This window comes from Actinophytocola sediminis (genome assembly GCF_054779715.1).
This window is the reverse complement of sequence record NZ_BAAGXS010000038.1, coordinates 115344-173014: the sequence shown is the minus strand read 5'-3', so window position 1 is coordinate 173014 and position 57671 is coordinate 115344. Positions and strand designations below refer to the sequence as shown.

Annotated in this window: 41 protein-coding genes (2 of these 41 cut by a window edge); 15 read left to right on the top strand and 26 right to left on the bottom strand. The window is 70.6% G+C overall.

The genetic code is table 11. The features are described 5' to 3' along the window. The 3 genes from ACYVIP_RS24195 to ACYVIP_RS24185 form a co-directional block, all read right to left on the bottom strand. Window positions 1–3272: the beginning of an SDR family NAD(P)-dependent oxidoreductase gene (locus tag ACYVIP_RS24195; protein WP_460400120.1), read on the bottom strand. It extends 9229 nt beyond the left edge of the window; only the first 3272 of its 12501 coding nucleotides appear in the window; the start codon lies at window positions 3270–3272; its stop codon lies off the left edge, out of view. Between the two features lie 100 nt (window positions 3273–3372). After that, a complete protein-coding gene (locus ACYVIP_RS24190) occupies window positions 3373–6132 on the bottom strand; it encodes a helix-turn-helix transcriptional regulator (protein ID WP_460400118.1) in 2760 nt (919 codons plus the stop codon). Window positions 6133–6555: 423 nt separating this feature from the next. Continuing rightward, window positions 6556–7512: a LuxR C-terminal-related transcriptional regulator gene (locus tag ACYVIP_RS24185; RefSeq protein ID WP_460400116.1), complete on the bottom strand. Its 957-nt coding sequence runs from the start codon at window positions 7510–7512 to the stop codon at window positions 6556–6558. 403 nt (window positions 7513–7915) lie between these two features. On the opposite strand from ACYVIP_RS24185, the gene ACYVIP_RS24180 reads away from it, so the two are divergent. The 4 genes from ACYVIP_RS24180 (at window position 7916) to ACYVIP_RS24165 (ending at window position 12956) form a co-directional block, all read left to right on the top strand. Continuing rightward, window positions 7916–9652 carry a 3-hydroxyacyl-CoA dehydrogenase family protein gene (locus ACYVIP_RS24180; RefSeq protein WP_460400114.1) on the top strand — a complete coding sequence of 579 codons (1737 nt, stop codon included), beginning with the start codon at window positions 7916–7918 and terminating at the stop codon, window positions 9650–9652. 150 nt (window positions 9653–9802) lie between these two features. Next, a complete protein-coding gene (locus tag ACYVIP_RS24175; protein WP_460400112.1) occupies window positions 9803–10498 on the top strand; it encodes a thioesterase II family protein in 696 nt (231 codons plus the stop codon). A 12-nt stretch (window positions 10499–10510) separates the two neighbouring features. Beyond that, window positions 10511–11500 carry a 3-oxoacyl-ACP synthase III family protein gene (locus ACYVIP_RS24170; protein ID WP_460400110.1) on the top strand — a complete coding sequence of 330 codons (990 nt, stop codon included), beginning with the start codon at window positions 10511–10513 and terminating at the stop codon, window positions 11498–11500. Between the two features lie 49 nt (window positions 11501–11549). After that, window positions 11550–12956 (top strand): DUF4185 domain-containing protein, encoded by a 1407-nt coding sequence (locus ACYVIP_RS24165; RefSeq protein ID WP_460400108.1) that lies wholly within the window; start codon window positions 11550–11552, stop codon window positions 12954–12956. Here the strand turns inward: ACYVIP_RS24165 and ACYVIP_RS24160 are convergent. Genes ACYVIP_RS24160 through ACYVIP_RS24150 form a run of 3 tightly spaced genes read right to left on the bottom strand, consistent with a single transcriptional unit; the run spans window position 12940 to window position 15569 of the window. Beyond that, window positions 12940–13710 (bottom strand): ABC transporter permease, encoded by a 771-nt coding sequence (locus ACYVIP_RS24160; RefSeq protein WP_460400106.1) that lies wholly within the window; start codon window positions 13708–13710, stop codon window positions 12940–12942. The genes ACYVIP_RS24165 and ACYVIP_RS24160 overlap by 17 nt on opposite strands. Continuing rightward, the gene (locus ACYVIP_RS24155) at window positions 13703–14704 is read right to left on the bottom strand and encodes an aliphatic sulfonate ABC transporter substrate-binding protein (protein ID WP_460400104.1); all 1002 of its coding nucleotides are present in this window, start codon (window positions 14702–14704) and stop codon (window positions 13703–13705) included. The genes ACYVIP_RS24160 and ACYVIP_RS24155 overlap by 8 nt, the downstream gene beginning before the upstream one ends. A 19-nt stretch (window positions 14705–14723) precedes the next feature. Beyond that, window positions 14724–15569, bottom strand: coding sequence for an ABC transporter ATP-binding protein (locus tag ACYVIP_RS24150; protein ID WP_460400102.1), 846 nt, complete (start codon window positions 15567–15569; stop codon window positions 14724–14726). Window positions 15570–15858: 289 nt separating this feature from the next. On the opposite strand from ACYVIP_RS24150, the gene ACYVIP_RS24145 reads away from it, so the two are divergent. Both ACYVIP_RS24145 and ACYVIP_RS24140 read left to right on the top strand, forming a co-directional pair. Beyond that, entirely contained in the window at window positions 15859–16590 is a 732-nt protein-coding gene (locus tag ACYVIP_RS24145; RefSeq protein WP_460400100.1) for a hypothetical protein, read from the top strand. Window positions 16591–16734: 144 nt separating this feature from the next. Continuing rightward, window positions 16735–17427: a GH12 family glycosyl hydrolase domain-containing protein gene (locus tag ACYVIP_RS24140; protein ID WP_460400098.1), complete on the top strand. Its 693-nt coding sequence runs from the start codon at window positions 16735–16737 to the stop codon at window positions 17425–17427. Window positions 17428–17482: 55 nt separating this feature from the next. On the opposite strand, the gene ACYVIP_RS24135 is transcribed toward ACYVIP_RS24140, so the two are convergent. After that, window positions 17483–18658 (bottom strand): endonuclease, encoded by a 1176-nt coding sequence (locus ACYVIP_RS24135; RefSeq protein ID WP_460400096.1) that lies wholly within the window; start codon window positions 18656–18658, stop codon window positions 17483–17485. Between the two features lie 229 nt (window positions 18659–18887). Continuing rightward, a complete protein-coding gene (locus tag ACYVIP_RS24130) occupies window positions 18888–19778 on the bottom strand; it encodes a M48 family metalloprotease (protein WP_460400094.1) in 891 nt (296 codons plus the stop codon). Between the two features lie 130 nt (window positions 19779–19908). Here ACYVIP_RS24130 and ACYVIP_RS24125 point away from each other — a divergent pair, with 130 nt between their 5' ends. Next, window positions 19909–20640, top strand: coding sequence for a DUF899 domain-containing protein (locus ACYVIP_RS24125; protein ID WP_460400092.1), 732 nt, complete (start codon window positions 19909–19911; stop codon window positions 20638–20640). Here ACYVIP_RS24125 and ACYVIP_RS24120 read toward each other — a convergent pair. From ACYVIP_RS24120 to ACYVIP_RS24105, 4 genes are all read right to left on the bottom strand, one after another. Then, window positions 20637–21545, bottom strand: coding sequence for an ankyrin repeat domain-containing protein (locus tag ACYVIP_RS24120; protein ID WP_460400090.1), 909 nt, complete (start codon window positions 21543–21545; stop codon window positions 20637–20639). The genes ACYVIP_RS24125 and ACYVIP_RS24120 overlap by 4 nt on opposite strands. Before the next feature lie 28 nt (window positions 21546–21573). Next, a complete protein-coding gene (locus ACYVIP_RS24115; protein WP_460400087.1) occupies window positions 21574–23541 on the bottom strand; it encodes an ABC1 kinase family protein in 1968 nt (655 codons plus the stop codon). Window positions 23542–23659: 118 nt separating this feature from the next. Then, on the bottom strand, window positions 23660–24085 hold the full coding sequence (locus ACYVIP_RS24110; RefSeq protein WP_460400085.1) for a hypothetical protein: 426 nt from the start codon (window positions 24083–24085) through the stop codon (window positions 23660–23662). Between the two features lie 252 nt (window positions 24086–24337). Continuing rightward, window positions 24338–25531, bottom strand: a complete 1194-nt coding sequence (locus tag ACYVIP_RS24105) for an AAA family ATPase (protein ID WP_460400083.1) — start codon at window positions 25529–25531, stop codon at window positions 24338–24340. 155 nt (window positions 25532–25686) lie between these two features. Between ACYVIP_RS24105 and ACYVIP_RS24100 the strand changes: the two genes are divergently transcribed. From ACYVIP_RS24100 to ACYVIP_RS24085, 4 genes are all read left to right on the top strand, one after another. Next, the gene (locus ACYVIP_RS24100) at window positions 25687–26907 is read left to right on the top strand and encodes a cytochrome P450 (protein WP_460400081.1); all 1221 of its coding nucleotides are present in this window, start codon (window positions 25687–25689) and stop codon (window positions 26905–26907) included. Between the two features lie 39 nt (window positions 26908–26946). After that, window positions 26947–27897: an LLM class flavin-dependent oxidoreductase gene (locus ACYVIP_RS24095; protein ID WP_460400079.1), complete on the top strand. Its 951-nt coding sequence runs from the start codon at window positions 26947–26949 to the stop codon at window positions 27895–27897. A gap of 16 nt (window positions 27898–27913) precedes the next feature. Next, a complete protein-coding gene (locus ACYVIP_RS24090; protein ID WP_460400077.1) occupies window positions 27914–28594 on the top strand; it encodes a winged helix-turn-helix transcriptional regulator in 681 nt (226 codons plus the stop codon). Between the two features lie 109 nt (window positions 28595–28703). Next, a complete protein-coding gene (locus ACYVIP_RS24085) occupies window positions 28704–31457 on the top strand; it encodes an AfsR/SARP family transcriptional regulator (RefSeq protein WP_460400075.1) in 2754 nt (917 codons plus the stop codon). Window positions 31458–31496: 39 nt separating this feature from the next. Here the strand turns inward: ACYVIP_RS24085 and ACYVIP_RS24080 are convergent, their stop codons facing one another. Both ACYVIP_RS24080 and ACYVIP_RS24075 read right to left on the bottom strand, forming a co-directional pair. Continuing rightward, window positions 31497–32324: a peptidoglycan DD-metalloendopeptidase family protein gene (locus ACYVIP_RS24080; RefSeq protein ID WP_460400073.1), complete on the bottom strand. Its 828-nt coding sequence runs from the start codon at window positions 32322–32324 to the stop codon at window positions 31497–31499. A gap of 67 nt (window positions 32325–32391) precedes the next feature. After that, complete coding sequence (locus tag ACYVIP_RS24075; protein WP_460400071.1) at window positions 32392–33231, bottom strand: peptidoglycan-binding protein; 840 nt, start codon at window positions 33229–33231, stop codon at window positions 32392–32394. 107 nt (window positions 33232–33338) lie between these two features. On the opposite strand from ACYVIP_RS24075, the gene ACYVIP_RS24070 reads away from it, so the two are divergent. Next, complete coding sequence (locus tag ACYVIP_RS24070) at window positions 33339–33674, top strand: SCO4225 family membrane protein (protein ID WP_460400126.1); 336 nt, start codon at window positions 33339–33341, stop codon at window positions 33672–33674. 12 nt (window positions 33675–33686) lie between these two features. Here ACYVIP_RS24070 and ACYVIP_RS24065 read toward each other — a convergent pair whose 3' ends face one another. The 10 genes from ACYVIP_RS24065 to ACYVIP_RS24020 all read right to left on the bottom strand — a co-directional run bounded on the left by ACYVIP_RS24065 (window position 33687) and on the right by ACYVIP_RS24020 (window position 50179). After that, a complete protein-coding gene (locus ACYVIP_RS24065; RefSeq protein ID WP_460400069.1) occupies window positions 33687–34304 on the bottom strand; it encodes a flavodoxin family protein in 618 nt (205 codons plus the stop codon). 103 nt (window positions 34305–34407) lie between these two features. Beyond that, on the bottom strand, window positions 34408–36558 hold the full coding sequence (locus ACYVIP_RS24060; RefSeq protein WP_460400067.1) for a DUF6351 family protein: 2151 nt from the start codon (window positions 36556–36558) through the stop codon (window positions 34408–34410). Then, complete coding sequence (locus tag ACYVIP_RS24055; RefSeq protein ID WP_460400065.1) at window positions 36558–40289, bottom strand: glycosyl hydrolase; 3732 nt, start codon at window positions 40287–40289, stop codon at window positions 36558–36560. Before ACYVIP_RS24055 ends, ACYVIP_RS24060 begins: the two co-directional genes overlap by 1 nt. Before the next feature lie 12 nt (window positions 40290–40301). Further along, window positions 40302–42290: a LamG-like jellyroll fold domain-containing protein gene (locus ACYVIP_RS24050; protein ID WP_460400063.1), complete on the bottom strand. Its 1989-nt coding sequence runs from the start codon at window positions 42288–42290 to the stop codon at window positions 40302–40304. Between the two features lie 51 nt (window positions 42291–42341). Next, window positions 42342–43799: a sulfatase family protein gene (locus tag ACYVIP_RS24045; RefSeq protein ID WP_460400062.1), complete on the bottom strand. Its 1458-nt coding sequence runs from the start codon at window positions 43797–43799 to the stop codon at window positions 42342–42344. Continuing rightward, complete coding sequence (locus ACYVIP_RS24040) at window positions 43799–44722, bottom strand: dihydrodipicolinate synthase family protein (protein WP_460400060.1); 924 nt, start codon at window positions 44720–44722, stop codon at window positions 43799–43801. Before ACYVIP_RS24040 ends, ACYVIP_RS24045 begins: the two co-directional genes overlap by 1 nt. A gap of 14 nt (window positions 44723–44736) precedes the next feature. Next, window positions 44737–46260 (bottom strand): ABC transporter substrate-binding protein, encoded by a 1524-nt coding sequence (locus ACYVIP_RS24035; protein ID WP_460400058.1) that lies wholly within the window; start codon window positions 46258–46260, stop codon window positions 44737–44739. 53 nt (window positions 46261–46313) lie between these two features. Beyond that, on the bottom strand, window positions 46314–47261 hold the full coding sequence (locus ACYVIP_RS24030) for an ABC transporter permease (protein WP_460400056.1): 948 nt from the start codon (window positions 47259–47261) through the stop codon (window positions 46314–46316). Further along, entirely contained in the window at window positions 47262–48128 is an 867-nt protein-coding gene (locus ACYVIP_RS24025; RefSeq protein WP_460400054.1) for an ABC transporter permease, read from the bottom strand. Continuing rightward, complete coding sequence (locus ACYVIP_RS24020) at window positions 48125–50179, bottom strand: dipeptide ABC transporter ATP-binding protein (protein WP_460400052.1); 2055 nt, start codon at window positions 50177–50179, stop codon at window positions 48125–48127. Before ACYVIP_RS24020 ends, ACYVIP_RS24025 begins: the two co-directional genes overlap by 4 nt. A gap of 139 nt (window positions 50180–50318) precedes the next feature. Here ACYVIP_RS24020 and ACYVIP_RS24015 point away from each other — a divergent pair, with 139 nt between their 5' ends. Beyond that, window positions 50319–51044 (top strand): FadR/GntR family transcriptional regulator, encoded by a 726-nt coding sequence (locus ACYVIP_RS24015; RefSeq protein ID WP_460400050.1) that lies wholly within the window; start codon window positions 50319–50321, stop codon window positions 51042–51044. A 2-nt stretch (window positions 51045–51046) separates the two neighbouring features. Continuing rightward, entirely contained in the window at window positions 51047–53230 is a 2184-nt protein-coding gene (locus ACYVIP_RS24010; protein WP_460400048.1) for a sialate O-acetylesterase, read from the top strand. On the opposite strand, the gene ACYVIP_RS24005 is transcribed toward ACYVIP_RS24010, so the two are convergent. Both ACYVIP_RS24005 and ACYVIP_RS24000 read right to left on the bottom strand, forming a co-directional pair. Continuing rightward, the gene (locus tag ACYVIP_RS24005; RefSeq protein ID WP_460400046.1) at window positions 53195–53824 is read right to left on the bottom strand and encodes a sigma-70 family RNA polymerase sigma factor; all 630 of its coding nucleotides are present in this window, start codon (window positions 53822–53824) and stop codon (window positions 53195–53197) included. The genes ACYVIP_RS24010 and ACYVIP_RS24005 overlap by 36 nt on opposite strands. A 376-nt stretch (window positions 53825–54200) precedes the next feature. Beyond that, on the bottom strand, window positions 54201–54689 hold the full coding sequence (locus tag ACYVIP_RS24000; RefSeq protein WP_460400044.1) for a GNAT family N-acetyltransferase: 489 nt from the start codon (window positions 54687–54689) through the stop codon (window positions 54201–54203). A 222-nt stretch (window positions 54690–54911) separates the two neighbouring features. Between ACYVIP_RS24000 and ACYVIP_RS23995 the strand changes: the two genes are divergently transcribed. Then, window positions 54912–57671, top strand: the 5' portion of a protein-coding gene (locus ACYVIP_RS23995; protein WP_460400042.1) for an AfsR/SARP family transcriptional regulator. 228 nt of this gene lie beyond the right edge of the window; only the first 2760 of its 2988 coding nucleotides appear in the window; it begins with the start codon at window positions 54912–54914; its stop codon lies beyond the right edge, outside the window.

Here is a 57671-nt window from a genome sequence, read left to right as displayed (position 1 = left end):
CCGGCGTGTTCCAGTGCCTCCCACGCGGTCTCCAGCAGCACCCGCTGCTGCGGGTCCATCGCGGTGGCCTCGCGCGGGCTGATGCCGAAGAACTCCGCGTCGAAGTGCTCGGCATCGGCCAGGAAACCGCCTTCCCGCACATAACTGTGGCCGGGCTTGTCCGGGTCGGGGTCGTAGACGCTGTCCAGGTCCCAGCCTCGGCCCTCGGGGAACGTTGAGATCGCGTCCCGGCCGTCGGCCACGAGCCGCCACAGTTCGGCGGGTGACCGCACGGCGCCGGGCAGCCGGCAGCTCATGGCCACGATCGCGATCGGGTCGTCGTTCCCGGCGGTCTCCGGGGTCACCGGCGCGGACTCGTCGTGTGCGCGTCGTACGGTGTCCACGTGCGCGGCCAGTGCGGCCGGGGTGGCATGGTCGAACACCACGCTCGGCGCGAGCGCGAGACCACAGGCCCGGTTCACCGCGGTGACCAGCTCGACCAGCGTGACCGAGTCGAACCCGAGATCGTTGAACACGCGGCGCGGATCGAGCCCGTCGGGGTCGTCATGGCCGAGCACGACCGCGACCTGTGCCAGCACCGTGGCGACGACATCGTCAGAGGCCGTGGCCGGCACCGGGCCGACCGGTTCGTCGATCGGCCGCGCGTTGTCCGGCAGCCAGAACCGCTTGCGCTGGAACGCATAGGTCGGCAGGTCGGCCGGCCGATGGCGTGGTGTGCCGAGGAACGCCTCCCACCGGATCGGCACGCCGGCGACGTGCAGGTGCGCGATCCCGGCGACCAGGGTCTGTGGCTCCGGCCGGTCCCGGCGCGACACCGACACCACCAGGCGCTCCGCACCGACGACCGACCGCGCCATGCCGGCGGCCACTCCCCCTGGCCCAGCGTCGACGAACCTGGTCACCGCGTGGCCCGCCAGGAAGGCGATGCCGTCGCCGAACCGGACCATCGAGCGGACCTGTCGCGCCCAGTACGCCGGCGAGCCGGCCTGTTCGGCGGTCAACAGCTCACCGGTCACATTGGACACGACCGGGATCGTCGGTGGGCCACCGGAAACGCCGGCCAGCACCCGCTCGAACTCGGCGAGCATCGGCTCCATCCGCGCGGAGTGGAAGGCATGCGACACGGTCAGCCGTCTGGTCCGGCGGCCCCACCCGGCGACCGTGGCGGCGAGCTCGGTGACCGCGGTGTCCTCTCCGGACACCACCACCGCGTCCGGCCCGTTCACCGCGGCGAGCTCCACGCCCGGCCGCAGCAGCGGGGTGATCTCCTCGGCCGAGGCCGTCATCGAGACCATGGCACCGCCGGCGGGCAGCGCGCCCATCAGCCGGCCCCTGGCGGCGACTACCTCGGCGGCGGCCGGCAACGACCACACGCCGCTGACGTGCGCGGCCACCAACTCGCCGATCGAGTGGCCGGCGAGGAAGTCCGGGCGCACCCCGGCGGACTCCAGCATCCGGTACATCGCGGTGCTCACCGCGAACAGGCCGGCCTGGGTGTAGCCGGTCTCGTCGAGCAGGTGTCGGTCGGAGCCCCACAACACCTCGCGCAGCGGGCGGTCGAGATGGCGGTCCAGTTCGTCGGCCGCGGCGTCGAACGCGTCGCGGAACACGTCGAAGGTCGCGCACAACTGCTGGCCCATGCCGGCCCACTGCGCACCCTGGCCGGGGAACAACACGGCGAGGCCGCCCACCGGGCCGACCTCGCCGTGCACCACGCGGGCGCTGGCCGTGCCGTCGGCGAGCGCGCGCAGACCGAGGTGGATCTCCGCTGGCGAGGAGCCGATGACGACCGCGCGGTGGTCGAAGGCGGTGCGCGCGGTGGCCAGCGCGGCGCCGACGTCGGCCAGGTCCGCCCGTTGCTCCACATAGGACAGTAGGCGGGTCGCCTGCGCGCGCAGTGCCCGCACGGAGGTCGCGGACACGACCAGCGGGGTCACCGCGGGCGCGGTCGACGGTTCGGCGCGCGAGCCCTGCCAGTCCGCCAACACGACGTGACAGTTGGTGCCGCCCATGCCGAAGGACGACACGCCGGCCAGCAGCGGCCGCTCCGGCGCCGGCCAGTCGTCCAGTTCGGTCTGTACCGCCAGGTTCAGCTCGGTCAACGGAATCTGCGGGTTGGGATGGCGGAAGTGCAGGCTCGGCGGCAACTTCCGGTGGTGCAGCGCGAGTACGACCTTGAGCAGCCCGGCGATCCCGGCCGCGCCTTCCAGGTGGCCGATGTTGGTCTTGATCGAGCCCACCCGCAGCGGGCGGTCGCGTTCCCCGGCCGTGCCAAGCACCGCGCCGATGCCGGCCGCCTCGATCGGGTCGCCGACCTTCGTGCCCGTACCGTGCAACTCGACGTACTGCACGTGCTCCGGCCCGACTCCGGCGCGCTCGTAGGCCGACCGCAACACCTCCCGCTGCGCCGCCTCGTGCGGCACGGTCAGGCTTGGTCCGCCGCCGTCGTTGTTCACCGCGCTGCCACGGATGACGCCGTACACCGAGTCGCCGTCGGCCAGCGCGTCGGCCAGCCGCTTGAGCACGACGACACCGCCGCCCTCGCCCCGGACGTAACCGTTGGCCCGCTCGTCGAAGGTGTGGCAGCGACCGTCCGGGGACAGCGCGCCGAACCGGTGGGCACCGACCGAGCTGCTCCAGGCCAGGTTCAGGTTGACCCCGCCGGCGAGCGCGATCGCCGACTCCCCCGACCGCAGACTCTCGGCGGCCAGGTGCACGGCGACCAATGAGGACGACTGCCCGGTGTCCACCACGACACTCGGACCGCGCGTGCCGAGGAAATAGGAGACCCGGTTCGCGATGAGCGCGCGGTGTTGACCGGTCAGCGTGAAATGGTCGACCGCCGAGGGCTCCTGACCGGTCAGTGTTCGATAATCGTCCTGCGCCACACCGAAGAAGACACCGCCGCGACCGCCGTGCAGATCCGCGGCCAGGATTCCGGCGTGTTCCACCGCCTCCCAGGCGAGCTCCAGCATGAGGCGCTGCTGCGGGTCCATCGCGGCCGCCTCGTTCGGCGACACCCGGAAGAAGGCGGCGTCGAACCCGGCGACGTCGTCCAGGAATCCGCCGTGGCGAGGCGTTCCCGACCGCTCGTCGACCACCGGCCAGCGATCGGCGGGCGGCGGCGTGATCGCGTCCGTGCCGTCGGCGAGCAGCCGCCACAGGGCGGCCGGGTCAGGCGCTCCCGGAAAACGACACGACAACCCGACGACGGCAATCTCAGCCGCAATCTCAGCCGCAATCTCAGCCGCAATCTCAGAGCCTTCGATCATCCAGGAGTCCCTATTCATGCGCGCGCACAACATGGAATGGTACGAGACTAGGATGACGCCATTTAACCAAACAACCCCTACGGACCCTTACAAACCACTGTCAGTCGAGCAGCAGCTCGATCGGAAGATCCGCACGACGCTTTACGTCGAGCTTTCGGTAAACACTCGTCAAATGCTGTTCGACGGTGCTGACGGTGATGTACAGCAGCCCGGCGATCTCGCGGTTCGCGTGGCCGGTGGCGGCCAGCACCGCCACCCGCTGTTCGGACTCGCTCAGCCCGGTGCGCGACTTTCCGGCCGGCCGACGGTCGACGCCGTCAGTGGCCCGGCCGGGGTTCTTCGTCACCTGCATGGATGTTCGCGGGTCCAGCCGCACCGTGCGCGACAGCTTCGTCGCGCTGTGCTTGAGCACCCGGGCCTTGTCCCGGTCGCCGAGTTCGGTGTGCGCGTTGCTGAGCTCGATCATCGCCCGGCTCAACAGGTAGACGTCCCCGGAACCGCGCAGCAGCTTCACCGCGTCCCGCTGAATGGCCACCCTGTCCGCGCCGGAACGCACGGAACTCAGCTGCACCAACGAGATTCCCCGAGTCCTCGGACAGCTCGCGGCACCGGAGCCGAGCAGTTCGAGCTGTTCGGTGATCAGCTCCTCGGCCTCGGCCAGGTCGTCGTTCACCAGGTGCACCGCCGCGACGCCCGACCGCCACGGCACGAACGCCGGCGCGTCCATTCCCCAGCCGCGCAACAACCTGCCGCAGAACCGGAAGTCGATCATCGCCGCCTCCAGCTGCCCGGCCGCGAGGTAGTACTGCCCTCTGGCGAACAGATACTGCGCGCCGTAACTACTCTCGAACAACGCCGTCGGGGTCGGCGACTGCACATACCTGGCGGCGGTGCCCAGATCGTCCAGTGCGGTCGCCGCGGCGATCATCGCCGCCAGCGCGGCGCCCGCCGTCGCTCCCCAGCCGTGTTCCGGAACCGCCTCCAGCGCGTCGCGCGCGTAGTTCATGGCGGCGTGCAGATGACCGTGGCGCAGCGCGATCTCCGCGCGCACGGAGCCGAACATCGACGCCCACAACCGCACGTCCCGGTCGACCACCTCGTCGAGCAGCTGCGAGCACGCCGGGGCGGCGACGCCGGCGTTGCCGCTGAACACCAGGACCTCCAGCGCCGCGCGGGCGGTCTCCACGGTGTCGTCACCGAGGCGCAGGTTGGCGAGCACGCGTAGCGCGCCGGTGGTGGTGTTGCCGTTCCCCCCGTCGGCGAGCACCTGCCGGCGCAGCCCGGCTACCTGGGTGCGCAGACCGGCTTCCGCGCCCGCCGGTGGCGCGTTGAGCAGCGCGTCGAGCGACGGCTGTTCGAACGTGCGGACCACGTCCGGGGTGGTGGTCATGAGCAGCCGGCAGTACGAGCCGAACTCGTGCATCGCGTGCGACACGTTGCCGCACCCCGCCCAGTCGATGACGTTGGCGGCCTCGGCCGTCATCCCGTGCCAGATCAGGTGGGACAGCAGGGTCGCGCTGTCGCGGTCGTCCAGCTGGTCGTTCTTGAACGCGTCGAGCAGCTGACCGATGTGCCGTTTCGCCGAGGCGGGGTCGAACCGCAGCTCGGTGCGCGCGAGCGTCATCCTGATCGCCGCCTGCGCCCGCTCGTCTGGCTCCGCCGCCAGCCCGAGCTCCAGATACCTGGTGGCCGCCGCGAAATCCCGCGCCGAGGTCAACGCCCTGCCCGCCCGGACGAACACGTCGACCGTCGAGGGGCAGGTGGTCGCGCCCGCGGCGGCCAGATGTGCCGCGACCCGCACCGGCGACACCGCGGAGTCCCTGACCCGCAGCTGTCGGGCCGCGCGGTGGTGCAGGTCGACGCGACGCCGCCGGCTCATCCTGGCGATCACCGCGGTGGCCCCTGCCGGGTGCCGGAAGCTCCGGCCGCCGCGATCGGTGATGCCGATGGTGTCCAGTGTGGCCAGTGCGGCCTGCACGACGGCGACGTCGGTGTCCAGCATGCGGGCGAGCAGCGTCGGGTCGGCCGTGCCCAGTGAGTCCGAAGTGGCCAGTACGGCGGCTGCCTCGGCCACGTCGGCGGTGTCCTCGTCGACCCGGCGTAGGCAGGTCGCGACCGCCTGGCGGAAACCCGGCCCACACCCGGGCTCGCCGGCATCGGTCGCCGCCGCGTCCCGGTCCTCGATCAGCGCGCGCACGAGGCGGGGGTTGCCGCCGGTGGCATCGACGTAGTCGGTGGCCGACCAGGCGACCGCGTCCGGCTGGAGCAGCCGCGCCACCCCGTGCGGGGAAAGCCCGCGCAGCGACAGCCGGTGCCATGACCTGGACACCAGGGGCTCCAACTGGAGCAACGGGTGGGTCACCGAGGTGGGCGTGGACAGGGTGAGCACGATCGTCAACCGGAGTTCGGCGACGTTGGCCAGCCGCAGCAGGCAGTTCAGCGAGGCGACATCGGCCAGGTCCGCGTCGTCGACGGCCAGCAGCATCGGCTCCGCCTCGGCCAGCCGGCTGAGCCGGCCGACAAGGTCGTCGGCCAACGCGGCCACGGCCGGACCGTCCGTTGTGTACTCCGAGCCGACCACCGCCGGCCGACTCCCGGCAAGCGCGGTGTCGGTGAGGTCGGACTCGACCCGCGCGGAGGCCAACAGTTGACACAGCACATACAGCGGCGTCGTTCGGTCCACCTTGGACCCACTGGCCACCAGACGCTGGACACCGGCGCGCGCGATCACCTCGCGCAGCAGCACCGTCTTCCCGACGCCGACACATCCCTCTATCCGCACCACCCTGCCGCCGGCCGGCGCATCCGCCGCGACAAGGCGGCTGAGTAACGCGATCTCCTCGTCACGTTCGATCAGCATCAGAAAGCGCCACCCGTCACACTACTGCTCGTGGTAATCCCGTTTGCCAACGACTTTCAACCGCGCGCTCTCGTATGGAAATTGGTGCAACCATTAGTCCGTTCGGGAGATACGAAGCACCCGAATGCGAAAATGCCACTACCGACTACCTGCTCTCACCCCTGGATCACGATGCGGCACACGCTATCCCGCCTGCCCACGGCCATGTACCCCTATACAGAAACAGCAACCCCTTGTTTATCCGGCAACACCACCGAAACATGAAACGTTCTACCAGCGGTCGATTCGCCTGGAATGGCCGCCGACCGAGCGCCCGGTGAATAGCGCGTGAATCGCCGCGCTAATCACACTGTGCGCCCTGTGGTAATTACGAACGGTTGCCCCAGGAGAGTCGTCACCCCTGACTTCGCTCTCGCGGGCACATTAAGGCAAAGACTGCCTTCGTAAAGCAAGCAAGTTGCAGCAACCTGCAACCGGGTCGACATCCCGGCCGCGCAACAGTCCGCGCTGGGTGGCCAACACGGCCACCTGGAACCGGCTCTTGGCGGCGAGCGCGGTCATCGCCGCGGCGATGTCGCCGCGCACCGTACGCACGCTCACGCCCAGCCGCCGGGCAACGGCCTCGTCGGACAGCCCCTGGGCCAACAGCCGCAACACCTTGCGGTGGCGAACGGTCGTGAGTTGACTTTCCGGCTGATTCTCCTTGGGACGCCACAGTCGTTCGACGAGATCGAGGTGTTCGGCGACCGCCCCGGGTGACCACAGAATCCGACCGGAACCATCACGCTCCGCCAGCACGACGACCGCACCGTCCACAATGACCCGACCGAACGCGCACCCACCGCGACCAGAATATGAGACGCAGACCGGCTTCCCGCACTGAACAGCGCCGAGGGCGACACCGCCACCGAGCACCGCGCGCGCGATGTGATCGGGAAACCACGACGACTGATCGCCGCCGTGGGTGACCGCGATCACCTCGTCCTTTGCCTGGCAGACAACGCGTTCGACCGTGCCGACCACGTCGTCGGCATCCGCGAGCACGCCACCGTCGACCAGTCGCGGGGCTGACTGCTCGTACTCCGCCACCACCTCGCCGATGTAGTCGATGACCGCGGCGGGCACCTCGTCGGCACTCCACCGCCTGGTCGCCAACGCGACCAGGGCGATGCCGGGCGACACCGCACGCACCGCGCCCGGCCGCACCGACGCCGACGCGAGCCCGCACGCGATCAGCTCACCCGCCGCCGCTTCCGCCGCCGCGGTCCCGATACGCCAGTGTGCCGCCAACTCGGCCGGCGTCCAGCGCGGCCGGGTCAACAGGAACCGGTACCGACGCTCCAGCACATCAGAGATACCGAGAGCGTCACTACCGGCCATGCCCAACTCCCTGCTCACCGCACGGTCGCACCCAACTACCGGCCGGCACCGCTGGGTACACTCGCCTCCCACGCGTGCCGACACCGCGAAACCACTCATGCCAGAGCTGTTCAACGCAGGGTGTGACAAGTGATCCTAATCTGTCCCACTTGACTCGGTCAAGGCTACCGCCACGGTCGACCGTCCGCGACCAGAACGGCCGCGCTGGCACTGAGTTCTCGTCCACAGTGAATTCCACGCCACCCGGAATGCCTGTCCCCGCACCGATCGCGTACCCGGGCCCCGTCGGGGTTCGGCGCCGGCCAGCCAGGGGTTGTCAGAACGCGACGGCCCGAGCACAGTCGTGCCAACCAGAGCCGGCCAACAGGATGACGCGGCAGCTGTCCGCCATGGAAGGACTCGGATGACTCGACCCTTCGACACAGTCTGGGTCATCGGACTGGGCGCCGTCGGCTCAGCCATCGCATTACTGCTGGCCGAACATGGTTACCGGGTAGTAGGAATCGAGGCGAACGAGGAGTCGCTGGCCGCCGCCCGCACCCGACTCCGACGCCGTGCCGGCGAGGCCGCGGCGCGCGAGCTGGCCCCATCGTCCTATCAGGACGAGTTGCTCGCCAGGGTCGAGTGCACCACCGAACCGGGCACCGCCCGCCCGGCCGATCTGGTCATCGAGGCGGTGCCGGAACGGGGCGCGCTCAAGGCCGAGGTGTTGGCCAGGGCGACCCAACTGAACCAGAACGACACCGTTTTCGTTACTACTTCGATAGGTCTTGCGGTCCATCCGCTCGCGGCCAGGATCGGCCGGTTGGCCCACACCGTCGGCGTCCATCTGTGCGACACCGGCCGGGCACCGGCCAGCATCCTGGTGGAGGTCGCCCCGACACCCATGACCGATCGCACGGTGCTCGACGCGGTGCACGAGTTCGTGCGCAGCCTCGGCCGGCATCCCGTCGCGGTGACCGACCACCCTGGACTGTTCGGTAACTCCGTGCTCCTGCGCCATCTCAATCGCGCGGTGACGACGTTCACCAAGGGCTACGCCTCCCGTGACGACATCGACGCCGCCATGCGGCTCGGCTGCGGCTTCCTGATCGGCCCGCTGGCGCACACCGACCTCATCGGCCTGGACAACGTCCACGATGGACTGACCGCGATCGCCGAGCGCACCGGCGATCCCGCCATGGCGCCGGCACCGCTGCTAGGCCGAATGGTGGATGTCGGGTTGCTCGGCCGGCGCAGCGGGCGCGGTTTCTACCGCTACGGACCGGACGAGCGGCCGCCGTCACCCGACCCGTCACCCGACCCGGCAGCCGGCCGGGCCCGCCCCGTCTGCCGGGTCGGCGTGGTCGGTTCCGGCCGGATGGCCACCGGGATCGCCGAGTTGCTCACCCGCTTCGGTCACGGCACGGTCGTGGTGGCCCGCACGGACGTCGCGGCCAAACAGGTTCGGTCCTCTGTGGAGGAGTCGCTGGCCGGCCACCCGAACGTATCGGCCGACGAGCTGGACAGTGTCCTGGCCCGGTTACATCTCAGTACCGAGTTCGCCGCGCTCGGTGAGTGCGATCTGGTGATCGAGTCGGTGACCGACGACCTCGCGGTCAAACAGGCGGTGTTCGCGCGGATCGACCGGGCGACCCGCCCCGGCACTGTCCTTGCCACCACAACGACCCGGCCGTCGGTGCTGGCGTGCGCGACCGCGACCAGCCGGCCGTGGGACGTCGTCGGCCTGCGCTTCCTGCACCCGGTCGCCTCGGTCCCGCTGGTCGAGGTGGTGCACACCTTCTACACCCGCAAGGAGATCGTCGCGACCGCCGAGCAACTCGTCGCCACGCTGGGGAAGTACCCGGTCGTCGTCAGTGACCGCGCGGGCTTCCTGGTCAACGCGCTGTTGTTCCCGTTCCTCAACGACGTCGTCCGGTCGGCGCACGCGCACCGGTTGAACCACACCGACACCGATCGACTGCTGACCGACGGCTACGGCCTGCCGACCGGCCCGTTCCAGCTGCTCGACCGGATCGGCGTCGACCGCGTACTCGCCCTCCAGCAGGCCATCCACGACGAGTCGGGCGGGGACCCGTCCCTCGCACCGGCGACGGAACTGCGCGATCTGGCGGCGGCCACACCGCGCGGTCTCGGCTGACAATTCCCCGACCCCTGGCTCGCGCATGATTCCCGCGGCCGATCTAGGGGTTGTCCATCCCCACCCGGCATTGGATTGTTAGGCATGGCCACAGGCGATTCTGAGTGGGTCAGACGTTTCCATCCGACCGGCGAACCAACACCACGACTGGTGTGCTTTCCGCATGCCGGTGGTTCCGCCACCTATTTCTTCCCGGTCTCGCGCTCGCTGGCCCCGGACATCGAGGTCCTCGCCATCCAGTACCCCGGCCGGCAGGACCGGCGCACCGAGCCGCTGATCGACTCGATCGACGAGCTGGCCGACCAGGTCACCGAACAGCTGCGGCCGTGGCTGGACCGGCCGACCGCGTTCTTCGGTCACAGTATGGGGGCGACGCTCGGCTTCGAGGTCGCCCGCAGGCTGGAGCGCGAGGGTGGCGGGATCACCGCGCTGTTCGCCTCCGGCCGCAGCGCGCCGTCCCGCACGAAGACCGACAGCGCCCACACCTTCACCGACCGGCAACTGATCGCCGAACTCGACGACCTGGCCGGCACCCAGGCCGGTCTGCTCGGCGACGACGAGCTCGTGCGGATGATCCTGCCGGCCATCAGGTCCGACTACCGGGCGGCCGAGACCTACCGGTACGCGCCCGGCCCGGACATCAGCTGCCCGCTGCACGCGCTCACCGGTGACGAGGACCGCAAGGTCAGCGTCGCCGACGCGGCCGCCTGGCAGGCACACACCACGTCGACGTTCGAGCTGCACGTGTTTCCCGGCGGCCACTTCTTCCTCGACACCCACGCCGCCCGGATCCTGGATCTCGTCCGGTCCGAGCTGGTGGCGGACGTGCCGGCACACCGAACCTAGGAGCTTGCCGCCATGCACGCCGCGGGAATCATCGGCACCGGATCGTATGTGCCAAAGGACGTGGTCGAGAACGCCGAGCTGGCCGAGCGGGCCGGGGTCACCGCCGAGTGGATCGAACGCAAGACCGCGATCCGCCGGCGCCACTTCGCCGCACCGCACGAGGCAACCTCGGACCTCGCGGCCCGTGCGGGGGCGGCGGCCATCGAGCACGCCGGACTGTCCGCGGTGGACATCGGCTACCTCATCGTGGCCACGTCGACCCCCGACTTCCCCCAGCCACCGACGGCGCACATCGTCCAAAGCGCACTCGGCGCCGACAACGCGGTCTGCTTCGACGTGAACGTGGTGTGCAGCGGGTTCGTCTACGCGCTCGCCCTCGCCGACGCGCTGGTCAACCAGGACCCGACGCTGCGCGTGCTGGTGATCGGCGCCGACGTGTACTCGCGGATCCTGGACTTCGCCGACCGGCGCACCGCCGTGCTGTTCGGCGACGGCGCGGGCGCGGCGGTCGTCGGTGCCGTACCACGACCCTACGGGCTGACGATGTTCGAACTGGCCGGCCGGGGCGACGCGCACGCGTTGATCCGGGTCGAGGCGGGCGGCAGTCGTACCCCCGCGTCCCACGAGACCGTCGCCGCGGGCCAGCACTACTTCCGGATGGACGGCCGCGCCGTGCGCGAGTTCGTCAACGAGCAGGTGCCCCCGACGCTCGCCACGCTGTTGCGGCGCGGTGGGATGACCACCAGGGACGTCGCGCACTTCCTGCCACATCAGGCGAACGGAGTGCTCATCGACGAGCTGGTCGACCGCTGTGGCCTGTCGACCGCACAGGTACACCGCACGGTCGACCGCTACGGCAACACCGGCGGCGCGGCCATCCCGGTCTCCCTCGACGAGGCGAACCGCTCGGCCGCCATCGCCGACGGCGAGCTGGTCATGCTGGCCGGTTTCGGCGGCGGCATGTCGATCGGCGCCTGCCTGATGCGTTGGTGGCGCCCCTGACCCGGGGTAGTGTCGTGGTGACACAGTGGTCACCACGCGAGGGAGTGGCATGCGGCGCGACGACGACAGCGGTACTGAGCCGACGACACGGGCCGCGGGCGGGGTGCGCCGCTCGACCTTCCTCAAAGGCGCCGCCGGGTTGGCGCTCGGCGCGGGCGGCCTGTTCGGCGGCAGTGCCGCCGCGACGCCCCGCTCCCCGCGTGCCGGCTATGTCAAGGACCTCACCGGTGAGGAGACCGCCCGGTTCGGCTTTCTGGGCACCGATCTCGGCTTCACCGCGCGTACCAACCACGGCTACTGCATCACGATCTTCGGGGACACCTTCGACCAGCCGGTGCCGCAGAACAGCACCGGCTGGCGCTCCCCCGTCGGCCTGCGACAGTCCAATACGGACATCCAGAACGGCATCCGGTGGGACAACTGCATCGGCGGCGGACGCGCGAAGGAGATGATCCCCTACGTCCACGTCGACCACACCGTCGCGCGCCACCAGCCGGGCCAGGTGGTCACCGAGATCCCCAACGACCTGATCCACCTGCCGGACGGCCGCTACCTGATGAGCACCTTCGGCGTACGGGACTGGGCGATCCCGGACCAGGGTGGGATCCCGAGCCCCGGCGGCAGTTGGCGCACCTGGTACTCCCGCCTGTGGACCTCGACCGAGACCCATGCCGAGCACTGGCAACGCACGTGGAACCTGGAGACCAACCAGGAGAACATGGACTTCTGGAACGAGGGCCTCTGGTCACACTTCCAGAACAACGCCATGATCATGTGGCCGAACGAGCCATGGGTCTACATCTACGGCACCAACGAGGGCCGGTGGAACGGTGGCGGCATCCACCTCATGCGGGTGCCGTGGGACCGGATGTGGGAACGCAGCCAGTACACGTTCTGGGGCGCGGACGGCGCCGGCCGCTGGGACTGGCGCCCCGGCGGACCGTCGACGCCGATCATCGGCGCCCCCAGCCCGTTCGAGGCGATCGGCGAGCTCGCGGCGGAGGTCGTCGACGGCCGGGTGGTGTTGTCGTTCCTCAACGGCGGACGCGGTGCGGTCACCCAGACCGCGCCCTACCCGACCGGGCTGTGGTCGACCCCGCGCACGCAGGTGACGTTCACCCAGGCGGAGTTTCTCTACGCGCCGGTCGTCCATCCATACTCGACACTCGGCAGCGCGCAGCTGTTGGTGTCACAGTGGATCAACCCCGGCCCCAGCTCGTCGTTCTACGGGGTGCGGCAGTGGGCCGGCTCACTGGAGGGCAGTGCCTCGGTCAGCGGCCGGCTCGCCGAGCAACTGGTGGTGACCACCGACGAGCCAGCCCGCCCCGGCCATGTTGGACCGGTTTCGCCGCAGTGGCAACGGCTCCCGGTGGCCGACCAGGTGGCGATCCTCGCCGACAACTGTGACGACCGCGTGTGCAGAGCCGACATCGCGGCCGTCAGGCCCACCCGGTGAGCAGGCGCCGCTCGACCACGCCGATCAGCGCGTCGGTGAGCTTGCCGAGCAGTGCCAACAGGACGATGGCCAGCAGGATCCGGTCCACCCGGCCGTTCTGCTGAGAGTCGTTGAGCAGGAACCCCAGTCCCATCGACGAGGCGATCAGCTCGGCGGCGACCAGGAACAGCCACGCCTGGGCCATGGCCAGCCGCAGGCCGGCGACCACCGAGGGCAGGGCGACCGGCAGCTGCACCGTGCCCAACAGGCGCATCCCGCCGCGGCCGAAGGCCCTGCCCGCCTCGACCAACTGCGGGTCGACGTGCCGCAGCGCGGCCGACACCGTGGTGTACACCGGAAAGAACGCGCCGATGGCGATCAGCGTGATCTTCGAGTCCTCGCCGATCTTCAGCCACAGGATGAGCAGCGGCACCCAGGCGAGCGAGGGCACCGCGCGGATCGCGCCGAGCGTCGGCGCCAGCAGCAGTTCGCTGACCCGGGACAGGCCGACGGCCGCGCCGACCGCGAGCCCGACCGCCGCGCCGATGACGAAGCCGACCAACACGCGCTGGGTGGAGATGGCCACGTGGTGGCCCAACTCGCCACGGGTGACCAGATCGGCCGCCGCCCGCCACACCGCGTCCGGCGCCGGCAGCTGGTAGGCCGGAATCGCGCCGGCCGAGGTGGCCAGGTACCAGGCCGCCAGCAGTGCGGCGGGCACCAGCGACCCGAGCCAAACCGCACGCGCCCTGCTGGTCGCCTGCCGCTCAGCCATCGGTGGCCCTGCTGGCGTAGGCGGGCTCGATCAGCTCGTCGAGCGCACGGTCCACATCGGACTGCGAGGCGACGTCGCCGGACTCCACGAAGATCGGGCCGACGATCTCGAGCACCTTTCGTTGCGCCGCACCGGGAACCGGGTCCAGGTCGAGCACGGTGCGTTCGTCGAGGACGGTGGCGGCCACCTCGGGGGCGATGCCGCCGACGTCGGCGAGCAGGGCGACCAGTTCCTCGGGGTGGCCCAACGCCCACTCCCGGGCGCGCTCGTAGGCGTCCACCACGGCCTGGGCGACATCCGGGTGCTCGGTGAGAAAGTCCTCGCGGGCGTTCAGGAAGCCGTAGGTGTTGAAGTCGATGTTGCGGTAGATGAGCTCCGCGCCGGACTCCGCCTGGGCGGCGGCCATGATCGGGTCGAGGCCCGACCACGCGTCGACCGCGCCGTTGTCCAGTGCGGTACGCCCGTCGGCGTGTTGCAGGTTCTGCACCTCGACGGCGTTCAGTGGCACGCCGGCCTCGGCCAGGGTCTGCAGCAGGAAGAAGTACGGGTCGGTGCCCTTGGTCGCGGCGACCGACTTTCCTTTCAGGTCGGTGACCTCGTCGATGTCCGAGCCCTTCGGCACCACGATCGCCGACCACTCCGGCTGGCTGTAGATGTCGATGACCTTGATCGGCGACCCGTTGGCCCTGGCGAGCAGGGCGGCCGAGCCCGCGGTCGAGCCGACGTCCAGCGCGGCGGAGCGCAGGCCCTCGTTCGCCTTGTTGGAGCCGGCGGACTGGGTCCAGGTCACCGTGACCCCGTCGAGCTCGCTCTCCAGCCAGCCCTGGTCCCTGATCACCAGGCTCAACGGGTTGTAGGTGGCGAAGTCGATGTTCAGCGTGTCCGTGCTCCAGTCGCCGGTGCCCGCGTCGTCCCCGGCCGCGTCCTCGCCGGCGACACAGCCGGACAGGGTGAGCGCCAGCACGATGGTGGCGGCGAAGATGGTGGTACGCATGGGTTTCCTTCCGCTGCGGTCAGCCGAGGTCGCTCGCCGGGTGGGGTGGCGCGTGGCGGGCCGGCACGCCGAGGCCGGTCAACAGTTCGGCTCTCAGGTCGGTCAGCTCGTGGTCGGCGCGGTCACGCGGCCGGTCGCCGGGGACGTCGACCACGCGGGCGACACTGGTCGCGTCCGGTCCGGCTTCCGGCAGGTTGGCCAGCAGCACGACCCGGTCGGCGAGGTAGATGGCCTCCTCCACGTCGTGGGTGACCAGCAGGACCGTCGTCGGGCGGGCGGCGTGCACGTTCAGCAGCAAGTCCTGCATTCGTAGGCGGGTCAGGGCGTCGAGCGCGCCGAACGGCTCGTCGAGCAGCAACACCCCGGGCGCCCTGGCCAGTGCGCGGGCGAGCGAGGTCCGTTGGGCCATGCCGCCGGACACCTGGCGCGGACGCAGGCCGGCCGACTCGGCCAGACCGACCAGGTCAAGCAGTTCGGCGACCCGGTCGGCACCGAGCCGCCTCGGGGTGCCGCGCGGCAGGCCGAAGGCGACGTTCGCGGCGAGGGTGCGCCACGGCAGCAGGCGCGGTTCCTGGAAGGCGACGGCGGTGCGGGTGTCGCCGGGCCCGACCGGGACACCGTCGACGACGACCGTGCCGGTGGTCGGGGTGTCCAGGGCGCTGATCTGGCGCAGCAGCGTGGACTTGCCGCATCCGGACGGGCCGACGAGCGCGATCACCTCGCCCGGGTGAACGTGCAGGTCCACGGCGCGCAACACCTCACGGGCGCCGTCCGGGGTGGCGAACGTGCGGCCGACGCCGGACAGGGAGACGGGCAGGGCGGGTTGGCGGTGCCCGGGCGGCTGCGTACCGAGAACCACGTTCACATCGCGAGAAGTTACAAACCATATCCATAGTGTGGCAATCCTTTCCACACTATGAGATCGTCCACACGGGAGACACTCGGCCGGCACATCACCTGTTCGGGGTAACCCGATTTCTCGCGGCGCGGTAATGCGCCGGCGGGTCGCGGCGACACAAGCGGACAAGTGTCGACGTTGGGAGCCTGTGGTGAAGTGGTGGCGGAGTTCGGTCGCGACAGTTGTCGCCGCGCTCGTTTGTGTTGGGGTGCCGTCGATCGCGCAGGCGGCGCCGCCTGATTCCAGTGCGGTGCAGGTGAGTGACACGACCCTCGCGGGGGGCGCGATGTTCACCGTCACCCAGGAGATCTACAACCCGGCCGACTTCACGGTCACCAGTGCGCACGCCTCGATCGGCGGACTGGTCGGCATCGCCGACCTCGTCTCCTGCACCGGCGCGCTGGTCGACTGTTTCGACTTCGGCTCGACCTACCGGGGTTTCGTCGGCGATCTCGCCCCGGGCGAGGGTCGGACCGTGGTGTTCACCCTGCGGGTTCGGGAGGACATCACCAGTGGCGAGTACGAGTGGGACCACCAGTTCGTCGGGGGCAACTACGCGTTCGAGACCCTGCCGGCGCCGGCGCTGACGGTCACCACGGAGACCGCCGACCTGCGGGTCGGGCTGAGCGCGCAGCCGCAGGGCCTGCTCGCGCCGCAGGTGAACTACGCGGTCACCGTGACCAACACCGGGCCGAGCGCGGCAACCGGCATCCGGCTCGTCGCCACCTACGCCCCCGGGCTCGGGTGGGCCGGGTCCGGCGACTGCGCGCGCGTGGGCACCACCAGGAACGTCAACTGCGATGTCGCCGCGCTCGCGGTCGGTCAGTCGCGGACCCTGCGGTTCTCCACCAGCACCGGGCTGCTCGCGCTCGGCGCGTTCACCACCTCGGTCGAGCGGGTCGCCAGCCTGCCGGCCGACCCCGACCCGGCCGACGACCGGGCCAGCCGGACCTGCGCCGCGCTGACCGGACTGATCATCGCCTGCTGAGGTAAAGCGGCGAACAATTCCGAATTCAGTTCTCCCAGGCTAGTCTCGGAGTAGACCCGAATTTTCCGAGATCAGCTTGTCGAATAGGAAGTCGAAGCGCTTCGACTTCCTATTCGACAAGCACATCGACTGGGAGGATGGCTCATGGTCAGGTCAGCACGTCTGGTGATAACGGCATTCTTGTCCAGCGTCACGCTCGCGCTCGGCGGCGCGGTCGCCAACGCCGCGGTCTGGGAGTCGTCGGACCAGTGGGGCACATGGACGACCGGGGACTACATCCTCTACAACAACATCTGGGGCGGTGGCGCCGGGCCGCAGACGATCTGGGCCAACTCGGCGAGCAACTGGGGCGTGTGGGCCAACCATCCCAACACCGGCGGTGTGAAGTCCTATCCGAACGCCACCAGGTACGTCAATCGGCAGCTCAGCTCGCTCGGCAGCCTGTCGACCACGTTCAACACCAGTGTGCCGTCCAGCGGCGCGTACGCGAGCACCTACGACATCTGGCTCGACAACAACGCCTACGAGATCATGTTGTGGGTCAACAAGACCGGCCCGGTCGGCCCGATCGGCTCGTACCAGACGAGCGCGACGACCGGCGGGCATCCCTGGGACGTCTACCGTGGCGTCAACGGCTCGTTCCAGGTCTTCTCGTTCCTGCGCCAGGGCAACACGAATGCCGGCACCATCGACATCAGGGCCATTCTCCAATGGCTGCGGACCAACGGGTGGATCGGCAACGCGAACGTGGGATACGTCCAGTTCGGCTACGAGATCACCTCGGCCAGCGGTGGCCTCGACTTCGTGACGAACAATTTCTCCGTGTCCTACAACTGAGTCGCGGCCGTCCTGGCCCGCCGGCGCCCGGCGGGCCAGGACGGTGTTTCGCCGCTCAGTTCCAGATCGCCCCGGCCCATTCCGGGTGGTCGACGAACGGGTTGCGGTTGTGCTGGAGCTCGTCGTAGATCACCTGGTTTCGGCGTTCCTCGAAGGCGTCCGGCAGATCCTGCGCGTTCCAGGCGAGCAGCACCGAGAGCCTGCCCATGTACGGCGCGGAGCCGTTGTCGACGTTGTCGTTCAGCTCGAGGTCGGCGAAACCGTCGCCGCCCTCGTAGCGCACCGCCATGTAGAGGATCATCCTGGCCACGTCACCCTTCACGGCGTCGCGGGGCTCCCACGAGTCGCTGTCGGTGCGGCATTCCGGGGCCTCGTCGACGGGCTCGCCACCGTTGTCGAAGTCCTTGTTGCCGCGCGTGCTGTTGACCGTGGTGTCGGTTGGCCGCAGGTGGTGCACGTCGGTGCCCGGGCCGATCGAGGTGCCGAAGTCACCGTGCGACTTGGCCCAGACGTGCTCGCGGTTCCAGTCGTCGGCGTCGCCGCCGTGGGCGCTCTTGGCCTGTGACCGCCCGGAGTACAGCAGGATCACGTTGTTCGCGTTGGCCGGGTCCTGGTCGGTCAGCTGGAGGGCGTCCCAGACCTCGTCGTAGGACAGCTTCTCGTTGGTGCTGATGATGTTGTGCAGCTCGCTCTTGAGCGCCGGCCCGGTCAGTCCGATCGCGGACTTGTAGTAGGTGCTGTCGTAGTCGTCACCCGGCTCGCCCGGCTCTTCCGGCTCCTCTGGCGGTGTGCCGCCGACGGGGGCGAACGCGGTCGTCGACGTGACGCCGGCGTGGGAGAAGTAGGCCGCCAGCGAGCCGGTGACGTCGAGCTGGTCGCCGAGCAGGTCCGGATTGGACGCCAGGCCGTAGTCCCCGCGGAACGCGGAGGTGACCTGCACGTAGATCATCCGCTCGGTGTCGGCCTCACTCGGCGAGTCCGCGAGCGCGAGCGCGTAGTCGGTCGGGAAGCCCGACGTGACCACGGTACTGGTGGCGACCGGCTGACCGACGACATAGCCGCGGACCGACTGTGCCGCACCGGTCTGCTGACTGATCGCCTGCGCGACGGTGAGCGGTTCGGCGGCGTCGGCCGATGGCGATAACGACGGCGACAACGCCGGTGACAACACGGTGGCGGCGACGACCAGCCCCACGCCCACAACGGACGCGGGCAACGACCATCGCCTCATGCGAGAAGTGCGCACGAGTGACTCCTTTTCCCCGATCTTGGGAAAAGAGTCGCATGAAATTTTCCATCCAAGAGCGGCCGAATGGAGCAGCTAACAAGGCTTCGCATACGGGAACCCGTTGGCAGCCTTGATACCCCCATACCGCGCACAGGCCACGGCCATCTGCCGGACACGCGGTTACGACAAACAGCCCCGCTACCGCCGACTATCGGCTACTGCCGAATGCTGGCTAACGCAGGAATTCGTTGAGGCGCCGGATTCGTTCGGTGTGCGCCGGGTGCGTCGAGAGCAGTCGTTGTCGGAGACCGGCGGGGCGGGCACCGGAGCCGTCCACGCCGATCCATCGCTGGAGCACCTCGATGAGCTGTGGCCCGTACCCGAGTCGCGCGGCCGTCCGGTCCGCGCGAAGCTCGCTGTGCCGGCTCGCCAACGCCATCAGCGGCGCGGTCAGCGGTACCAGGATCAGCCAGATGCTGAGAAAGGCCGCGCCAGTCAGGAGAATCAGTGCCGCCAGCAACGACGCCAGCGCGGCGATGCCACCGCCGGCCGGGGACAGCGTGCGACCGATCCACATCACCAGCCGCATCGCCAGGCCGACGAGAAACGCCGCCCCTCTGGCCGGGAGCGCGTACCACCAGGCGAACATGGACACCACCGGATGCCCGGAGAGATGGTGGCCGAGTTCGTGCGCCAGCACCGCCTCCAGCTGTCCTGGCGGCAGGGCGAGCGCGGACCTGGTCACCGACACGGTGCGCACGCCGGCGGCGAAGGCGTTGAGCTCACGGGAGTCCTGGACCATCAGCACGTACCGGCCGGCGTCGACGCCCGCGATCCGGCACACCGACTGCCACGGGGAGGCGAGCGCGTGGAACTCGTCGGGACGTGGCTGGCGCACGTCGAGCATGAGGCGGAACAACAGCGGTTCGATCGACGGGATCAGCAGCACCACCCCCGACAGGATCCACAACGCCGGAATCAGCCACGGCATGCCCGGCAGGACGGCGATGCCGATCACCGCCAGCACCATCAGGCTGCAGGCGAATCCCGGTAGCGCCAGGGACGCGGACAGCGCGCTGGACGCGTCGGGGCGCCGGCGTCCTGGCGGGGTCGGTTCGGCCATCGCCTTCCTTCACGGGTGTCGTCGAAGTCGCGGTCTCGACCATCTTCCATAGTGCGCTGATCGGGCCGTCGGGCGGATCGGCCGCCGACAGGTCTGGGTCCGGACAGTCCCGTCCGGTAAGAGTGTTGTCATGGAATCGCCTGAGGTCGTGTCCCGGGACGAGTGGCGGGTGGCGCGGCTGGCGCTGCTGGCGGAGGAGAAGAAGGTCACCCACGCGAAGACCGCACTCGACGCCAAGCGGCGGGCGCTGCCGATGGTGTTGGTGGACAAGGACTACGCGCTGACCGGTCCCACCGGCCAGGTCGGACTGCTCGACCTGTTCGCCGACCGCCACCAGCTCATCGTCTACCACTTCATGTTCGACCCCGCCTGGGACGAGGGTTGTGTCAGCTGCTCGGCGGTGACCGACTCCATGGGCAGCCTGACCCACCTGCACGACCAGGACACCACGCTGGTCCTGGTCTCCCGCGCGCCGCTGGCGAAGATCACGCCGTTCCGGGAGCGGATGGGGTGGCGGGTGCCGTGGTACTCCGCCCACGGCAGCGACTTCAACTACGACTTCCACGTCTCCAACGACGCCGCCGTCGCACCGGTCGAGTACAACTACCTGGACGAGGCGGCCCTGCGCGCCCTCGGCCAGGACCACTTCGCCAGCAACGAGGGCCACGGCGTCAGCGTCTTCCTGCGCGAGGACGACCAGGTCTTCCACACCTACTCAAGCTACGGCCGAGGCGTGGAACCGCTGCTGATCACCTACCACTACCTCGACCTCACCCCGCTTGGCAGGCAGCGACACGTCAGCCAGTTCCGCCACCACGACCGCTACGACACCGACGGCACGGAGGGAACCGCCTGCCACTAGTGCCAGTAGTCGCGCTCGGGCAGGCGAATCCAGACGTCCGGCGGGCCGCAGACCGCGCGGTCGTCGACCGGCCGCAGCCCCGCGAAGGCGAAGCAGAACGCGAGCGCCTCGCCCTGGTAGAGGTAGGACAGCAGCACGTTGTCCTGCTCCTCGTCCACCCCACCGCCGGGGTGCAGGTCCCAGCCGATGGTCTCGCCGCCGCGCGTGATGCTGCCCTGGTTGCCGCTCTTGGGGTTGGCGTACATGCCGTAGCAGGTGGTGTCGACCGACAGCGCCCGCGTCACGCCGGGCATGCTCGGCCCGTATCCCCACGGCTGGGCCACGACACACCCGCCGGGCACCGCCGTGATCCCCATGACCGAGATGTCGTCGCCGCCGTTCGGGTCCTCGACGATCTCGGCGTCGAGCCGGCGCACCGCCTCGGCGACGTCGATGTCCATGACGCACGCGATGCCGAGCCCGTCGTAGTCGAGCCCGCCGAGCGTGCCGATCAGTCGCCCGCTCTCGCGCACCGTCTCGGTCTCCTCGGGCGTGAGCGATGCCGATGACTCGAACAGGTCCGGGGTGGGGCCCGCCAGGCTCAACCGGGCGGGCGACCAGCCCGACATCATGTCCCGTTCCGGGTCCGCGCCCTCGGCCACCAGCGCGCGGGCGGTGTCGGCCCGGTTCGCGGCCACCGCGCACCACAGCGCGGTGCGCCCGCTCCACAACGCGTCCACGTCCTCGACCCGGCGCGCCAGCTCGGCGACGACCTGCGCGGAGCCGCGTTCGGCGGCCGACTGCAACGGCGGCCCCACGTACGGCACGGCCACGTTGGGGTCCGCACCGGCCGCCAGCCGGCCGCGCACCTCGTCGAGGTTCGTCCAGCCATGCCAGCCGAGCCCGGACCATCCATCGTCGATCATGGCGTGCATCGTGGCACGGCCGGGGAACTCAGCGTTCGACGCCCTGTTCGCGCGCCACCCGCCCGCGTTGGGCGCGGAACACCACGAACAGCAGCCGCAGCCCGAGCATCGCGCTGATCACCAGCAGGTTGTAGCCGAACACCTGGTGCAGCGTCAGGTCCTCGGTCACCCTCGGCCCGCTCGTGCTCGCCAGCAGCAGCACCGCCATCACGCCGGTGGCCGTCCCGGTGAACGCCAGCAGCAGCTCGTGCAGCAGCCCGGTGACCACGGCCCGGTCCCGCTCGTCGGCGAACAGCCGGACGTTCACCGACAGCCTGCCGTGTTCCAGCGCGGAGGTCACCCGGTCGACCCGGCGCGGCAGCCTACGCAGCACCGGCAGCAACGCCACGAGCTCGCTGGTCATGGTGCGGCGCACCGAGTCCGGGTGCAGCTTCTCGCCGATCAGCCCGGCGGCGAACGTGCGCGAGCTGGCCAGGATGTCGAAGCCGGGCGAGATCAGGGTCAGCGTCCCCTCCACGGTCGCGAGCGCGCGGAAGACCGCGGCGATCGGCGGCGGCACCGCCAGCCGGAAGTCCGCGATCAGCTGGAACATGGCGGTGAACAGGTCGATGTCGGGCGTGTGCCCGTGCCCGAGGTGCTTGGCGAGCAGCGCGCCGAGCGCCCGCTCCAGCCGCTGCTCGTCGATCTCGTCCGGCCGGTCGACGATCGCCAGCAACCCGTCCCGCAACCCGCCGGCATCGCCCCGGTCCATCGCCGCGAACAGGTCACGCAGCCCGTCACGCAGCCCGGTGTCCAGCCGGCCGACCGAGCCGAAGTCCAGCAGCCCCAGCCGCCCGTCGGCCAGCAACAGCACGTTGCCCGGGTGGGGGTCGGCGTGGAACACCCCGTGCAGCAACACCTGCCGCAGCAGGCATTCCAGCAGCGCCGTGGCCAGCCCGGCCCGCCGCTCCCGGTCGACCCCGCCGACCGCCGTGCGCACCGGCTCGCCGGCCAGCCGGTCCATCACCAGCACCCGCTCGCCGGACAACTCGAGGTGCACCACGGGCACCGCGACGTCCGTGCCGGCGTCGACCGCGGCGACGTTGCGGGCCTCCCGCCGGAAGTCGAGCTCCTCGACGAGCGCGTCGGCGAACCCCTCGGCGAGCTCGACCACACCGAGCGAGCGCGCCCACTTCGCGCGCAGCTGCAACGACCGCGCCACTCGGCGGATGATGTCGAGGTCCCGGTCGACGATCCGGTCCAGGCCGGGGCGCCGGACCTTCACGACCACTTCCTCGCCGCTGTGCAGCCTGGCCAGGTGCACCTGCGCGATGGACGCCGCGGCCAGCGGTTCCCGGTCGAACTCGGCGAACACCTCGCCGATCGGGCGGCCGAGCTCCTCGGTCAGCTCCCGCTCGACCTCGGCGAACGGCGCCGGCGGCACCTGGTCCTGCAGCCGGGACAGCTCGTCGATGTAGGCGGGCGGCAGCAGGTCCGCCCTGGTCGACAGCACCTGGCCGAGCTTCACGAACGTCACCCCGGCGTCCTCGAGCGCCCGGCGAAGCGAGCGCGCGAGCACCGCGTGCCGGGTGCTGTCCGCGTCCCGCCGGCCGACCAGGTACTGACCGATACCGTGCCGCACCGCGATCCGGCTGACCTGCGAGTACCGCCGGGTCCGCGCCAGCCGCCCGCGCACCGAGCGCACCCGGCCGACCAGCCCGAACCGACCGCCGCTCGGCACCGCCATCTCCGCGATGAACAGGAAGATCAGCGTGCCGAGGAACGCGCAGCCCGCGATCGGGATCAACAGCCCGAAGAACAGGTTGGGCGAGCGCTCAAGGGGCTGGGCGAGCTGGTAGACCAGCCGCACCGCGATCACCCAGCCGACCAGCGCACCGACCAGCGCGCGCACGGTCCCGATCCGGAACCCGAGCACCCGGCGGGAGGCCACCACCAACGGCCACAGCATCACCAGATAGACCGGCAGGGTGAGCAGACCGAACAAGAAAGCTGACATCGTGATCCGAACCGTGGACGACACTGGACGCCGCTGATGGAAGCACAACCGACCACCCGACGCTGACCTGGGCCAATGTGGACGAACCGGGTCAGCAGTCCGCGAGGACGATCACCATTCACCCACCTCCTCGACCAGCCAGGTGCCCGGCGCAACACCGCCGGGTGTCACCGGTGAACCAGTCCCAGGTTCGATTCGACCCGACTGGTGTGGTGTGCTGTCCAAGGCTCACCACCTTCTCGATCACTCGGGGTGCGTCGGACTCGCGATATCGCCTGGCTGACCTGCTCACCTGAGTCATCAGAATCCGCTTCGGGTCAGCCAATCGCCCGGTATCCCGCATCAGGTATTTCTGCGGAACCCGCCAGCCGGTCGCAACCTTGGCGAGCGCATCCGGGAACAGCAGCAGCCACGCCTCCATCTCCCAAGCCGCGAGGACATAGTGCGCCGTGTCGAACTGCTTTTCGAGTTCTTGCTGCACACGCTCGCGCGTCGTCACCAGATCATGGCCGTCGCACGCGTCGAAATCCTCGTGGACGAACACACACGCAACGGACGTTTCCTCTCGAGTGGCGCGCACGCACCTTCTTGGAAAGGACGCTGATCCGGTCCGACAGGTTCTTCTCAGTCGCCTGACGCAACCGAACGGAGTCACTGATCTCGACGATCCTACCCCGCATGTCAGGACAGAATGCCTCCAACAGAAGCCGTAGGCACGCACGGTCGTTGCTGTCCTCGCCAGCGACGACCACCACCGGTTTCCTGGTTGCCCGCTCGGACGTTCCCCCACGCCTGGTCACAGGTCACCACCCAGTGCGCCGGAGAACCACAGCTCGCCGAGCGGCAGCCCTTCGCTTTCCCGAACGATCCGTTCGACCTTCCTGGTAGGTATGGCGGGAATAACCGATGAGCCGTCATGCCGACGCTCACAGATAAGCAACTCGTCCGGCGTAAGCCGGTTGGCCATCGCCGGCGAATGCGTGGCGATCAGGAACTGTGTCCGATGGCTGGCATCGCGAAGCCGCTCCACCAGAAGCTCCAACGCCTGCGGATGCAGACCATGATCGATCTCTTCGACGCAGGTCAACGCTGGCGGGTTCGGGTCATAGAGCAGAGCCAGCAGACCAAGAAGTCGAATGGTGCCGAAGGAGGCGTCGGCGAGCTGAGTAGCCCGGCGCAACCCTTTCTCGCGCAACACGACGACGATCTCGCGAGCGGGGCCGGACGGATAGTCGAAGTCGATATCACTCAACTGCGGAAGCACGCTGGTGGCATCGTCAACCAATCGCAGCCATGCGTCCTCGTCCCGATTGCGCAGGCTCAGTAGGAATGCCGCCAGGTTGGCCGCATCCTCGTCCAGCTGCTCGTGCGCGCTCCGCGGGACTCGCGACGGCCTGCGGGCCGCATCGACGCTCACATCGAAGATCCGGAACGACGCCAGCCGCTCGGCGACGGTACTGACCTCTCGCCCACCTCGGTCGTCGGACAGTCTGGGCAAGGTGGACAAGCCGCTACTCATCCGCTGGATGCCGATCTCATGTTCCGTGGATTCACCATGATCGCTGTCGATACCCACCACAGCTACCTTCGCGCCACTGATCGTGATACGACGACCGCGTCCTTGTTTGCGCTTGAACTGAAAACTTTCGCGTCGGGTGAGGTTCGGACCAGCGTGGCCGATTCGCAACACGTACTCGTCCGGAGCGTTCATGCTGCTGTTGGTAGTCCAGGTCGCCTTGAGTTTCACCGTTATGGCGGATGGCATCTTCTCACCGCCGCGAAATACGACATCGGGGAAACCGCCACGTAGGAGCAACGCAGGTTCCAGGTCTGTACGGATCACGTCCGCGAGGAACCGGAACACCTCGAGCACGTTGGTCTTGCCCGCGCCGTTCGGTCCCACCAGGACGTTGAGCGGCCCAAGCGGAATAGACACCTTGCGCAGACTGCGGAAGTTCTCCACATCCAGTTGGATCAGGCGACGGTCCACGACGTTCCCCTCAGCGGTGTCCTGCGATGGTGTCCGATGCTAGATCATCAGTCCGAGGGTCTCCTGCTGCAAGCACAGACCCGGAACAGGACAGATCGCGCACCCCGGACTAGCCTGGACGGGGTCGGATTCCCGAGTTCTCGACGGGGAGCATCATGACCTCGGCCAACGAAGCGCCCGACCTGCTGTCCGCCGAGTTCGCGACGGATCCGTACCGGGCCTATCGCCTCATGCTCGACGGGCCGCCGCTGGTCTGGCACGAGGCCACGGGCAGCTTCCTCATTTCCCGCTACGAGGACCTGTTCCGCGCCTTCCGCGATCCGGTGTTCACCACCGACAACTACGACTGGCAGATCGCGCCCGTGCACGGCAGGACGATCCTGCAGATGAGCGGGCGCGAGCACGCCGTGCGCCGGGCGCTGGTCGCGCCCGCCTTCCGCGGCAGCACGCTGGAGCACCAGTTCCTGCCGGTCATCGAGCGCAACGCCCGTGCGCTCATCGACAAGTTCCGCCACCGCGGCTCGGTCGACCTGGTCGCCGAGTTCGCCAACCACTTCCCGATCAACGTCATCGTCGACATGTTGGGCCTCGACCAGGCCGACCACGCGCGTTTCCAGCGGTGGTACACCTCGATCATCGCGTTCCTCGGCAACCTCAGCCAGGACGAGGAGGTCACCTCGGCCGGGCTGCGCACCCGCGAGGAGCTGGCCGCGTACCTGATCCCGATCATCCAGCGGCGCCGGGACAACCTCGGCGACGATCTGCTGTCGGTGCTCTGCACGGCCGAGATCGACCAGACCCGGATGTCCGACGAGGACATCAAGGCCTTCGTCAGCCTGCTGCTCGCCGCCGGCGGCGAGACCACCGACAAGGCCGTGGCCAGCCTGTTCAAGAACCTGCTCGAGCACCCAGCGCAGCTGGCCGCGGTCCGGGCCGACCGCGGCCTGGTCCCCCGCGCGCTGGCCGAGACCCTGCGCTACAGCCCGCCGGTACACATGATCATGCGCCAGCCGGCCGAGGACGTGACGGTCAGCGGCGGCACGATCCCCGCCGGCAGCACGGTCATCTGCCTGATCGGCGCGGCCAACCGGGACCCTCGCCGGTTCGCCGACCCGGACACCTTCACCATCTTCCGCAACGACCTGCCGGCCGCCACCGCGTTCTCGGCCGCGGCCAACCACCTGTCCTTCGCGCTGGGCCGGCACTTCTGCGTCGGCGCGTTGCTCGCCAGGGCCGAGGTCGAGGTGGCGACCAACCAACTGCTCGACGCCCTGCCCGGCCTGCGCCTGGCCGACGACGTGGCGCCGGTGGAGCGGGGCGTGTTCACCCGGGGACCGGCCTCGTTGCCGGTCATGTTCACTACTACCGAAAACTGAACTTGACACTTCAATAACAAGAAGTCCACTGTTGCGCCCATGCTGAGGATCGGTTACCTGCTGCCGACACGGGACCAGGCCGTGCTCGGGGACCACGACCCCGGGCGGCTGGTCGCCCAGGCCCGGCGGGCCGAGGAACTGGGCCTGGACTCGGTCTGGGCCGGCGACAGCCCGGTGACCAGGCCACGCGCCGACCCACTGCTGCTGCTGGCCGCCGCGGCCCAGGCCACCGAGCGGATCATGCTCGGCACCGCGGTCCTGCTGCCGGCACTACGCCATCCGATCCTGCTGGCCCACCAGCTCGCCACCCTCGACCGGCTGTCGGCGGGACGGGTGATCGCGGGCATGGGCGCCGGGTTCCCGAACCTGAGCACCCACGCCCAGTTCACCGCGGTCGGCATCGACTTCGCCAGCCGCGTCGGCCGCATGGCCGAGTCGATCGACGCCATGCGGCTGCTCTGGTCGGGAGAGCCGGTGTCCTACCGGGGCAGGCACGTCGCCTTCGCGGACGTGCGGCTCGAACCGGCGCCGGCGCGGCCTGGTGGGCCGCCGGTCTGGCTGGCCGGCAGCGGCGCGCCGGTGCTGCGGCGGGTGGCCCGGCTGGCCGACGGCTGGCTGCCCTACCCGCCGACGGCGACGGCCTACGCGCAGGAGTGCCAGGTCGTCGAGCAGTCGCCGAGGCCGGTCACCCCCGCCCTGTACGCGACGCTGTGCCTGGACGAGGACCAGGAGAAGGCCACCCTGCGCCTGCGGGCGAGCATCGAGCGCTACTACAACGTGCCGCTGGACCTCATCGCCTCGTTCCAGGCCGTGTTCGCCGGCACCGCCCGCCAGGCCGCCGACTGGTTGACCGGCTACGCCGCGGCCGGCGCCCGGCACGTGGTGATCCGGCTGGCGACCGAGGACCACGACGCCGGCCTGGAGGAGTTCGCCGACCGGGTGCTGCCCCTGCTGCCCGGCCGCGCGCTCGTTCAGGAACAGGAAGCGTGAAGTCTAGGGTGATGAAGTGGAACAGCGAACGTACAACCAGTACTGCGCCACCGCGCGCACGCTCGACCTCGTCGGCGAGCGCTGGACGCTGTTGCTCATCCGCGAACTGCTGACCGGGCCGAAACGCTTCGGCGACCTGCAGGCCAGCCTGCGTGGCCTGGGCACCGGACTGCTGGCCGCCCGGCTCAGGCACCTGGAACGCGAGGGCCTCACACACCGGGTCACCCTCCCCCCGCCGGCCCGCACGCCGGCCTACGCGCTCACCGAGGCCGGCGAAGGACTCGGCCCGGCGATCCTTGAACTGGCCAGGTGGGGCCTGACCTGGGGAATGGGCGAGAAACGGGACAGCGAGACGTTCCATCCCGGCTGGGCGGTACTGGGCCTGCGGGCCTGCTTCGACGCCGAGGCCGCCGCCGGACTCCGCGCGGTGTACGAGTTCCGCGTCGACGACGAGGTCTTCCACGCCCGGATCGACGACGGCACCATCGAGGCGCGGCACGGGCCGGCCCAGCACCCGGACGCGACCGTCACGCTCAGCCAGGCCGCGTTCCTCCGGCTGACCAGCGAGAGCCGCCCGGTCGGCGAGGTGCTCGACGACGCGACGGCGACCGGCGACCGCGAGGCGTTGCGCAGGCTACGGACCCTGTTCCGGCTGCCCTCCCCGCGCGCCAGGACGGTCGACCAGCACACGCCCTGACTCGCGGCGCGCTCGCGTCACCAGGCAGCCTCGGGTAACGAGATGCTCCCAGGCGCGGAAAATATGTCACACTGCTTCAGCCAAGTCCTCCTCGAGAGAGGCTGCGCCGATGCGCATCCGGGTCCTCGGGTCGATGGAGGTGTTCGACGGCACCAGCTGGCAGCCGATCGGCGCCGCGAAGTGCCGCGCGGTCCTCGGCAGCCTGGTCGCCCAGGAACCCAACCCGGTGCACACCGACCAGCTCATCGACGAGGTCTGGCCGAGCACCCCGCCCAGGACCGCGCCCACCCAGATCCACGGCTACGTGATGCGCCTGCGCCGGCTGCTCGACGACCGGGACGCGGCGATCCTGGCCAGGTCGGCGCGGGGCTACCGGCTGGTGGCCGACGCGGGCGACGTGGACGCGCTGGCGTTCGAGTCGGGGGCGCTGGCCGGGATCGCGGCCGTACGCCGGGGCGACACCGACCACGGCTCGACCCTGCTCGGCGACGCGCTGGCGTTGTGGCGGGGCGCCCCGTTCGCCGACGCCGCCACCGGCGACCGGGTGCGGGCACGGGTGGAGCGGCTGACCGAACTGCGGCTGACCGCGATCGAGACACGCGTCGACGCGGAGATCGGTCTCGGGCGGCACGCGTCGGTGATCGGGGAGCTGCGGGCGCAGGTCGCGGAACATCCGTTGCACGAACAGTTCTGGCGCCAACTCATGATCGCGCTCTACCACACCGGGCGCCAGGCCGAGGCCCTGGACGAGTACCGCAGGCTGCGCGCCGTGCTCGTCGAGGAGCTTGGCTCCGAGCCGGGCGCGGGCGTGCGCGCCACGCACCAGCAGATCCTCGACGGCACCCTGCGCGCGGGCGGCGGCGCGCCCGTGGCCGTGCGCCAGCTCCCCGCCGTCATCCCGGACTTCACCGGCCGCCAGGCGCTGACCGACCAGCTCGTGGGCCACCTCGGCGCGGGCGATGGCGACGCGCCGGCGATCGCGGTCGTGCACGGCGGACCCGGCACCGGCAAGTCGACCGTCGCGTTGCGCGCGGCCCACCAGGTGGCCGGCGCGTTCCCCGACGCGCACATCTACCTCGACCTGGCCGGCACCTCCGGGCGGCCCCGGCCGGCGACCGAGCTGCTCGCGGAAACCCTGCGCTGCCTTGGCATCGAGGGGCAGTACCTGCCAGACGGGACGGCGGCGCGGTCCGCGCTGCTGCGGTCGCGGCTGGCCGACCGGCGCACGCTGCTGGTGCTCGACGACGCGGGCGGCTCGGCGCAGGTGCGCCCGCTGCTGCCGCCCAACGGCCGCAGCGCGGTCGTGGTCACCAGCCGGCACCTGCTCACCGACCTGCCGGGCGCCCGGCATGTCGAGCTGGGCACGCTCGCCCCGGCCGAGGGGTACGAGCTGCTCGCGCGGATCGCCGGCGCGGACCGGGTCGCGGCCGAGCCGGCGGCGGCGAGGGCGATCGTGGGCTACTGCGGCCACCTGCCGCTGTCCATCCGCATCGCGGGCGGCAAGCTGCTGGGGCGCCGGTCCTGGACGCTGGAGGTACTGCGCGCGCGGCTGGCCGACGAGTCCTCGCGCCTGGCCGAGCTGAAGCTGGGTGACCTGGACGTGCGTGCCAGCGTCGACCTGTCGCTGCGGTCCCTGCCCGAGGACGTGGTGCGGGGCTTCGGGTTGCTCGGTCTGCTCGGGCCGCACGAGTTCCCCGGCTGGGTGCTCGCGGCCCTGCTGGACCGGCCGTGCGCGGACGACGCGCTGGACGTGCTGGTCGACGCGAACCTCGTCCAGCTGGTGTCCGCCGACCACGCCGGCCAGCCCCGCTACCGGCTGCACGACCTGCTGCGTGTGTACGCGGCCGAACGGTGCGGCGCGGCCGGGAGCGACACCATCGCCGCTGCCCGCCGGCTGCTGTCGGCCTGGCTGGACCTGGTCACCCGCGCGCAGCGACGCAGGCCGCCGAGCCTGTTCGACCCGGTGGCCGACGCGCTGCCCGACTGGACGCTGCCCGCCGAGATCGCCGAGGGGCTGGTGGGTGACTCGTTGGCCTGGCTGGACGCCGACCGCGCGCTGTTGTCCTGGATGGTCCGGCTGGCCGCGCGGTGGCGCTGCGCCGACCTGTGCCGGGCGCTCACCGCCGCGCTCGTCCCGTACCAGGACGACCGCGCCCGCTACGACGACTGGCTGGCCAACCACGAGCTGGCACTGGGCCTGGCCGGGCACGGCGACCTCGGCCAGGCGGTGCTGCTGCGCGGCCTCGCGCACGTGCAGATCTATCGCGGCGAGCTGGCGGAGGCGGCGGGCAACATGAGCCGGTCGCTGATGTTGTTCCGCTCGGTCGGCCACGAGCTCGGCGAGGGGCTGGCCGCGTCGGGCATGGCGACGATCGACCGGCACCTCGGCCGGTACGACACCTCGCTGCGGTACGTGCACCGCTCGCTCGCCACGTTCGTCCGGGTCAGGGACCGTGCGAAGGAGGCCCAGCTGCGGTGTGCGGTCGGCAGGCTGATGGTCGCCACGGACCGGCTCGGCGACGCCCGCGACTGGTACACCCAGGCACTGGAGATCTCGGTTGCCGACGGGGACGTGCACCGGGAGGCGGTCGTCCTGAGTGGACTCGGCGAGCTGCGCCACCGCACCGGCGAGTCCGGCCGCGCGTTGCACGACCTCGACCGTGCGCTCGGCATCTTCACCGAGCTCCAGGACGACCGGTGCGTCGCGTTCACGTTGCTGACCTTCGGGCGGATCCACACCGACCTGCACGACCGCGACCGGGCGCTGCCGCCGTTGCTCCGCGCCGCGGAGATGTTCCGGCGCAACGGAAACCGGGACAGCGAACAGGACTGTCGCCAGCTGCTCGGGGTGTTGGACGGCTGAGGACCCCGGGCCGCACGGCGGCCCGGGGTCCAGTGTCAGTCAGGGACAGTTGGTCGTGCGCTTCACGTTGGTCTTGCCCCAGTAGACGGGGTTGCCGTCCCGGAAGGTCACCTTCTGCACCGCGCCGTTGAGCTTCTGCTCGTAGTGCAGGTGCGGGCCGGTCGAGCCGCCGGTGCTGCCGACCCGGCCGATCATCGTCTTCTCCGAGACACTCTGGCCGACCGAGACGTTCTGGGAGTTCAGGTGGGCGTAGAGCGTCTGCCACCCTCCACTGTGGTCGATCACGATGTAGCGGCCGTAGGAGGTGCTGCCGGTGTTGGCCACCTTGGACACCGTGCCGGGTGCCGAGGAGTAGACCATCCAGTTGAGATCGTCGGGATAGTGGTTGAAGTCCACCGCGTTCGCCGGGCTGTGGTTGGTGCGGGTGCCCGCCTCCCACGTCTCGCCACACGGGAACGGCAGCCAGAACTGGCCGGCCGTGCCCGGGTTGAACTGGTGGGAGGCGTTGTTGTTCTTCAACGTGGTGTTCAGGTTGCCCTTGGCGCCGGCCGCGAAGTTCTGCGACGCGCCGCCGTAGCCGGTGTTGAAGTAGACCCGCACGGTCACGCTGCTGCGGTTCCACACCGACGCCGCGTTGTTCTTGATGCACTCGCTCTGGCCGTTGCCGGCGCCCTTGAACTCGTAGCAGGACGGTTGGGTGGTGCCGTAGTCGGCGACCGAGCCGGAGAAGTCCGACACCGAACCGGCGTTGTCGCTGTTGTAGTAGTAACAGAACTCGCCGCTGTCACAGTTGCCGTCGCGGTCGGCCGCGGCCGCCGGTGTGGACATCAACGTGAGCCCCGTGGCGACCATGACAGCCGCGGCCATGGCGGCTGCCCCGGCCCTCCAGCTCAGTCTGCGCATACTGACTTCCAATCTGGTGCAGGGTTTTTGTTCAGCGGGTGGCCCGGAGGTACTGCTCCCAGGTCACCTTCGGCACCGCCGGACCGTCGTCCGGGCCGTTGCCGGCCAGGCCGTCGCGGCCGAGGTAGTACTTGCCGACCTGGTTCTGCGCGGGGGTGGACAGGTCGGTGTCGTTGACCGCCACGGCGTGGATGTGCCACGGCCAGTCATCCTGTGACGGGTCGCGCAGCCAGGCGGCGAAACCCACCTCGCGCAGCGCGATGAGCGCGGCGGTGCGCTGGTTTCCGGTCAGCGCCTCGGCGTCCAGGTCGACCACGCCACCGCCGTCGTGGGTGCCCGCCGAGGTGGGGTCCTCGCCCGGCGAGTAGGAGCCCTGTTCCAGCACGAACGGGACCTGCGCGCGCCGCTTGGCCTCGGTGAGCATGGCGACGGTCCTGGTGTTGACCGGGAAGCCCTGGTGCGTGGTGCGCGTGCCGGGGCCGATGGGGCGGGTCACGGTGAACCGGCCATCGCCCAGGGCGGTCAGCGAGGCCCGGCCCGGCAGGCCGTTGGCCGCCAGGCCGGTGTACCCGAGGGACTCCTGCCAGCGCCCGTAAGCCGCTCTTGTCGACGTGCCGAAGTGACCGTCGACGTAGGCCGCGGCCAGCAAGCCCTTGGCGGCGAGCGCCTTCTCGACCAGCGTCACGCTCGGGCCGGCGCCGGGAGTCAGGCCGGTGCCGTCCTTGACCGGGTCCAGTTGCGCGGCCAGCACGACCAGCTCCATGTCCGCGCCGGCGGCGTTCGCGGCGGCCACACCGGGGGCGAGCGAGGTCGCCACAACGGCGCCGGGCAGCACGGCCAGGAAGCCGCGACGGCTGAGGTGAGGGGACATGACGCCATCGTGGGACGGCGGCCTAACTCCCCACCTACATTCTCGCTACGTCTTTGAGCGCACGCGAGTCGTGGTCGTCAGATTCGTCGAGCGGCATACTGAGCACCATGGCACCGGAACGTGTTCCCTGGCGGTTGCGGTGGTTCGGGATCTGGTACCTGGTGCTGGTGATCGTCGTGGCGGTGGCGACGTGGGGTTGGCTCGATGAGCCCACCATCGGCGCGAGTTTTGGCGGTATCTGGCTGCACCTGGTGTGCCTACCAACCTCCCATATCCTGGTGGAGGTCGACGTTTCCGGTACCGGCCTGTCGAGCTTCACGTTGCTCGTGGCCGCGGGTGTGACACAGGGGGTCCTGCTCCTGACGGTGTGCTGGTGGCTCGACCGGCGATCACATTCCAGGAGCGTCGCGTCGACGACCTCGCCCACCGACGACAGAGTGTGAGAGGCCAGGAGATCAGGCGGACTTCGGTGGGTACCGCGACTCCTTCAGCAGCCGTGCCAGGTGCGCTGCGTTGGCGGCCACCGTGCGGTTCGTGCTGGCGACCGCGTCCGGGGTGCGGTCCAGGTCGTTGTAGTCCTTGGGGTTCATCGCCTCGTTGTTCCAGTATGTCCCGCCCTGGGCGGGCACGGTGAACCCGACGTCGTTGAGCGCCTGGAAACAGTCGGCGATGATCTTGTGGGCGCCGTCCTCGTTGCCCACCACCGCGACCACGGCCACCTTGCCGAACATCGACGGCCGGCCATGGTCGTCGGTCTCGGACAGCTCGGCGTCCAGTCTCTCCATCACCCGTTGCGCGATGCTCGACGGATGTCCCATCCAGGTCGGCACGGACAGCAGGAGGATGTCGGCGTCGAGGACTCGCCGCCGGATCTCCGGCCACTGGTCCCCCTCCCCCATGTCCGCCGCCACCCCGGGCCGCACGTCGAAGTCGACGACGCGCAGCAGGTCGCCCGGCACGCCATGGGACCGCAGCTCGTCGAGCACCTGCCGCGCGATGAGGTCACTGCTGGACGGCGCCGGAGACCGCTTGAGCGAGCAGGTCAACGCGAACGCCGTAAGCGAGGTCGCCATACCAGGGTCTACCCCGCCTCCGGCTCGCTAACCCACCGCGGTGAAGGCGTCCTTCGGCGCGCTGGACGCGAGGAAGGACGCCTTCACCGCCTCAGTCACCGCGTCAGTCGATGACCTGCCAGGTGCCGCGTGGGGGGCGCTGGCCGATGCCGGGCCTGGACCAGTCGCACACGCCTGATCGGAAGATGTCCCGCAGGCGGGCGCGTTCGGCGCGGGTGAAGTCGACCTCGTAGTCGCGCCAGTCGATCCGCTTGCGATGGCAGGTCACCACGTCGTCGGCCAGTGGCGCGCCGGCCACCAGCCGCGCGGTGGCGTAGGTGGGGAACAACCGCCCACACTCACCGGCGTTGTCCGCGGTGATCGGCTGGACGATCTTGCGGGAGTCGGCCCCTGGAGTCCAGCAGGCGTCGGTGAGCTCGGCCGGCCTGGCGCGGACCACCCGCTGGTGGTCCGGCCGGGCCGAGTCGTCGTCGGCCAGCGCGGTCAGCCATTCGTCCATACTGGACAGTGCGGCCCGCAGGGTGGGGCTGTTCAGGCTGAACCCGCCGTGCACGTTGTCCTCCACCAGGAAGACCTGGTTGTCCGCGTCGCCGTTGGCCGCCGCCAGCCGGGCCCTGGTGGCGAACCCGTGGGTGTTCATGTGGATGTCGCCGTTGACCGCGTCGTCGGAGTACGCGCGGTAGTCGATGATCGGGGTGTCGGCCAGGCCCATCCCGCCGGACAGGATGCGTCCGGTGCGGTACGCGGCGTCGCGCGCGACCGGGTCCGCCTCGGTGCGGCGCGCGGTCGGCTCCGCGTCGAGGTCCAGTCCGCCGATGCCGTCGTTGAGGTCGAGGAACTGCCGAGGCGTGAGCACGCCGGAGTTCAGCGCGGCCAGCCCGTACTGCACGCCGACGTTGTCCAGCGGGCGCCTGGCGAATCCGGTCTTCGGGTACCGGCCGAAGACGTTGGCGGTGTGGTCGTAGACCGTGCCGCGCGCGCCGCCGGGGTTGGCCCGCGCGTCATACCGCAGCTCGGCCGGCAGCACGGTGGGGAACTCGGCGTCCGGGTCCAGCCGTTTCGCGCCGTCGCTGAGGTTCCCGATGCTGCGCCAGACCCGGTAACCGGCGATCTGGCGCTGTTGCTCCTCGGTGAACTCCCCCGGCGCGACCTCGGTGAAGAAGTGGTCGAGCAGCCGGGAGTCGAACAGCGTGAAGTTCGTCGCGGAGATCACGTCCGGGAAGGACTGGCCGACCACGATGCCGTCCAGCAGCCCCGGGTAGTTGTCGGCGATCTGGTGGCTCTGGTAGGACCCGCCGGAGGCACCCCAGCCGATGGTGAACAGCGGATCGCCGTACCGCTCGACGAACCGTTCCTTCACCATCATCATCGTCTCGGCGGCCAGCAGGTCGTTGCAGTTGTTGCCGAAGACGTTCAGCGACGCCGACGCGACCGCGTAGCCCTGGCCGAGCATCTGCGGGGTGAGCACGCCGCCGGTGCTCGTGCCCTGGGTGTACCAACCGCCGCGGCAGCCGCCGCCGAAGGTGTAGATGAGCCGGTCGTTCCAGCCGGGACCCCGGCGGTCGAACGCGGGGTCCTCATCGGACGGATCGTGCAGCATGGAGATCTGGTAGATCGCCCGGTTGAGCGTGCCGGTCTCGATCCGGATCAGGAACGGCACGGTCTCGCCGGTGCTGGTGGTCGTCGTGGCGAGGTCGGCCGGCCGAACGGTGGGATCCGGCAGGGGCTTGGTCTGGTTGGCGGTCGACCGGTAGGCGTAGTCGACCCGGCTGGCCGCCGAGCAGTCATCGTCGAGCGGGGCTCCGAGGGTGCCGCCGTCGACCAGCTTGAACACGTCGGTGGTGCAGATGTAGGGCGTCTCATGGGGACCGCTGATGACCGGGCCGGTGGCCGAGTGGTTGGTCAGCACGAGTTGGTCGCGCCGCGACCCGGCCTTCACCACGAGCCGGTTCTTTCCCGGGCGGAGCCCGTCGACCAGGCCGGTGAGGGTGTGCCGGTCGGTGCCCGGCCGGAAGGCGTCGGTGACGTCCGCGCCGTTGAGCGTGAACCGCGCTCGCTCGCCGCGCGGCACGTCCGCGGCGACCAACACGTCGCCGGCGGTGACCATGTCGGGCCGGGCCGACAGCGCGGACAGCCGCGGCCCGGGTGCGTCCGCCGTCGCCGGCTGTGCCGACTGGACGGCGACGGTCGAGGCGAGCACCACGACGGCGCACGCCGCGGCCACTGTGGACCGATGTCTGGAGAGCAGGGTCATCATTGTCCTCCTGGCTCCGCGACCGGGTTCGCGTAGACGGCGAACTCGGCCAGTTGAGTGTTGTGACCAGGTTGGGTGGGATACCACCCCTGAGTGATGCGCAGCCGCACATAGCGCGCCGGCTTCGGCGTGACCGCCGTGATGTTGTCCGCCCTCGGTGCCTCCACTTCGGACCCGACGGTCTGCCACCGCCTGCCGTCGATCGACGTCTGCACGTCGAACGCCTTGGGAGCCCAGTTGCCCCGGCCGCGCGTGCCGACCGCGTGCACCACCGTCGGCAGGCCGAGGTCGACGCCGATGAACTCCGGCCGGTCGGCCGACGGTGCCTCCCCCGGCGTCTGGCCGCTCGCGGCCCAGTACGTCGAGGTCCGCCCGTCGGTCAGGAACGACGGCGGGTGCTGGTACTGGTAGCTGGCCGCCCAGACGCGCGGATACGGGCTTCCGGTCGGGTTGAGCGCCAGGTTGTCGGAATGTCGAAGCGACACGTACGCCTGCCCACGCGTCCCGTTCGTCGCCGCCACATCGATCACCAGACCAGACGACCCCGTCTGCTGCCAACCCCGCACCCGCACCGGCGTGGTCACCGACGACCGACCAGGAATGCGCAATCTTGGCTGGTCAGCGACCGCGTGCACGCCGTCGCCGGTGGACACGTCGACCGACACCGTCACCGGTCTCGGCGAGTGGTTGGCGATCCGGACGCGAGTCTGGTTGGCACCGCCGGCCGCCAGCGGCAGTTCCCGCTCCAGTGCCTCGACGGTCATGGTCGGCTGTCGCGCGTCGACCGGGGTCAGGCGCACCGGGCCGAGCAGGCCGTAGGCCTGGCGTTCGCGGCCGGCCGCGCCGGTTCCCGGGGCCACCCGGACCGCGTTGATCAGTGTCGACGAGACCCGGACCTCGACGGTGTTCCTCCCAGGGCGCACCAGGTGGCCGACCTCGACATGGTGCGGGTCCTGGGGGTTGAGCGCCGGCAGGCGGGTGCCGTTCACGGTGACCGTCGCGGTGTCCACGACGGTGCCCAGGTCGAGGTGCGCGGTGCGCACGCCGCGCCAGGCATCGTCCACAGTGAACGTCGAGCGGTAGGTGCCCACCCCGGACACGTCACCCAGATCGACGTCGTAGCCGTTGGCCGGGGTGATCGCCGACCACGGCGGCAGCGCGCCCCGCTCGCCGGCGACCACCGGCGTCGGCGGCAGCGCCGTTCTGGTGGTGTCGCCGGGTAGTCCGGTCGGACCTCGTTGCCAGCTCTCCACCTGCAGGGTCCAGTCGTCGAGCAGCGCCGGGGCGAGCCCGTCGCCGCGTGCGCCGGTCGGCCCGGTTTCCGGTGCGGCCGCTGGGCGGAAGGTGTCGTCCTGGCGCGTGGTCAACGCGATCACCTTGGTGTCGGCCGGTTCCATGGCGACGTCGACGACCACACCGTGCGCGGTGCGCCGGTAGTCGGTGAGTGGGGTGATCTCGCCGGTCCAGGTGTCCAGTTCGTACGGTCGGCCGTCGCCGGTGAGCGTCAGCGTTTGCTCGGTCGCCCACGAGCGTTGGTTGAACAGGTAGTAGAGGTCGGTGTTCCGGTCGGTACGGCGCACGCTCAACACGTCGGCCGAGTCGGTCGCGTGTGCGGCGGCGGGACCTATCCCGAGCCGGGCGAGCAGGTCCGGCACGGCGGTCAGTTCCGCGACCCGGTGCACGGTCGGCCGCCGGACCAGGGTGGCGATCACCCGGCGCAGTTCGGCGTCCGCGGCCGCCGCGTCGTGCAGGCCCGGGGTGGCCGACGGCAGGTCGCCGACGAACACGACCGGCAGCCCGTCCCTGGCCAGGCCGGCCAACCGGCGGGCCGTGTCGACCGCCATCGTCTGCTGGTCGGCAAGGACGATCGCCTGGTAGTTGCCCGCCTCCGGGAACAGCCGCCCGTGGGACACCCGCGCCGAGGGCAGCCGCAGGTTGGCCGGGCTGAGGTACTCGTGGGTGTAGCCGTGTTCGGCCAGCGGCGAGTCGCTCTCCAGCAGGCGGTCCGGACCGGTGAGCCGGGTCGCCGGTGACCGCAGGCCGAAGTCCTGTAGGTACATGGCCACGTCGAAGGTCGGCCTGCCGTGCCGCAGCACGAGTTGCAGCCGGGCGAGGCGGTCGTTGATCGCCCGGTGGTCCGTCCAGTTCGGACCGCCCTTCGCGCCCCACCCTTCGGCGAAGGAGGTGTTGCCGCCGTAAGACATGCCGGGCCACACGGTCTGGTCGGTGGTTCCCTCGCCCTTGGTCAGGTACGGGTAGCCGTGCCACACCACCTGGGTCACGCCACCGGCGTAGCCGCGGTACACCGACCGCAGGTTGGCCGGCGGCTGCCAGCCGCCCGCGGTCGTCGCCCACACGTTTTCCCTTGCCGCGCAACACTCGCTGGACACGACCGGGGTGCCGTTGAGGTGTGCGCCGACCGACACCAGGCGGTAGGCCTCGATGTTGTCGTAGAACACCAGCGACTCGCCCTCCGGCACGTCGACGTGGCTCGCGGCCTCCGGGGTGTCGATCGGACCGCCGTAGGGCTGGGCGCGCAACGCGAGCCCACGGTCGTTCGCCCAGTCCCGCAGGGGATCCAGCCGCGCGTCGAGGTACAGGTCGTTCCAGGTCTGCCGGTAGTCGGTCCGGACGCGCTGGCCGCTGCCGTCGGTGAACTCGAAGGTCGGGTCGCCGGTGAGGCCGGCCGATCCCGCGCCGGCCAGCGCCGGCAGGACCGAGATCGGCGAGTAGCCCCGCCGCCGCTGCCATTCGCCGGCGAAGTCCCAGGTCCACTTGGGAGACTCGCCGAGCTCGAGCGAGTCCTCGAACAGGTCGACCCGGCCGACGGCGTCGAGTGCCCGGCGCACCGGCGGCACGAGGATGGACGAGTCGTAGAACTCCGTGGTCGCGCGCACCCCCTGCTCGCTGAGATGGTCGAGGAAGTAGTTGGGCTTGGTCGTGGTGAAGTTGTTGCGCAGCTGGCCGTCGCCGGTCTGGAAAACGCCGATCAGCACATAGGTGTCCGCCGCGTCGCCGGGCACGTCCACGCGCAGCGTGCCGTCGTCACCGACGCTGCCGGTGACCTCCCGCACGCTGTCGCGGTGCAGCAGCACGGGACCGTCGCCGCCGGCGCAGGTCGCGTCCGCGCAGCGGGCGAGCAACGCGGCGATCGTCGTGCGGTGCGCGCCCGCCGGCGGCCGGGGGTCGTAGTTGGCCGGCAGCGCGCCGGCATACCGGGTGCCGCCGGTGAGGAAGGCGTGCGAGAACACCAACTGTTGGGACGCCCGGGGATCGTTGACGTCGGTCACCGTCGGCACGATGGCCGGCCACCGTGGACTGATCGTGAGGTCCAGCGCGAGGTCGAGTCTGTCGGCCTGCTCGGCCATCGTCTGGACCTTGCGCGCCCACGCCGGTGAGCCCCAGCCGTACTCGGCGAGGAACGCCGGATCGAACGCCCGGGGACCGGCGGCGGTCGTGGTCTGGACCTCGGCGCCGCCGGCGCCGATGGCCTTCATGTCGGCCAACTCGGCGCGCAGTTGGTCGTCGTCGGTGAAGGCCATCGGCATCCACCAGCGGTACTTCGGGCGCACCGTCGGTGGGGGGTCGGCGAAGGTCGCCGCGGTCAACGCGGGCGCGTCGCCCGCCTGCGCCTCGGCCGTCGGCTCGGCGGCCAGGCCGCCGCCGAGCATCGACGTGAGCAGGGCACCCACGGCCACCAGGGCCGCGTTCCTGGAACGTGCGCGGCGCATCGCGGTCGCCGCTCAGGCGCCGGGTGGGAGGACGGCGTCCATCGGCAGGTGTGCGGTGAGGCCCCGGATGCCGCCGGGAAGGCCCGCGCGCAGCCGGTGCAGCTCGGCGCCGGTGAGCGCGCGGTCGTAGACCCGGAACTCGTCCATGGCACCGTGGAACCGGTTCGCCCCGTCGAGCCGCTGTCCGATGTAGACCGGTGTGGGGTCGCTCCCCTGGACCGCACCGCGCGCGCCGGACGCCGAGGCGACCGGGTCGCCGTCGACGAGCAGGGTGACCGTGCCGCCCTGGCGGCGCAACGCGACGTGGTGCCAGCGACCGTCGGCGTAGTCGTCGCGGGAGGTCACGCTCGCCGAACCGGATGCGGTGGTCACCATGCCCCGGAGGCGGTCGCGGCCTGGCTCGGCCCGAAGCCACACCTGCGGCTCACCGTCCAGGCCGTACGCCCAGAACACGGCCTGGTCCCGGCTGGTGTCGTCGTACCTGATCCAGGTGGACACGGTGAAGTCGCCGGTGCCGAGGACCGGGGTGGTCCGGTACGGCAGCTGCACCCGGCCCCGCTGGCCGTCGAAGCTCAACGCCCGGCCGTGCCGGCCCCTGGTGGTGGTGACGCCGTCGAAGACCAGCGCGGACCGGCCGGACAGGTCGTGGGTCCTGGACGGGGTGTGCAGGTCGCGGGTGCCGAGCCGGGTGAACGCGATCTCCGAGCGGTAGTCGGTGGTGCCGCGTTCGTAGAGCAGCCCGAGGTCACCGCCCGGCAACCGCACCATGTCGGAATACCCGCCCCAGCAAGCACATTCCGCCACCGAGACGTCGCGGTCGTTGGTGCCCAACACCTGCACGCCCTCGTCGGTGGAGTCCAGCGGGGTGTCCACGGTCTGCCAGGTGCGCCCCTCGTCGAACGAGGACCGCAGGGTCGGCCGGATCCGCGGCTCCACGTTCACCGACGGCGCCATGGTGATGATCCGGTTGTAGGCGTCGCCGTCGTCAGTCGCCCGCAGCCGCACCGCCGACGACTGGATGGGCGGTGCCTCGAACCCGGGCAGCAGGGTGTAGTCGCGGTGGTAGGTCGCGCCGCCGTCCTTGCTGATCGCGATCGCCCGGTGCGGCCGGACGTTCGGGTCGGCCTCCTCCTCGGGCGTACCGCCGGAGAAGTTCTGTCGGGTCCAGACCATGACGTCGCCGTTGGCCAACTCGACCAGGCTGTGTTCCTGGGGAACCAGTTGGCGCTTGGCGGGATACTGCACCTGGGCGCCCCGCTGCCAGGTGTCGCCGCCGTCGTCGCTGTGGACGAGCATGGCCCCGTGGGCGGTGCCGTTGCCGTAGTTGACTCCCGCGATGAGCCGGCCGGCGTGCGCGCCCCGGGTGAGCTGGATGGCGTGCACCGGCCCGGTCGCGTAGTGCCCCCACGCGGGATCGTCCAGTTGGGACAGGGTGTTCGGCGTGGTCCAGGTCCGCCCGTTGTCGTCGCTGTGCACCACGTACGGGGTGCGCGGCGCGGTCCGGTGGTTCTGGCCCGGGTTGTTCGGGTCGACCGGGTTGTGCGTGCCGAGCAACACGATCCGCCCGTCTGGCGCCCTGGACTCGGTGGCGCCGGGCACCTTCCGGTACACCACCGGGCCGGGGTTGCCCCTGGTCGCCGGCGCCACCGGATCGGCGGGTTCGCCCCGGACCACCGTCTGGATCGGCAGCCACTCGGTGGCGCCCGGGGGCAGCCGCCGGACGACCGTCTCGATGTTGGACTTGTCGGCGCAGGTGTGGAACCGGTGCTCGGCGAACGCCAGCAGCGACCCGTCCGCTGCCCGGATGACCGCCGGGATGCGGTAGCACCCCGACGGCACGTTCGGGCTGGAGAACAGCACGGTGGTCCGGTCGCGGAACGGGTCCACAGTGGAATCTTCGGTGGCCGCCGGCGCGCTCTGGCCGGCCGACAACACCGTCGCCGCGCTCACCACGCAGGCGATCAGCAGCGCGCGATACCGAGTCGAACGATGAGTGGTCACAATCGGTCCTCTCCTCAGCAGCTGTCAGGAGGCGGAAAGTCTCGAGTCGGGTCAGGACTCGGTGCGGTGCCTGGCCACCGCGCTGGTGAACAGCTCGTGCCTGGCCGTGCGGTCGCCGCTGGTGACCGCACGGCGGGCGGGGGCGGCGGGGTCCAGATAGGTCGGTGGCGTCGCGTCGTGCAGTGCCCACCGCGCGGCGGCCGCGCGCAGCCGAGCCAGCACGTCGTCATGGGCCGGATCGGTGGCGAGGTTCGTGTGCTCGTAGGGGTCTTCGGTCAGGTCGAAGAGCGCTTCCCCGGCGGCGTCGGACCACAGCAGCTTGTACCGGTCGGTGCGGGCCATCCCGGCGACGCCGTGCCGGCGGTCCTCGGCGAAGACGTGGTCGTGCCCGGCGGCCGGGTCGGTCAGGTCCTTGCCGGGCAACGGTGTCGCCGCCGCCAGCCCGCAGGCGGACAGGATCGTGGGGGCGACGTCGATCAGCGAGACCAACGCGTCCGACGCCTCGGCGCCTCGCCGCCGCCCGGGGAACTTGACCAGCAGCGGCACTTTGACCACCGGGTCGTACATCGGGCCATCCTTGAGCAGCAGGTGGTGGAAGCCGAGGTACTCGCCGTGGTCGGCGGTGAAGACGATCAGGGTGTCGTCGTAGAGCCCGCGTTGGCGCAACAGGTCGAGCAGGCGGCCGACCTCGTGGTCGAGGTGGCTGATGGTGGCGTAGTAGTGCGCCATCACCTGCCGCAGCCGGGGCAGGTCAAGGGGTTCGTAGTCGAAGTACTCCCGCCGGTGTCGCCGGTCGGCGGCCGGCACGGCGTCCGTCCACCCGGGTAACGGGGTCAGTGCCGCCGGATCGTAGGCGTCGTCCCAGCCGGCCGGCGGGTCGAACGGGTGGTGGGGCTTGATGAACGACACGTGCAGCAGTTGGCCGCCGGCGTCGGACCAGCCGGCGAGCACCCGCCGCGCCCGTCTGCCGATCCAGGTGGTGGAGTGCCACTCCTGCGGCAGGTTCGACCGGCCGCTGCCGTAGGTGTCCCAGTAGGACGGTGGGGCCTGCGCGCGGAACTCCCGCTCCTGGTCGTACAGGTCGGTCAGCGGCGCGAGCCCGGCCACCACCAGCTCCCGGTGGTAGTCGTCCTCGTACCGGCCGGGCCCGTGCTGCTCGGCCAGCGCCATATGGTCGTAGCCGACGTCGAGATAGGTCGGCGTGAAATGCATCTTGCCCACCGCCGCGGTCTGGTAGCCCGCGCGGCGCAGCGCCTTGGGGAAGGTCTCGATCCCCGGGGCGAGGGTGCAGTGGTTGTCCCAGCCACCGTGCTGGCGGACGTGCAGGCCGGACATCAGCGAGTACCGGGACGGGGTGCAGACCGGGAACGGGCAGTACGCGTTGCGATACCGCACGCCGTCGGCGGCGAGCCGGTCCAGGTTCGGCGTACGCACATCCGGGTTCCCCGCCACGCCAAGGCAGTCCGCCCGGAACTGGTCTGCCTGGATGACCAGGACGTTGCGCGCCATCACCGGCTCCGGTCGGGGAACCCGAGCGCGGTCACCTCGGCGTGCAACGCGGCCAGCCGCTCCGGGCCGGGAGACACCAGCGGCGGCCGGCATCCGCCACAGTCCACACCGGACAGCGCGCCGAGCGCCTTGAAGCCGACCAGCTCCCCGCCGTACCGCGCGGCCGTGTCGATGACCTGTTGGGCGAGTTGCTGACACTCCCGCGCCTGCGTCAGCTCGCCCCTGGCCGCGTGGCCGAGCAGTCGTTGGAACAGCGGGCCGGCGAAGTTGTACACCGAGCCGATCGCCGCCCTGGCTCCCCACTGCCACGCGGCGAGCACCAGCTTGGCCACGCCGACGAACACCTCCTGTTCACCGGCGGCCAGGTACAGACACCGTTGCAGGTCGACCATGTCGTTGTGCGCGAACTTGACCCCGGCGAAGGTCGGGATCTTCTCCCGCGCGGCCACCAGCACGTCGCTGGCCCGCAGGTGCACGCCGGTCATCGACGGGATGTGGTAGTAGGTGAACGGCAGTGTCGGTGCGGCGTCGGCGATGGCCGCGCAGACGTCGACCAGCGCGGACACCGTCTCCGGCCGGTGGAAGTACGGCGCGACCGCGGAGACCGCCTTCACCCCGACGGACTCGGCGTGCGCGGCCAGCCTGCGCGCCTCGGTGAGACTGGAATGTCCCACGTGGACGATGAGGTCCAGCCGGCCGGCCGCGACCTCGGACCACCGGTCGACCAGCGCCATCCGCTCCTCGGTCGACAGCGACGCCCCCTCGCCCGCGGTCCCGCCGACATAGGCCGCCACCGAGCCCCACGCGACCAGGTCGTCGGCCTGCTTGGCCACGGTGTCCAGGTCGAGCTCACCGGTCTCGGTGAACGGGGTGAACACCGCGGTGAGCAGCGCCATGTCGGGTCCATCAGTGGAATACAGCATGCGGCCCGCTTCTCCTAGCCCTTGGTGTCGGTGAGGTTGACGAAGTCGCGGGCGTCGGTGACCAGGCCGGTGATGCGCTTGTCCAGCGCGAACAGCGACGGCTTCGTGGTGACGCCGACCGCCCATGCCTCGTCGACGAGGACCCTGTTCAGCTCGGCGTAGGCGGCCTGCTGGTCCTCGGGGGTGATGGCCGAACCCGCGGCGGCGACCGCGGCGACATACGCTGGCGGCACCTTGTCGAGGAACGTGGTGTTCGCGTCGGTGGTCAGCATCTGCCGGCCCCGCGCGATCAGCGACGGGCTCTGCAGGTTGTTCGGCTGTGCCGCGGCGGTGCACTGCAGCTTGCTGGCGAACAACGCCTCGAGGTAGGCCGCCTCCTCCTGCGGGGCGATCTCCAGCTCGAAGCCGATCTTCTTCAGGTCCGCCTGGATGATCTCCAACGTCGACACGTCCGGCGTCCCCGACGCCACCCCCGCGACCGCCGTGCGTGCGCCACCCGACCGCTCGAGCAGTTCCCCGGCGACGTCGAGGTCGAACCCGTGTGAGTCCAGATAGGACTTGTCGAACGCGGGCGATGACGGCATGAACGCGGTGTACACCGGGTCGCCGATGCCGAAGTTGACCTGCTTGAGGATGCGGTCGCGGTCGATCGCGCGCGCCAGCGCCTGGCGCAGGAGCTTGTTGTCGAACGGCGGGATGGTGGCGTTCATGAAGAAGATCGACATCCGGCCACCGCCCTCCACCATGGTGAACCGGTCGCGCAGCCGGTCGGCGTGCCGGAACCCGATGTAGGCCGCACCGTCGACCGACGCCGACTCCAGGCCGGCGACCAACGCGTCCTCGTCGGTGAAGAACCGGTACTCCACCTCGTCCAGGAACGGCTTGTCCTGGTCGTAGAAGTCGGGGTTTCTCTTCAGCACCAGACGCTGGTCGCGCCGGAACTCCCCGAGCAGGAACGGGCCGGAGCCCGCGGGCTGGTGTTCCAGCTTCGCCGGAACGTTGTCGGCCGCCAGGATCATCGGGAAGGCGAACATCCAGTCGAGCACGAGCGCCTCTGGCGTTGCCTGCGTGAAGTCCAGGCGCGCGGTCCGCTTGTCGACCGCGGTCGCCGAGGCGATGAACGCGGTCGGCTGGGCGAGGGTGAACCCGGCGTTGGGGTCCTTGGCCCGCTTGACGCCGGCGACGACGTCCTCGGCGGTCACCGGCTCCCCTGAGTGGTACTTCGACTCCCGCAGGGTGATGGTCACCGAACCCTTGTCCGGCGCGAACTCCCACTTCTCGGCGGCGGCCGGGATCGGCTCGTAGGTGCCGTCGGCCGGGTAGTCGATCAGGTAGGTGTAGAAGGCGTGGATGTGGATGTCGGTGTTGGTGAGGTAGGGATCGAACTGCATGATCTTCGTCGTGCCGAGCGTGATCCTGCCGGTCGGGGCGCCGCCATCGCCACCAGCGCTGCCGGAGCCGCAGGCGCTGAGCAGTGGCGCGCCGGCGAGCGCGCCGACCGCGAGAAAACCGGTCCGCAGCAACGCTCTGCGGCCCATGATGCGGGACTGGATCGGTGACATGTTTGGTGACATGTTCATGGTGAGGCCTCTCAGGTAAGCCGGATCCGTGGATCAAGGACGGCGTAACAGACGTCCACCAGCAGGTTGAGCAGCAGGAAGGTGGCCACGACGAACAGCACTCCGCCCTGCACGATGGCGTAGTCGCGTTCGCCGATCGCGGTGTAGAGCAGGCGCCCGAGACCGGGGTAGTTGAAGACGGCCTCGATGACGACCGTGCCGCCGAGAAAACCACCGAGTTGGAGACCGACGACGGTGACCGTCGGCAGCGACGCGTTCCGCAGCGCGTGGCGGCGGATCACGTCCCGTTCCGGCACGCCTTTGGCCCTGGCGGTACGGATGTAGTCCTTGCCCATGACCTCGCCGAGTGAGGTGGCGAGGAACCGGGCGGTGACACTGGAGGTGTGCACGGCGATGGCGACCGCCGGCAGGATCGTGGCGGTCAACGCGCCGCCGGGATCCTGCCACAGCGGCACGAAGTCACTCGATGCCGGCAGCCAGCGCAACCGCACGGCGAGCACGATGATCAGCAACAGCCCGAGCCAGAACGTCGGCACCGCGAGGCCCGCGGTGAGGTAGCCCTGCAACACCCGGCCCACCACCGAATGCGGCCGCAGCGCGACCACGATGCCCACCGGCACGGCGATCAGCAGGGTCAGCACCATCGCGAACCCGGCCAGCTGCACCGTGGCCGGGATCCGGTCGAGCAGCTCGCTGACCACCGGTTGGCCGGAGTAGTACGAGGAACCGAGATCGCCGGCGACCGCGTGGCCGATCCAGGACAGGTACTGCTCCACAATGGACCCGCCGAGGCCGAGCCGTTCCCTGGTCGCGGCCAGCTCGGCGGCACTCGCGTCCGGCCCGAGCAGCACCGAGGCCGGATCGCCAGGCAGGGCAAAGGTGAAGGCCCAGACCGCGATCGAGCCGAGCACCAGCACCACGGCGAACTGGAGAAGTCTGCGGATCAGGTGGCCATACATCTAGACCGCACCTCCGGTGGCGACGCGCGCCGTCGGATGCTCGCTGCCGCCGCTGACCGCGAGCCGCAGACCGTGGCCGATCCGGTCGAGGCAGAACACGGTGAGCACCAGGCAGAGTCCGGGGAACAGCCCGTAGCTCGGGCTCTGGTACAGATAGGACCGCGCGTCCTGCAGCATCCCGCCCCAGGACGGTGCCGGCGGCGGGGTGCCCAGGCCGAGAAAGGTCAGGCCGGCCTCGACCACGACCGCCATCGACGCGGTGACCACGAGTTGGATGACGACCGGGCCGAGCACGTTGGGCAGCACCGTGCGCAGCATCGTGTCCGGCGTGCTCGCGCCCATTCCCCTGGCCGCCAACACGAAGTCGCGGTCCCGGATGGCGAGCGTGGCCACCCTGGTGAGCCGGGCGAACTCGGGCACCGCGCCGATGCCGATCGCGAGCACCAGGTTGAGCCTGCCCGGCCCGAGCAGCACGATCATCACCAGCGCGAGCAGGATCCCGGGCACCGCGAGCAGAAGATCGACCAACCGCATCGCGATCGCGTCCACCCACCGCCCCAGGTAGCCGGCGAGCAGCCCGAGCGGCACCCCGATGCCCGCGCCGACCGCGGCGGCGCCGACCGCGGCGATCAGGGAGGCGCGGGCACCGTAGATCAGCCGGGACAGGATGTCGCGGCCGAGTTGGTCGGTGCCGAGCAGATGCGCCCCGGACGGACCGAGCAGCGACTCGCCGTCCTGCGCGGTCGGGTCGAACGGCGCGACCAGCGGCGCGCCCACGGCGAGCACGACCAACACCAACAACCCGGTCGCACCGACAACTCCCGACCGCGACCGACCGAACCGGCGAACCGGGGCTGGCAGGTTCATGGACGCACCTCCAGTCGCGCGACCGGTGCGCGATCGGTGGTGCGTTCGGCGAAGTGACAGGCGGTGTGGCCGCCGGCGACGGGCCGCAGCGGCGGTTCCTCCTCGGCGCAGCGGTCCGTCGCGATCGGACACCGGGTGCGGAACCGGCAGCCGGACGGCGGGTTCACCGGGCTGGGGACGTCGCCGCCGAGCGGCACCCGCTGCCGGTCTGCGCGGCCGACGGGGTCCGGCACCGGCACCGAGGCGAGCAGCGCCCTGGTGTACGGGTGGCGCGGGTCGTCGTAGACCCGTTGCACCGACCCGGATTCGACGATCCGGCCCAGGTACATCACCGCGACCTCGTCGGCGACCTGCCGGATCACCGCGAGGTCGTGGCTGACGAACAGGTAGGCCATCGCGGACTCCCGCTGCAGATCCGCGAGCAGGTTCAACACCTGCGCCTGCACCGAGACGTCCAACGCGGACACCGGCTCGTCGAGAATCAGCAGCCCCGGCCGGGACGCCAGCGCCCGCGCGATCGCCACCCGCTGGCGCTGACCGCCGGAGAACTCCGCCGGCAGCCGCTCGGCGTGCTCGGTCCGCAGCCCCACCCTGGTGAACAGCTCGGCCACCTCGGCCCGGCGCCGGGCCTGGGGCATGCCCTGCAGGCGCAACGGTTCGGCGACGTTGTCACCGACGCTCAGCCGTGGGTTCAGCGAGGCGTACGGGTCCTGGAACACCATCTGCGCGCGCCGCCGGATCCGCCGCAGCTGGGACCGGCTCGCCGTGCCGACGTTCTCGCCGTCGACCAGGATCTGTCCGCCGGTCGGCTCGACCAGCCGCAGGACCAGCCGCGCGAGCGTGGTCTTGCCGCACCCGGACTCGCCGACCAGCCCCACCGTCCGCCCGGCGGGGACCCGCAACGACACCCCGTCCACCGCGTGCACCCACGCCGACGCGCGGGCGAACACCCCGGACCGCACCGGAAACCGCGCGACCGCGTCCTGGACGTCGAGCACCACCACCTCGCCACCGTCGGCCGTCGCCGCCGGCACGTCATTGGCCTCGACGGTGGGCAGACTCGCCGCCTCGTCAGGGAAATGGCAGGCACTCGCCCCGGAACCGTTGTCGGGCAACGACACCGGACGGACCTCGGTACACACCGCGCGGCCACGGGAGATCGGGCACCGGGGCGCGAACGCGCATCCCGGCGGCAGCTCGCTCGGATCCGGCGGCTGCCCGGGAATCGGCAGCAGCCGGGCGGACACCGCGTCCAGCCGGGGCAACGCGCCGAGCAGGGCCGCGGTGTAGGGGTGACGCGGCCGGGTGAAGATCTGGGTGACCTCACCGGACTCCACGATCCGGCCGCCGTAGGTCACGCCGACCCGGTCGGCGGTCTCCGCGACCACCCCGAGGTCGTGGGTGATCAGCACGACGCCGGCGCCGGTCTCCTGCCTGGCGACCCGCAGCAGGTCCAGGATCTGGGCCTGCACGCTGACATCCAGCGCGGTCGTCGGCTCGTCCGCGATCAGCACCGTTGGCCGGTTGGCGATCGCCATCGCGATCATCACCCGCTGACACATGCCGCCGGAGAACTGGTGCGGGTACTGGTCATAGCGCGTTCCCGGCTGGGGAACGCCCACCAGGTCAAGCAGTTCCACGACCCTGGCCCGCGCCGCGGCGGTGGACAGCGCGCGGTCGTGCACCCGCAGCGCCTCGGCGATCTGGTGGCCGACCCGCTGGACCGGGTTCAGCGCCGAGATCGCGTCCTGGAAGATCATCGCCACGTCGCGCCCGAGCCGCCGCCGCAGGTCCGGCTCCGGCAGCGCGAGCAGGTCGACGTCGCCGAGCATGACCTGCCCGGTCACCCGGCGCAGGTTCGGTGTCCTGAGTAGACCGAGCGCGGCGAGCACCGACACGCTCTTGCCCGACCCGGTCTCCCCCACGATGCCGAGGGTCTGGCCACTGAGGACCTCGTAGCTCATCCCGTCGACCGCGCGAACCACGCCGGCCCGCGTCGTGAACTCGACGACCAGGTCACGCAGGCTCAGCACCGGTTGGCCACCAGACACCGACGACCTCCTTGGCACCAACTCGGTGTTGCTGCAAGATGTCCTACAGGTTTCGCACGGTAAGCGCCTGGCAATCTGGTGTCAAGATCCGTAAGATATCCTACAAGTTGTCTCACCGAATGGGAGGATGATCGACAGCGTGGCGAGTCAGCAGGACGATCGCGAGGCGGAGTTCCAGCCGCTGGGCCACCGAGCTCCGCTACACCAGTTGGTGCAGCACGAGATCAGGAACTACATCCTCCGGGAGGCGCTGCGCCCCGGCGACCCGCTCAAGCCGGAGTCCGAGCTGGCCAGGCTGTTCGGGGTGAGCCGCAACTCGGTGCGCGAGGCGGTCAAGGCGCTGGAGTCCACCGGCGTGCTCGAGACCCGGCGCGGCAGCGGCGTCTACGTGCGGGACTTCTCCTTCGCCCCACTGCTCGACCACCTCCCCTACGGCCTCATGCAGGACCAGCGGGCGCTGCGCGAGCTGGCCGCGCTGCGCAAGACCCTGGAGACCGCCCTCATCCCCGACGCGATGCGCGCGATGACACCGGAGAGCGTCACCGCGCTGCGCACCACCCTGGCGGCGATGCGTGAGCTCGCCGAACGGGGCGAGAGCTTCACCGAGCAGGACCGCCAGTTCCACCAACTGCTGTTCCGCGACCTGGGCAACACGATGCTGCTGCGGCTGTTCGACCAGTTCTGGCTGGCGTTCCACGCGGCGGCCCCGCCGGCCCGCGGCCGCACCCCGATGGACGCCTACCAGGGCCACGCCGCAATCCTCGACGCGATCCTCACCGGCGACCCGGATCAGGCGCGCGCGGCGATCCAGGACCACTACATCGGCATCGAGTCCAAGCTCGCCGAGGAACCCACCCAGGAGTGATCATGACGCGACGCCATCTCCTTCGGTTGGCCGGCGGCGGCGCCGCGCTGGTCCTGGCCGTGACGTCGGCCGTGACATCGGCCGCGGCCGTCCCCGCCGCCGCCGAGCCGCTGTCGACGTCCTGCGCGGCCGAGGCCGATGGCTACCAGTTGGTGCGGTCGCTCGAGTTACCGACCGCCGCGAACTGGCTGGACGCCACCCCGCCGTACACCGTCGAGGACACCGGCGTCTTCGCCGAGGGGGTCGACCGCTTCGGCTACTGCCTGGAACTGTCCACAGAGGACGGCACCAGCTGGGTGTGGACGTCGATGGAGGCGCTCGGTGCCGAGCCCGACGACCTCGGCCTGCCGACCCACATGCGCCAGGCCAGGCACCAGTTCGTCGACGACCTGACGGTGGCCACCAACGTCGAGGGCGTGCGGCCGGTCGACGGTGGGTCCGGGTGGGTCGAGATGTGGCCCAACCAGTCCGACGGCACCGGCTCCAAGCAGGTCCCGGGAGCGTCCGAGACCGCCAACGACGCCGACGACGCGGTCCTGTGGGCCAACGGGTACGGCTCGTTCCAGGTGCACGCGTTCGCCGACGCGGCCGACGCCCGCGGCCCGAGGCCGGCGACCGAGCCGACCGCGACGCCGGTGTTGGCCGTCAACGCGTTCACCGCCCCCGGCCCACGCACGATGGACGTCGGGATCGGCACCAGCCAGGGCACGAGCCCCGACTGGACCGCCGCCGGCAACGCGGCCGACTACACCGACCGCCGGCTCACCTTCTACGCCCGCCCGTCGCTGGTCCGCGTGGACACCGCGCCGTCGTCGCGCCAGGTGGTCCCCCGCCCCGGCCGCACCGCGAGCACGGTGTCGGTCCCGGTCACAGGCGTGGCGACCGACCCGGCCGTCACCTCGATCGAACTACACACCACCCGCGACGGCCGGCAGACGGTCCACCGAGCCGCCGTGTCACCACGATCGCCTCGGTTCGCGTTCACCGTCACGCTGCCGGTCGCCCTGAGGTCGACCGATCTGGAACTGGTCGCGCGCACCGCCGACGGGGCGCGGCATCGCGTCGGCCGCGCGGTCGACGTGGTGGCCGGCGACGTCATCGTCGTGCAGGGCCAGTCGAACGCGCAGGCGGGCAAGCAGGCGACCGCGACCTCGTCGGACGCCGACCGGTCCCGGTGGGTGCGGACCTTCGGTACGTCCAACAACAACCGCCCGGAGTTGGCCGAGGCCATCGGCGGCTGGACCTACGCCATGGGCGACACCGTCCAGCGGGTCGCGGCCGTCGGCCAGTGGGGAGTCCGCATGGGACAGTTGCTGTCGGCCAAGCTACGCATCCCGATCGCCGTCATCAACGGAGCCCGTGGCGGACAGCCGATCAGCTACTTCGCCCGCAACGACAGCGATCCCACCGATGGCGCAACGAACTACGGCATGCTGCTGGACCGCCTCGACCGCGCGGGCCTGACCGGACGCGACGCCATCGACGTGATGCTGTGGTACCAGGGCGAGGCCGACCGCGACCGGGCCGAGGTGCACGTCACCGGGTTCACCGAGCTGGTCGCCGACTGGCGCCGGGACTACGGCGTCGGGCTGCCGGTCTACGTCCACCAGGTCCGCAACTCTCCCTGCGACCAGGTGACCCCGGTCGCGCTGCGCGATGCCCAGCGGCGGCTGCCGGAGACCATCGACAACCTGCGACTACAGTCGACCACCGGCCTCAACGGCCACGACGGCTGTCATTTCGACTATCTCAACGGCTATCGGCTCCTCGGTGAGCAGAACGCGGCGTTGCTGCTGGACGATCTGTACCGGCCGGGCGCGCCGAGCCTGGCGCCACCGAACCCGCGCGCGGCACACCGGATCGACGACCGTCCACACGAGATCGTGGTGCGGCTGCGGTCGTCCACCCGGCAGCTGACCGTGGAGGACGGCGCGGCCGAGGACTTCCTGGTGCCGGGAGCGGTCGTGGAGTCCGTGCGCTGGCAACGGGGTCGTGGGCTGGTGCTGACACTGGACCAGCCGGTACCCGCCGAGGCCACCGTGTCCTATGTGGCCCACCGGATGGCGGGGCCTCGGGTGATCGACGCCCTCGGCATGGGCCTGCTCGCCTTCCAGCTTCCCGTCGACCAGTACCCGAAATCAACGACGACGTTAAGCGGCCGGGTGTCGAACGAGGGAGTCGCGTAGCCGCCGAAGGCCCGCGCGCATCCGGTACTTCACCGTCCCGGGCGCGACTCGCAACGTCTCCGCCACCTGGTGGTAGGTCAGCGCGCGGTAGTAGGCCAACAGGATCGACTCGCGTTCCAGTTCGGTCAGCGCCCGCAGGCATTCCCGCACCTGCCCCTGCTCAAGTTTGTGGAGCACCTGCTCCACCACCCCGCTCTCCGCACCGCCCAGGAAGTGCGTGGCGCTCTCCCGGTCGGCGCGCGACCGCGCGGAGCGGACCCGGTCGACGGCTCGGTGGTGCGCAACCGTGATCGCCCACGCCTGTACCGCGCCCCGGCTCGGCCGATACCGGGGCGCGGTCCGCCACAGCTCGACGAACACCTCCCGCACGACGTCCTCGGACTGCGCGTGATCCCGCACCACGGCGCGGACCATGCGCGTCACCGGTACCGCCAGCAGGTCATAGACCAGCTCGAACGCACGCTCATCCCCCTGAGCGACCGCGCTCAGCAACTCCTCCTCGGTCCTGACCTCATCGTCGGCCCGGCCGGGCGTGGGAGAGAAGACAACGGCCGAAGCACCAGCCGACGGCGAACCAACAGAATCCGAGCCCACGATCGACTCCTCACCATCCGACCATCAGGGCTACGCCACTGGTCAGAAGGTTGAAGGGATCGCCGCGAGCGCAGGATCTGGGCACGCCCGACGATGAGAAACCCACCATAACCCGAAGCGATCCGGGGTGCACAACCGCCTGACTACAGGATCTCCGGCCGACAGGCCGAACTCTCGCCGACTCGAACCGTCCACATCGGACAGATCTCTCGGCGGTAACGGTCATCAGCTCTGCGCCGGTGTCGAACTGGCGCACACCGACTCGTCCGTGATCGCGTCCTAGGTCATGCGCAGTCCCACTCCCCGCGGCAGGACGGCGACGCCCTGTCCCCCGCTGTCACGCGTCGCCGCCCACCCCATGGATCTCCGCTGGGGTCTACGGCCGGGACTGATCCGGCGCCACCGCACGGAAACGGGCCGTGGTGGCGTCCTCGCGCCAACGACGCAGTCCGGCCTTCTCCAGGACCCGGACCGACGCCACGTTCGCCAACTCCACGTCGGCGTACACCGTGTGCACCTCCGGCGAGTCCAAAGCCGACGCCACCAGCGCCCGCGTCGCCTCGGCGGCATAGCCGCGACCGCGCCGGGAGCCGACCACGCCGTACCCGACCTCGACCGCACCGTCACTCGGCGGCCAGAGCACACTGATGGAACCGACCACCAACCCACTCCCCCGCTCGACGATCAGCCGATGGCCGTACCCAGCCGGCTGCCCGGCGATCACCCCGGCGATGACCCGGTCGCCCTCGGCGGGAAAGTCCGCCGCCCAGTGCGCCATCCGGCCGTCCCCGAGGACGGCGGTGAGCTCGTCGGCGCGCCACGGCCGCAGCACGAGGCGCTCAGTGGTCAGGTCCGTACTGATCAATGAAGAAAAAGACACGCGACAACTCCAGGTCGTAGCAGACGACCGGGTCGCTCACCAACCGCGCGCGACCCGGACAAGGGCATGCCGATGAAGCGTCTGGCGGACCATATTCATCAACCTCCCTCGTCACCACGTTCGTCGCGGGGATCGCGCGCCACCGGAGCATATCAACCGGACAATCCGGCGGCCGATACAGTGGCCAGGGAGGGATGAAGGAGAGCTGTGGATTTCGGAGTGCTTGGTCCGCTGACCGTGTGGCGGGCGGGCGTGCCGGTGGATCTCGGCACGCCCAAGGGACGGGTGCTCCTGGCGGTGCTGCTGAGCCGGCTCGGCCGGCCGGTCGCCGGTGACGCGCTCGTGGAGGCGATCTGGGGCGAGGAGCAGCCCAAGAGCGCCGCCAAGAACATGCAGACCTACGTCCACCGGCTCCGGCAGTCCCTCGGCGACTCCGGCCGGATCACCTGGGACGGCACCGGCTACCTGCTGCGCGCCGGCCGCGACGAGCTGGACGCCGCCCGGTTCGAGGACCTCGCCGCCCTGGCCAGGACCGCGCTGGTGGCCGGCGAGCTCGACAAGTCACGCGCCCTGTTCGGCGAGGCGCTGAGCCTCTGGCGGGGACCGGCCTTCGCCGGGGCCGCCGACGTCGCCGCGCTGGTCCCGGAGGCCGCCAGGCTGGACGAGCTGCGGCTGTGCGTACTCGAGGAGCGGATCGACGTCGACCTGCGGCTCGACCGGCACGACGAGCTGCTCGGCGAGCTGACCGCGCTGACCAAGGAGCACCCGTTCCGCGAGCGGATGTGGGCCCAGCTCATGCTCGCGCTGTACCGCTGCGGCCGGCGGGCGGACGCGCTGCGCGCCTACCGCCAGGCCCGCGACGTCCTGGTCGAGGAGACCGGGCTGGACCCCGGGCAGCAGCTGCGGGACCTCTACCAGGCCATTCTCGGCGAGGACCCGGCCATCGGGCCGGCGGCCACGGTCGCCCAGCCCGAGACCACCGACGCCGAGAACGCCCGGCCATGGATGCTGCCCGCGGCCATCGGCGACTTCACCGGCCAGCGGCTGGAGCTGGCCGAGGTCGAGGCCGTGCTCCGCAAGGACCGCCCCAGCGACGAGCCGGCCGCGGTGGTGACCATCTCGGGCCACGGCGGCACGGGCAAGACCGCGCTCGCGGTGCACGCCGCACATCGCCTGCGGTCGACCTACGCCGACGGGCAGCTGTTCGCGGCCATGGACGGCACGCGTGCCCAGCCGGTCGACCCGGGCATCGTGCTCGGCCGGTTCCTGCGCGCGCTCGGCATCCCGGCCACCGCGGTGCCCGACGACCCGGAGGAGCGCGCGGAGCTCTACCGCAGCCTGCTGGCCGAACGCCGGGTCCTGGTGGTGCTCGACGACGCGCTCGACGAGGCCCAGCTGGCGCCCCTGCTGCCGGCAAGCGGCACGTGCGGGGTGATCGTCACCGGCCGCGTGCGGATGGGCGCGCTCGGTGGCGCACGCCGGATCGAGCTGCGCGAGATGTCCGATGAGGACAGTCTGGCGCTACTGGGCACCAGCATGGACGACCGGCTGGCCTCGGCCACCCAGACCGACCTGGCCGACCTGGTCCGGCTGTGCGCACGGCTACCGCTCGCGCTGCGGATCGTCGGCTCGCTGCTCGCGTCGCGACCACACTGGCGCGTCCCGGACCTGGTGTCGCGGTTGGCCGACGAACAGCACCGGCTGGACGCGCTGCGCTACCGCGACCTTGAGGTGCGCGCCAGCTTCGGGCTGAGCTACGCGGGGCTCCGCCCGGCCGCGCGCAGGCTGTTCCGGCTGCTCGGGCTCCTGGAGACCCCCGACTTCCCGCTCTGGGCAGCGGCCGCGGCCATCGACACCGAACTGCGCGCGGCCCAGGACCTGCTCGACGAACTGGTCGACGTCCACCTGCTCGACGTCACCGGCGCCCCACACGGCCTGGCCCGCTACGGCTTCCACGACCTGATCCGCGCGTACGCCAGGGAACGCGCCGAGGATGAGGAGTCCGAACAGGACCGGCACGCGGCCGTCGTGCGCGCGCTCAGCGCGCTGCTCGCCTTCACCGACATCGCCGACCGCGACCACATGGGACAGAACATGTTCCAGCGCGACGCCGAGCGGTGGCGACCAGAGCGGGTGGCGGCCAGCCTGCCGTCCACCGTCCCACCGATGGTGTTGCTCGACGCGGAGCGGGTCTCGCTGGTGGCCGGGGTGCGGCAGGCCGCCGCGCTCGGCCGGGGCGTGCTGTGTTGGGAGCTGGCTGTCGGCGGGCACGCGCTGTTCGAGACCGAGCGGTACTTCGACGACTGGCAGGAGTGCTACGACACGGCGATGGACCTGGCCAGGGCGGCGGCCGACCTGCGTGGTCAGGCCAGGCTGCTGATCTCGATGGCCGGGCTGCACTACACCCGGCGGCGGTACGGCCCGGCGGAGGAGGCCAACACCGAGGCCATGCGGTTGTTCGAGCGGATCGGCGACCAACGGGGCTACCTGGAGGCGTTGAGCAACGCGCCGTTCTTCCTCGTGCCGAACGGGCGGCTGTCGGCGGCCATCGCGGCGGGCGACGAGGCCTACGCGCGGCTCAACGCCGCTGGGCAGGCCGCGGCGGCGTTGCACGCGTACTCGCAGGTCGGCCTCGCGCACCTGCAGGCAGGCCGGTACGAGGTCGCGGTGGCGGTGCTCGCGGAGATCGTCGACGGGGCGCGTGAGCAGGGCATCCGGACCCTGATCGCGCGGGACACCTACTGGCTGGGCCAGGCGCTGCTGGCGCTCGGCCGCCACACCGAGGCGGCGGCGGCGTTCACCGAACTGTCCACTATCGCCGTCTACATCGGACGCTCTGGTGGCTTCTACGCCGCCCACGCCTGGGGGTGCCTGCGGCTGGCCATGGGCGAGTTCGCCGACGCGCGCGCCAGTCTGGTCGAGGGGGTGGAGCTCGCGCGCGCCCTGCACGATCCCATGTTCGAGATC

Bases quoted from the DNA above. Each gene is read 5' to 3' on its own strand.
- ACYVIP_RS24190 (WP_460400118.1), bottom strand. From the start codon at position 6,132: ATGCTGATCGAACGTGACGAGGAGATCGCGTTACTCAGCCGCCTTGTC.
- ACYVIP_RS24185 (WP_460400116.1), bottom strand. From the start codon at position 7,512: ATGGCCGGTAGTGACGCTCTCGGTATCTCTGATGTGCTGGAGCGTCGG.
- ACYVIP_RS24180 (WP_460400114.1), top strand. From the start codon at position 7,916: ATGACTCGACCCTTCGACACAGTCTGGGTCATCGGACTGGGCGCCGTC.
- ACYVIP_RS24170 (WP_460400110.1), top strand. From the start codon at position 10,511: ATGCACGCCGCGGGAATCATCGGCACCGGATCGTATGTGCCAAAGGAC.
- ACYVIP_RS24165 (WP_460400108.1), top strand. From the start codon at position 11,550: ATGCGGCGCGACGACGACAGCGGTACTGAGCCGACGACACGGGCCGCG.
- ACYVIP_RS24160 (WP_460400106.1), bottom strand. From the start codon at position 13,710: ATGGCTGAGCGGCAGGCGACCAGCAGGGCGCGTGCGGTTTGGCTCGGG.
- ACYVIP_RS24155 (WP_460400104.1), bottom strand. From the start codon at position 14,704: ATGCGTACCACCATCTTCGCCGCCACCATCGTGCTGGCGCTCACCCTG.
- ACYVIP_RS24140 (WP_460400098.1), top strand. From the start codon at position 16,735: ATGGTCAGGTCAGCACGTCTGGTGATAACGGCATTCTTGTCCAGCGTC.
- ACYVIP_RS24135 (WP_460400096.1), bottom strand. From the start codon at position 18,658: ATGAGGCGATGGTCGTTGCCCGCGTCCGTTGTGGGCGTGGGGCTGGTC.
- ACYVIP_RS24130 (WP_460400094.1), bottom strand. From the start codon at position 19,778: ATGGCCGAACCGACCCCGCCAGGACGCCGGCGCCCCGACGCGTCCAGC.
- ACYVIP_RS24125 (WP_460400092.1), top strand. From the start codon at position 19,909: ATGGAATCGCCTGAGGTCGTGTCCCGGGACGAGTGGCGGGTGGCGCGG.
- ACYVIP_RS24120 (WP_460400090.1), bottom strand. From the start codon at position 21,545: ATGATCGACGATGGATGGTCCGGGCTCGGCTGGCATGGCTGGACGAAC.
- ACYVIP_RS24115 (WP_460400087.1), bottom strand. From the start codon at position 23,541: ATGTCAGCTTTCTTGTTCGGTCTGCTCACCCTGCCGGTCTATCTGGTG.
- ACYVIP_RS24100 (WP_460400081.1), top strand. From the start codon at position 25,687: ATGACCTCGGCCAACGAAGCGCCCGACCTGCTGTCCGCCGAGTTCGCG.
- ACYVIP_RS24095 (WP_460400079.1), top strand. From the start codon at position 26,947: ATGCTGAGGATCGGTTACCTGCTGCCGACACGGGACCAGGCCGTGCTC.
- ACYVIP_RS24085 (WP_460400075.1), top strand. From the start codon at position 28,704: ATGCGCATCCGGGTCCTCGGGTCGATGGAGGTGTTCGACGGCACCAGC.
- ACYVIP_RS24080 (WP_460400073.1), bottom strand. From the start codon at position 32,324: ATGGCCGCGGCTGTCATGGTCGCCACGGGGCTCACGTTGATGTCCACA.
- ACYVIP_RS24075 (WP_460400071.1), bottom strand. From the start codon at position 33,231: ATGTCCCCTCACCTCAGCCGTCGCGGCTTCCTGGCCGTGCTGCCCGGC.
- ACYVIP_RS24070 (WP_460400126.1), top strand. From the start codon at position 33,339: ATGGCACCGGAACGTGTTCCCTGGCGGTTGCGGTGGTTCGGGATCTGG.
- ACYVIP_RS24065 (WP_460400069.1), bottom strand. From the start codon at position 34,304: ATGGCGACCTCGCTTACGGCGTTCGCGTTGACCTGCTCGCTCAAGCGG.
- ACYVIP_RS24060 (WP_460400067.1), bottom strand. From the start codon at position 36,558: ATGACCCTGCTCTCCAGACATCGGTCCACAGTGGCCGCGGCGTGCGCC.
- ACYVIP_RS24055 (WP_460400065.1), bottom strand. From the start codon at position 40,289: ATGCGCCGCGCACGTTCCAGGAACGCGGCCCTGGTGGCCGTGGGTGCC.
- ACYVIP_RS24045 (WP_460400062.1), bottom strand. From the start codon at position 43,799: ATGGCGCGCAACGTCCTGGTCATCCAGGCAGACCAGTTCCGGGCGGAC.
- ACYVIP_RS24040 (WP_460400060.1), bottom strand. From the start codon at position 44,722: ATGCTGTATTCCACTGATGGACCCGACATGGCGCTGCTCACCGCGGTG.
- ACYVIP_RS24035 (WP_460400058.1), bottom strand. From the start codon at position 46,260: ATGGGCCGCAGAGCGTTGCTGCGGACCGGTTTTCTCGCGGTCGGCGCG.
- ACYVIP_RS24030 (WP_460400056.1), bottom strand. From the start codon at position 47,261: ATGTATGGCCACCTGATCCGCAGACTTCTCCAGTTCGCCGTGGTGCTG.
- ACYVIP_RS24025 (WP_460400054.1), bottom strand. From the start codon at position 48,128: ATGAACCTGCCAGCCCCGGTTCGCCGGTTCGGTCGGTCGCGGTCGGGA.
- ACYVIP_RS24010 (WP_460400048.1), top strand. From the start codon at position 51,047: ATGACGCGACGCCATCTCCTTCGGTTGGCCGGCGGCGGCGCCGCGCTG.